Origin of the sequence: Ensifer sp. B1-9 (genome assembly GCF_050474445.1) — a bacterium.
Classification (GTDB): Bacteria; Pseudomonadota; Alphaproteobacteria; order Rhizobiales; family Rhizobiaceae; genus Ensifer.
In genome coordinates this window covers 1-56569 of record NZ_JBCHVG010000030.1, presented here as the reverse complement: position 1 = coordinate 56569, position 56569 = coordinate 1, and the positions used below count along the sequence as shown (strand labels likewise).

Sequence of the window (56569 nt, the reverse complement as noted above, 5' to 3'; positions counted from 1 at the left end):
CGGATTGATAATCGACACGCCCACCCCGGCTGAAACCATCGAGCATACGCTGCCAGCCGTCGTCGTTTCGACTGCATAGCTGCGCGAGACGCCTGCCGCAAAGAAGATATCGTCCAGCTTTCGTCGGTACGGATCGTCTTGAGAGAAGTAAACAAACGGCACATCATTGAAATCTTCCGGCGCGAGCAGCCTCTTTGCCGAGAGGCGATGCCCGAATGGCAGAACACAAACGAGTTCACCCACGTCAATCCGCTGTGAGATCACCCCCTGATACTCGAACCGCCCCTCGGTGACTCCGAGGTCAAACACGGTCGTCGCCATTTCGTGCTGCAGCGACAATTCCTCCAGGGAATGCAGTGAAAGATGAACGGCTGGACGTTGTTTCAACAACCTTTGTGCCACTCGGGGGATAATGGCTTCGGCATAGGCGGGGATGGTCGCGACCCGACAGTTTGCCGCGTTGTGGGTCCGTATCGCCGAAGCAGCGCGACTGATTTCCTCCATACCCACAAAGGCACGGCGCACGACCTCGTGCAGCAGAAGCGCTTGGTTGGTCGGCGTGAGTCGTTTGCCAAAGCGAAGGAAGAGCTCGAAGCCGATCCGCTGCTCCATATCACGCAACTCGCGGCTGATCGTGGGCTGCGATGTCCCCAGTGACGCCGCCGCCGCGATCATTGTCTTGTTGATCATGATCGCGTTGAAAATCTCCAATTGCCTTTGATTGAGCCGCACGGTTCAGCCTCACGGGTATTTATAGTTGAATAGGTTAGCCGTGAACACGGCTGTAAATGGCGCCGGAGCGTTATATCAGAACCGAATAAGAAAGCCGTATCAATTATTTCCCTCCCGCATCATGCTCTGAAATCATGGTGTGACGCGGGACCTATAATTGTGATGGATAGATGATTAATCGTAGGGAAACGATGAGAAATGAACGCGATAATGACCGAAAGTGGCTCTCCTACCGCAGCCGCAACCTATATATCGAGGATGTCTGTCTGAGCGCGGTCGCACATGCGGTGTCGACGCCCTTTTATTGCTATTCCGCGGATGCCATCCGCTCCACCTACACGCACCTTGCAACCGCCGTCCACCCCATCGGGGCTTCCATTTGCTTTGCGGTCAAGGCGAACAGCAACATCTCGGTGCTACGTCTGCTGTCCGACCTCGGTTGCGGCATGGACATTGTCTCCGGCGGCGAGCTGGAGCGCGCGCTGGCCGCAGGGGTGCCGGCATCGAAGATCATCTTTTCCGGTGTCGGCAAGACCCGTGCAGAAATCGCCCGTGCGATCGAGGTGGGTATCCATCAGATTAACGTGGAGTCGTCTGCCGAAATCACGACCGTCGCCGAGGTGGCACGTTCCCTCGGCAAGCGCGCACCCGTCGCGATCCGCGTCAATCCCGATATCGATGCCAAGACTCACGCAAAGATCACGACAGCCACGAAAGAGAGCAAGTTCGGCATCGCGATCGGTGATGTGGCGAACATCTACGCCGAAGCTGCTGCACGGCCCGAGCTGGAACTGGTTGGCGTCGCGGTTCACATCGGATCACAGATCCAGGATATGACACCGTTTCGCAAAGCCTTTGCGGCGATGGCTGACCTTGTAACGTCGATGCGCGACCAAGGCCTGGCTGTCCCGCGCCTCGATCTCGGCGGCGGCATCGGCATCGCTGACGATGGAAAAGTTGGTCCGGACATCGCCGAGTATGCCGCGATCATCCATGAGACCGTCGGCAATCTCGGCTGCAAGGTGACTGTCGAGCCGGGCCGCTGGCTGGTGGGACGGGCGGGTTTGCTCGTCACTGAGCTGCTTTATCTGAAAAACATGGCGAACGGCCCCATGGGGATTCTGGATGCCGGGATGAACGATCTGATGCGCCCGGCACTTTACGACGCACACCACCCCATCCTCCCGCTTCGCGCGCCGCAAGCAGGTGAACAAGCCCCCGCCTACAGCCTCGTCGGCCCGATCTGCGAAAGCACCGACAAGTTCGGATCCTATGAAGGGCTCGGCACACTCAACGCGGGCGATCTGCTCGCCTTTGACTGTGCCGGAGCCTATGGCGCTTCGATGGCATCGACGTACAACTCCCGCGATCTCGTTGCGGAGGTCCTTGTCGAAGGAAATCGCTTCAGAACGGTCCGCCATAGGCAGGATATCGGCGAGATGCTGAAGCTTGAGCAAGCGGGGGCATGGCAGGTTGCTAGCCCATCGGAGGGCGCGCACGAGCCGATGATGGCCCGCGGTACAGGCTGAACCGGACACTGGTCCGACAATGAGACCGCCGGGAAAGGACGCCGCGATTGTCGTGGCCGCCGACCCGGATGGGGAACTAAAAAGAAGGGAACGAAAATGCTCAATAGGGTCAAATTTCTGATGGCAACGGGGCTTGTGACGCTTGCCCTGACCACCAGCGGCCTTGCGGCCGACCACGTACTTCGGATCGCCTACCAGGAGGATCCGAAGACTGTCGACGTTCAGATGACGCAGGATTTCTATACGCTGCCTCTCAACGTCTACGATCGCCTCGTGGAAGCAGAGACAAGCGGCCCCGGTCAGACACAGCTGGTGCCCGGCCTCGCCGAGCGTTGGGAAGTCTCCGAAGACGGCAAGACGTACACATTCCATCTTCGCCAGGGCGTGCTCTTCCACAATGGTGAGGAACTGACGGCAGACGACGTGGTCTACACCTTCGGGCGCATGCTTGATCCCAAGACCAAGGCCCTCAGCACCGACATCCTCAACTTCGTGGATGGCGCCGCGGAGCGCTTGGAAGGGACCGCTACTTCGGTTCCCGGATTGCAGGCGGTGGATAAGTACACTGTCAAGATCGTCCTGAAGGAACCCTATGCAGCCTTTATCGCGCTGCTCGCCAGCCCGGGCGCCTCGATCTACAACCGGAAATTCACAGAGCCGCTCGGCGATCAATATGGACTGACGCCTGAGACGACCAACGGCACCGGCCCCTTCATCCTGAAGGAATACAACCTCAACGACAACCAGATCCTCGAAGCCAACGAAAAGTATTTCAAGGGCCGTCCGAAGCTCGACGAGATCATCATCCGCGTCGTTGCGGATCCAGAAACGCTGCGCCTCCTGTTTGAATCGGGCGAGCTGGATGTTTTCGACATCGATTATGCGCCAACGCAGCTCCCCTACTTTATCGGGAGCGATCAGTGGAAAGACCAGGTTCGGTCGGGCCCTCGCGTCGGCATGTACTACTACCATATCAACCAGGCACTGAAGCCCTTCGACGACGTTCGCGTCCGCAAGGCGTTCCAGATGGCGATCAATCGCGATGAAATTCTCCAGAAGAATTTCTACGGCAAGGGTGCGATCGAGAACGGCGTCATCCCGCGCGGCATCAGCTGCTACACCGCTGCCACACCGATCGAATACAACCCGGCAAAAGCCAAGCAGCTTCTGGCAGAGGCGGGCTATCCCAATGGTGTGGACATCAACCTCACGCAGGTCAGCAGCTGGTCCTCGAAGTGGTCCGACATGAACCAGATCATTCAGGCCCAGATCAAGGAGGCCGGGTTCAACGCGCAGATCAAGACGATGGACGAGTCGGCCTACTTCGCCAGCCGCAAGGCTGGCACGGTCGACAACTACACGCAGAACTGGTCCGCTGACTTCAACGATCCGGACAACTTCTTCTACACGTTCTTCAGCAAGAGCGGCACGGCAGTTCGCGGTTACAACAACAACGACGAGGAGGTCTTCGTAGCACTCGACAAGGCCCGCTCGATGACCAATGCCGAGGAGCGCTGCGCGCTCTATCAGAAGATGACCGACAAGATCGTGCAGGAAGATGCCGCCTGGGTGCCGATGTTCAGCCTCGACCACGCCTATGTGGTTCAGCCGCGGGTGAAGAACTTCGTGGTGCCGTGGAACGGTTGGAGCGATATGAGCTACTACAAGATGGAAGTCGAATAAGACGTTTCTGCTGGCGGGGGCGTTGGTAACCCAACGCCCGCACACTCGTTTCCCCTTCTTGTAGGACCAACCTCCCTGCGCCTGCGGTGCCGCGAGGCTGAGTGAAAGATTTCTTTCGATGCTGACCTTCGTGATAAAGCGTATCGCGATCTCGATCCCTGTTCTGATCGGCATCACGGCGCTGCTTTTCATCATGCTCAACGTGATTCCCGGCGACCCCATCGCGCTCTTGATGAAGGAGCATGCGAGCGCAGACGTTATCGCGCGCGTTCGGGCCCAGATGCACCTCGATGATCCGCTCCTCACGCGGTACTTCCGGTTCCTCTTTGCTGCCCTCCAGGGCGATCTCGGTGTTTCGATCAAGCTCAATCGAGACGTGACGACGCTGATCCTGAACGCCTTCCCCAACACCCTTATCCTCACCATCTGCGCGGCGCTCGTTTCGTGGGTGATCGGTATCCCCGTGGGTGTATTGTCGGCGGTGCGGCGCGACTCCCTGGTCGACCATCTCTTCATGGGCTTTTCGCTGGTTGGCGTGTCGATGCCGATCTTCTGGTCGGCTCTGCTGATGCAGTACGTCTTCGCCCTGAAGCTGAAGTGGCTGCCTGTATCAGGGTTCTACGGCTACCAGTACGTGATCATGCCGGCCATCGTTCTTGGTTGGAGCTCCGCCGGTGTGATCGCCCGTCTCACCCGCTCCAGCCTTCTTGAAGTGATGCGCCATGACTACATTCGCACAGCGCGTGCCAAAGGCCTGCGTGAACTGCTTGTCATCCGCCGGCATGCGCTCAAGAACGCTCTCATCCCGGTTGTCACCATCATGGCGATCCAAGTCGCAGGGCTTCTTTCCGGCGCCGTTATTACAGAGGCGATCTTCGGCATTCCAGGAGTGGGCCGCATCTCCGTCAGTGCCATTCAGGCGCGCGACATGCCTCTTTTGCAGGGCTCCGTGCTTTTCGCCACCGCGCTCGTCATCCTGGGCAATCTCGTCGCAGATATTCTCTATTCCTTCCTCGACCCCCGCATTCGCAATGAAATGAAGGGAGGCTCGAAATGACAGAGATCACAGAGGGCAACGTGGACGTCATCGACGATGCCGGCAACGACAGCTTCCTGCGCGACGGCATCAGGGTTTTTGCGAAGAACCGCATGGCGATGGTCGGACTGACCCTGGTCGGCCTTCTGGTCTTCGTGGCGCTTTTTATTCCGTTCATAAGCCCCCACGATCCCTATCGCGTGGCCATGGACGAACAATTCTTGCCGCCCTCCGCCACGTTTTGGCTGGGAACAGACAACTTTGGCCGGGATCTGTTGACCCGTATTCTCTACGGGGCACGGATTTCGCTGATCGTTGGCATCGTTCCGAGCTTCATCTCTTTGATGATCGGAGCTGTTTTGGGCATCATCAGCGGCTACTTCGGCGGTCGGATCGACTTCATCATCATGAGGCTCGCCGATATGATGATTGCTTTCCCCTCGCTGTTGCTCGCGATGGTGGTGATGTACACGCTCGGGGCGAACCTCTTCAACATTTTCATCGCCTTGAGCCTCGTCGGTTGGGCCGGTGTCGCCCGCGTCGTGCGTGCCCAGACACTTGCCGTCAAGGAGAAGGAGTTCATCGAGGCAGCACGCGCCAATGGCACGAGGAAGGGGAAGATCATGAGGGGTCACATCTTCCCCAATGTCGTCCCGACCCTGATCGTGCTGTTTTCGCTCAGCATCCCCGAGGCGATCATGTGGGAATCGAGCCTCAGTTTTCTCGGGGTGGGCGTCCAGCCGCCGGAGGCGAGTTGGGGACTTCTGGTGGCCAAGGGTAAGGAGTACATCTTCTCGGCTCCGCTTGTTGCCATCATGCCGGGGGTGGCGATCCTGATAACGGTGCTGGCATTCAATTTTGTTGGCGACGGTCTGCGGGACGCGCTCGATCCCTACATGAAAGATTGATGAGCGCGATGATGACAGATCAGGCTAACTTGCTGAGCGTGCGTAACCTTCGCACGGAATTCAAAACACAGAACGGACCTGTCCGGGTCGTCGACGGCGTTTCGTTCGACGTCGGGCGTGGCAAAATCGTCGGCCTCGTCGGCGAGTCCGGTTCCGGAAAAAGCATGACGGCGCTGTCGCTGATGGGGCTCGTGCCCACTCCGCCGGGAACGGTGAACGCCGACAGCATCATGCTCAACGGAACCGACTTGGCGCGACTGAACAGGGACGAGTTACGCCGCTGGCGCGGCCGGGAAATCGCGATGGTGTTTCAGGAGCCCATGACATCGCTGAACCCGGTCAAGACCATGGTCCAGCAGGTTGGCGAGCCGCTCGCCATCCACACCAATCTTGGCAAGCGCGCCATCCGCGAGAAGGTTCTGCGCATGTTCGAGACTGTCGGCATTCCGGAGCCTGCTGCACGGCTGGACGTCTATCCGCATCAGCTGTCGGGTGGTCTCAGGCAGCGGGCGATGATCGCCATGGGTCTTATCTGCGAACCGCAGCTCTTGATTGCTGACGAACCGACGACGGCGCTCGACGTGACGACCCAGGCACAGATCCTGCGGCTGATGATGGCGCTTCGCGACAGGGTCGGTACAGCGATCGTCATGATCACGCATGACCTCGGGATCATTGCCGAGATGTGCGACGAGGTGAACGTGATGTATGCCGGTCAGATTGTCGAGCGCGCCAACGTTTTCGACCTCTTCGATCGGCCTTCACATCCCTATACCAGAGGTCTGCTTGCCTCGATCCCGATGGCAACGGAAAAGCGCACGGCCACGCGCATGAACAGCATTCCGGGTGTGGTGCCCAATCTCGCGAAGCTTCCCACGGGCTGTCGATTCCATCCGCGCTGCGCTGACGCGATGCCGATCTGCAAGCTGAAGTCGCCTGAACTGACCGATCTGGGCAACGGGCATCAGGCCCGCTGCTGGCTGCACGACAAACAAGGAGGAAAAGCGTGAGCGAAGTCCTCATTTCAGCCGAGGGGTTGAGCAAGCACTACCACATCGGCTCTGGTTTCTTCCGCCCGGAGCGGGTGGTCCGTGCGGTGGACGGCGTCGATCTCGAAATTCGCGAGAGGGAGACCTTCGCACTGGTGGGCGAGTCGGGCTGTGGCAAGACAACGCTCGGCCGCGTGATGCTGCGTCTGATCGAGCGGAGCGCCGGCACTGTGCGGTATCGCGGCCAGGACCTGCACACGCTGGACGAAGCTGCGATGCGGGCGATGCGCAAGAAGCTGCAGATCGTCTTTCAGGATCCCTACGCTTCGCTTAACCCCCGCATGCGGATCAAGGACATACTGGCGGAACCACTGCGCGCGCACGGTTTCGGGACCGAGACCGAGATCGAGAAACGCTGCGGCGAACTGCTCGACATGGTCGGACTGCGCCGGCAGCTCCTGCGCCGCTACCCCCACCAGTTCAGCGGCGGGCAACGACAGCGCATCGGCATTGCACGCGCACTTGCCAACAGCCCGGAGTTCGTTGTCTGCGACGAGGCCGTCTCCGCACTCGACGTCTCGATCCAAGCGCAGGTGCTCAACCTCTTGCGTGACCTGCAGGAACAGCTGAAACTCACCTATCTGTTTATCACGCACGACCTCAGCGTCGTGCGCCAGTTTGCCGATCGCGTGGGAGTGATGTTCCTTGGGCGGATGGTGGAGGTCGGAACGACGGAAGAGATTTTCTCCAATCCTCGCCATCCATACACGATGTTTCTGATCTCGGCGGTCCCACGCCCTGATCCGCATCAGAGAAGCCGCGAAAGGCCGATGCTGGTCGGCGACATTCCAAGTCCGATGAACCTGCCGTCAGGATGTCGTTTTCATACGCGCTGCCCCTATGCCCAGGCGATCTGCAGAAGCGAGGAGCCGGCGTTGTCACACCGTGGTGGCCGGGTCGTCGCATGTCATTTTCCCTTGGATCGGTGATCGGGGTGTTTCACGTCAAGGAAGGAGTTCAGGCTTGGATTTGATCGTATCTCGAAACGGGGATGGCTGGCAGGCCGCCTATGGAGACAAGCACTGGCGCTGCGCTATTGGCCGCGGCGGTCTGCGCGCTGCAAGCGAAAAGGTCGAGGGAGACGGTGCGAGCCCGATCGGGCGTTGGCCAATCCGCCAAGTCTTGTACCGTGCTGACCGGATCGCCAAACCGGAATCGCCGTTTCGCACAGGTGCCATTGATCGCTTGGACGGCTGGTGTGACGCCCCCTCGCATCCGGACTACAATCGCCAGGTAAAGCTGCCCTTTGCCGCAAGTCACGAAGAGCTCTGGATGGATGACGATCTCTACGACATCGTCGTCGTTCTGGGCCACAACGATGACCCACCGGTCGCAGGCGCGGGTAGTGCCGTCTTTCTGCACATAGCCCGTCCGGATTACACGCCTACGGCGGGATGCGCGGCGCTTTCGCGGGATAATCTGCTGACGTTCCTGACGCTGGCTGGGCCTTCAACCCACCTCGTATTCTCTGACGCGGCCTGATGACAGGCGCCGTCGCCGTCGAGCCGTGGCTCCAAGCGGCGGCCCGGCGGTCTTTCTCTCGTTCCTGACCATGCGCTCGGCATGGTGTTCCCAACACAGATCTCTTCATCATGACAGCCATTGATGCCGCCGCGCTCGATCGAATGCTCAATCTCCTGCCGCGCCGATACAAAGGGCCGGGCGGTGTCGCCGGGGTGGTCAAGGATGGGCAGGTGATAGCCCGCCATGCCTGGGGATTTGCCGACATGTACCGGCGGCTGCCGATGACGGCGGCTACGCGCTTGCCGATCTGCTCGCTCTCCAAGCAATTCACCTGTGCGCTGCTGTTGGACCAGTTCGAGGATCCGGCCGCCCTCGACCTCCATGTGAGGGACTTTATTCCCGACTACCGCGATACGCTGCCAACAGTGGAGCAGCTCTGCCATAACCAGTCAGGCTTGCGCGACTATTGGGCGTTGACGGTCCTTCAAGGCGCCGAGCCGGAGGCGGAGTTTACCCGCGAAATGGCGCTTCCGCTCATTGCCCGATCGAAAACCGGCCACTTCCCGGCGGGTAAACTTTACTCCTACAACAATGCCAACTTTCGAATAATTGGCGAACTCATCGAGCGGGGAACGGGCCGTGCGTTCGGTGAGCTTCTGGCCGAGCGCATTTTCGCGCCAGCTGGTATGAAAACCGCGGAACTCGCCGCAGACACCCGTTTTCCGCTCGACGGCGTGGTCGGTTATGAGGGTAACGACGACGTCGGCTTTCTGCCGGCGCAGAACGGTGTCTTTTGGTTCGGCGACTCGGGTATTGCCGCATCGCTCGACGATCTGCTGGCCTGGGAACTGCATATTGACGCGACCCGCAATGACCCCCGCAGTCTCTACAATCGTCTGTCGGTACCGGTCACCTACGCAGACGGATCGCCAGCAAGCTATGGTTACGGGCTGCGCCGTGACACGGTCGGAGGCATCAAGATCACCGGGCATGGCGGGGGCCTGCGGGGTTTCAGCTCCTTCCGGCTCCATGCGGCGGAGGAACGACTTTCCGTAGTGGTCATGTTCAACCATGACACCAGCACTTTCACAGCTGCCACCGCTCTTCTAAACGCCGCTCTCGGTCGCGAAGCTGCCAGCGACGCCGTGCGTCCCGAAAATTGGGATGGCCTTTGGCTCGATGAGGAACAGGGCCTCGTTGTGCGGACCGTCCAGGAAACGACTGGCGTCAAACTGTATTACGCACCGTCGGCGGCGCGGCTCACGGTTTCGGCCGACGGCGTCGCCCGCGGCCACGCGGTCAGCTTGAAAAAGGACGGTGAGCTGCTCGTTATGCAGCGGGAAAGCGAAAACCTCAAGGTTATCGCACGTCCCCTCTCCCCGATCGAATGGGCCGACAGCGCCGATATTGCCGGTCGGTATTGGTCTGAGGAGCTCGATGCGTATGTTGAGATCGAGTCCCGCGCCGGCGCCGTGCACGCCATGTTTCAGGGGATGCTCGGCACGGGTCCGGTGGAACGCATGTACGCGCTGGCCGAGGACATCTGGATCATCACCACAAGACGTGCGATGGATGCCGCCCCTCCTGGCGATTGGACCGTCCAAGTGGAGCGCAACGCCGCCGGAGACGTCGCAGGCCTGACGATTGGCTGCTGGCTCGCTCGCAAAATTAGCTATCGGCGCCAAGCCAGAGACCGACAGGCTTCTGCGGGCCCGTCGCAAGTTTCGGACACCAACGAACCGTTGGCCCCTAGCTAAAATCTTCGGCTCGCGTCTATGGTTCGAACCGGCGGTGGTTCTGCAGGCTATGGTCCAGGAGCGCCAACCTACGCTGTCCGGCCGCGCAAGCTTGCAACGCCGCTCTTTGGCGTCGAAACCTCGTCGGGCGTAGAACGTCAGTTCTAATATGGCGACGTTATCGTCTTCTATAACCTGCCCCGAACCGGTTGGCGAGGCGCAATCTTTCTGCCCGCGCCTACGTTTGGCTCAAAAGTCGATCACGGCCGGCGCCACTAAGGCCGCGATGAGAGCCACGTGCATCGGACGTCACGTTCGTTCTAACCCCGCTCTTAGCTAGACCTGTCGAAAAGGGGACAGTCTGCACTGACCCCAGAGCCGACTTTCAATCCCTCGCCTTGAATGGATGTGAACCGACGACATGTCATTGCGTTGCGCGAACACCAGAGGCCGCTATGAGCCTGCGTCAGCCGTTTTGAGCGGCCGTTTCCAGCGGACGGAATGTGCTTCCCAGCGCTGGATGACAAAGTGCTCGACGACTAACATGACCGCGACGAAAGCAAGGGAGTAAACGAGAACATGGGTGGTTTCGAATTGCTGGAAATAGAGGTGGACGCGAAAACCTATGCCATTCGAGCGACCGAGGAATTCGACGACGAGGACGATCTTCCAGATCACTGCAATACCGTTGCGCGCCGCGACCGCAAGCCAAGGGGAGAGTTGCGGCAAAACGAGATGGCGCAACCGGTCGCGGCGGGACAGGCGGGAAACGATTGCGAGATCCTCCAGCGCCGGAACGAAATTTCGGACGCCCTGACGGATGGTGATCATCACCATCGCCGTCTTATTCAGTGTCACGGCCACGATGGCGGCGAGTTCGTTGAGGCCGATCCAGAGATAACAGAGCACTATCAGCACTAACGCCGGCAGGTTCATGAAAATCGTCACCCAAGGATCCGCCCAGCGGTCAAACATCCTGTAACGGCCGAGCAGATAACCGAGCAGGCTGCCCGCCGTCATCGCGAGCACGAAGGCAGTGGTGACGCGCAGCAGTGTCGCCAGCAGTTCTCGCGGTAGGCGTCCGGATGCGATTTCCGCGAAGAACACGCGTGCGACATCGACCGGCCCGGGCAGGACGGAAGGATCGGCCTTCAGACCTGCAAGCGCAGCCCAGAAAAGGGCGAAGAGCCCTAGCGATAAGATAAAGACCGTGCCCGACGGGTGGTCTTCGGCGCGCATATCAGCCATCGAAATCTCCCGATCTCACTATAACCGGCAGCGCCTTCAGCCGATCCGCGACCTTGGTCGTATGGCAGTGTTTTAGCAGGCGCCTAGGAATCGGAGCGGGAGGGCTCCGATCATGAAGAAAGCTCTGGTGCGACGTGGTGCGCTGCTTGGCATTGTCAGCCTCATTTTGTTCGGCCGCAGCTCTTTTGCGGCCCCGCTTGATCGTGAAGCGCTGGCTGGCATGATCTTGCCGCCCTATGCTCTTGGCGAGCCTGTAAACGACAAAGGCGTCTGGACGTTGCTTAATTCAGGCGGAACGGATGCAGGCTATGTCTTCGAAACCGGACCAATCGCGCCGATGCCCGGATTTTCCGGCGCGCCGATCGACATGCTCGTGACGATCGATCGCGACGCCCGCTTTCTTGATGTCCGGTTAATTTCGCACAACGAGCCGATCTTCGTTTCCGGCCTTGGAGAAGCGCCGCTGCGTGCTTTCCTTGAACAATATCGCGGTCATTCGATCCGCGAGTCGCTGGTCGTCGGCACACCCTATGGCGACACCGGCAACGGCTCGGACCTCGTCTATCTCGACGGCGTGACGAAAGCGACGGCCTCCGTGCGGATTGCCCACGAGTCGATCCTCGCCGCGACGCTCGCCGTGGCGCGGGAAAAGATGCAGGGCGTCACGGGCGGCCCGCCGGTCCGCCCCGATGCAGCCATCGACGAGAAGCTCGACTGGGCGGCGCTCATCGCGCGCGGCTATGCCCGGAACCTCAAGATCACAAACGCGAAACTCGACGCAGCTTTCAGCGCGACGACCTGGGCGCATGACGATCCCGAAGCCGCCGGCAATCCCGAAGGCCTTTATCTCGATCTCTGGGCCGTCGATATCGGTCCACCGGCCATTGCGCGGGGCGTGTTGAGCGAAGAGAGTTTCGCAGATCTTCAGCGCCAGCTGCGCCAGTCGCCGGATGACGAGCCGATCCTCGTCATCGATGCGGGCCGTCACGGCTTGGTCTCGACGGATTTCGTGCGCAATACAGCGCCGGACCGGCTTTCGGCGGAGCAAGACGGCCTGCCCGTGGCGCTGCGCGATGCCGACATGCTGGTGGAAACACGGGACGGCGTGCCGCAGGGGACGACCATGCTGCTGCGCGTCGACCGCCGCCTCGGCTTCGATCCGACGCGGGAGTGGACGCTGTCTGCCCAGGCCGTGCGGGCGCATGGCATGCTGAAGCCTGAATTGGGATCCGTGCATTTTCCGCTGGTGCTAAAGGCTGACGAGAGGTTCTTCATTCGTCCCGAGATAACTGCCGCGCTGCCGCCGTGGCGGGAGGCTATGGTCGCCCGCAAATGGGACTTGGCGGTACTCGGGTTGTTATTGGCCGGGCTGCTCGCCGCCGTTGGACCCGGTATGCGCAGGCTGTCAACGCCGACGGTTCTGCGCCCCGCGCGCCTTGGCTTTCTTGCCGGTGTCATCGGTTTCGTTGGCTGGTGGGGCCAGGGTCAGTTGTCGATCGTCACACCGCTGGCCGTGCTCCGCGCGATCAGCGGCGGCGGCAATCTTGCCGTCCTCCTCTACGATCCCTTCTCTCTCATGATCTGGGGGGCAGCCATCGCCGGCTTCGTGCTCTTCGGGCGCGGGTTATTCTGCGGCTGGCTCTGCCCCTTCGGCGCCATGCAGGAATTCGCGCACCACGCTGGCCGCCTTCTGCGGCTGCCGGAATGGAAACCGTCGCCGATCTGGGACGAGCGACTGAAAGCCGGCACCTGGGTCTCGCTCGCTGGCCTGATCGCCGTCGCGGTTCTCGCGCCGGAAAAGGCCGAAACGGCAGCCGAGATCGAGCCCTTCAAGACGGCCGTCACTACGTTCTTTAAGCGTGAATGGTACTATGTCGCCTATGCCGCCTTCTGGCTGCTGGTTGCCATGATCACCTTCAAGGGCTTCTGCCGCTATGTTTGTCCGCTGGGTGCATTGATGGCACTGGGCGGCCTAGTGCGCGTGCGCAAATGGATACCGCGGCGCATGGAGTGCGGTTCGCCTTGCCAGCTCTGTCGCGTGCGCTGCCGCTATGGTGCCATCAAGACAACCGGAGAAATCGCCTATTCCCAATGCTTCCAGTGCCTTGACTGCGTGTCGATCCATGATGATGAGGCACAATGCGTGCCGCTGGTGCTCGCGGCACGGAAGCGAGCACCAGCGTCATTGGGGGCGCGGGCATGAAGCGGCGGCGTTTTCTTTTCATCGCAGCGGCCGTGGCCTTTGCCGGTTCCGCCCGATGCGAGGTGACGTCCTGGCAGGCGGAGATGTTCGGCGGCACGGTTCGCGTCGACCTACGTGGCCCGCATGGCCTTTCAGAAAAGGTGATGCGCAGGATCGTAGAAACGATCGCCGAGGTCGAAGCCTCGGCGAGTCTCTTCAAACCCGGCTCCGCCCTTAGCCGACTGAATGCCATCGGCCATCTCGACGATCCGCCCTCTGCCTTCATCGATCTTCTTGGCCTTGCCGATCGCCTATTCAAGGTGACCGGCGGACGTTTCGACCCGACGGTACAGCCACTCTGGCGGGCGCTTGCCGAAGGGCGCGACAGCACGGAGGCAAGGGAGGCAATTGGCTGGGATAAGGTGCAGATCGAGCCGCCTATCCGGCTCGGCAGGGGTCAGGCCTTGACCTTCAACGGTATCGCGCAGGGATATGCGGCGGATCGCGTGCGCGAGTTGTTGCGAGAGGCGGGCTACGGCCAGGCCCTTGTCGAGATGGGGGAGTTTGCCGCGATCGGCGGACCGTTCAGCGTGGCGGTGGAAGACCCTGATCTTGGTGAGATCGCCGTCCGCCGCCTTGCCGGCAACGCCATCGCCACCTCCAGCCCTTCCGCCATGCGGGTCGGCAACGGTTTCCATATTATCGGCCCGAAGGGCGAACGCCCCTGCTGGTCGACTATCTCAGTGGAGGCCAACAGTGCTGCCTTGGCAGATGGCTTTTCGACCGCCTTCTGCCTGATGTCGCCTGACGACATCCGCGCCGCAATACACCAGACCCCTTCCATCACTCGCGTGACAGCGGTCGATCTTACCGGAGATATCTCGACCTTTTAGCGCTGCGGGGGTGTGAAGGTAAGATCATGCCCTTCGAAGATGCGGGCAATCTCACCATCGGTGATCGCCTTTTCGATCGCCTCGTCGATGGCGTAACCCAAATCCTTGTGTTGGGAATTGACGCCAACACCGAGCGTCCATTTTCCTCGGCCCAAGCCAACGAGCGTCGGGGAATGAACCTTCAACCCGTCGTCCGGATGACGCGATGCTCCCGCCTCCAGTTCGGCACGCGGCCCCATCGCCGCCTTGGTCTCATGCTTCGCCAAGCCATCCATGGCAGCGGCGGTAGACCTGTAACGATGGATCTTGTCGACCGGGCCGATCAGCGACGTCAGGTAGAAATCGGCAATCGAGTCATTCTCGACGGCTACGGGATCAAAGCGGAAGAAGGGGGGCGTCGGCGCCTGGTCTTCGTAATCGGCCACGCGGTAGGCAATTGCAACTTTTTCGGTGGCGTATTGGCCGGTGAAAGTGACCTGCTCGATGCGGCAGACGAGCGCGCTGTCATAAGGCACGTGCAGCATGACATCGCTGACCCGCCCGCCGACGGCTGCACCCTTCCAGACATAATTGAGCAGGTCTGCCTCCAGATTTTCACCGGATGCGACCAGCCGGAATTTCGGCTCGACGCCGAGCGCCTTGGCGATCAGGCGGCCGATCTCGATATCCACGCCGGCCGGTTTGCCCTTTTCCTCATAAGACCACGGTGCATAGTCCTCATAGACGGCGAACTCGATCCAGCCCTCCTCGATGATCCGGTCGAAGTCCCGGCCGACATCCTGCCCGAAGGTGTTCTGCGGCTTAGGCTGGGGCTCGTAGCCTTCGCAACGCGCAAAGGCGCCGCCCGGAAGGGCAACGCTGACGAGAAAGGCCAGAAGGGCGCGGCACATCATGGCGGCTTTTACTGCGTGGCGGAAAGGCCGACCGTCAGAACTTCTGCCGCCTTTTTCCAGCTTTCCGGCTTGTCCGAGAGGATGCGCGCCGCCTCATAGGTGACGCTGTCGGCGACCGGCGCGCCGGAGGCTGTCTTCACGGCGGTAGCAATCGTCTCGAGTTCCTGCTTCAAAGCGGCGGTGTCAGCGACCTTACCGGAGCCGAGTTCGTCGCGGATTTCGTGCAGGCGCTTGGCATGGTCATCGAGTGCACCATCCTCCGGACGTGTTTCCACGTAGGTGCGGATCGCCCAAGCGGCCTTCTGACCGAGAATGTCTCCGAAGGCCGGCATCTTGGTCGTGCCGTCCTGAGTGTAGCCATGGCGGAACCGCTCGATGAACCACTCGTCACCCACCTCTTCCGCCTCGAGGAAGCGCAGGTCGGGTGCAAGACCGCCGGAGACGGCACCCAGGCCATGACATCGGGCGCAATTCTGGTTGAAGCCCGAGGCACCGATTTCGACCGCTTTTAGCCAGACCTCGTGGCCAGCCTTTGCCTCGCGATAAGGATTTTCGGTCTGCCACTCCTCGCCCACGTCCGGCAGTGCGTCGGTATTGACCGGTTGCGGCGCCACGTCGCCGTGGGCGATCACGAGACCCGTGGTTGCCAGAAGGATGACTGCGGCAATCCCGCCGCGAATGATGTTGGCCGACATGCGGTCCTCCCTTGCATTTCACACCAACGATTTTTTAAGGCACACCCCTCTCCCGGCGATATGCGACCTAGGTCGCCCCATCCGCCGCAGTCTCATGCCACCAAGGTCGTATTTCGGCGTCAGCGCCAAGCCGGCATGCTCATTACCGGGAGGACCTGACATGCCGGCAAGTCTTGCAGCGTGCCGTAGGAGGCTTTGCCTGGCGGTCGCGATCGTCTGCTTTGCATCGTCGGCTGCAGCCGAGATTACGATACCGATGACCTACCTTCGACAGGTGGTGAAGACACCGCCGGTGCTCTCCAACCTCGATCCGATCCCGCAGGATCGTGGCATCGCCGGCGCGCAAGTGGCGTTAACGGATACAAAGACGACCGGCAGCTTTCTGGGTCAGAACTACAGCCTTGCCGTCGTTTCCGTCGAAGCGGAAGGTGACTTCCCCAGTGCGGCACGTCAGGCACTTGCCACCTCGAAAATCCTGTTTCTCGAAGCCACGCCCGAGAACATGCTCGCCGTCGCGGATCTGCCGGAAGCGAAAAACGCGCTGCTCTTCGACATCGCGTCGGGTGCGCGGCGACTGCGCGATACCGATTGCCGCAGGAACCTGTTGCACACGATTGCAGAAGATGCCATGCGCGCCGACGCCTTGATGCAGGTGCTGAAAGCTCGTCGCTGGACGCGCACAGTCCTGATCGTCGGGCCGAAGCCGGAAGACAAGGCCTACGCCGAGACACTGCGCGCCTCGGCACAAAAGTTTGGCGTGGAGATCCTCGCGTCCAAGAACTGGACCTTTGATACGGATCTGCGCCGTGCCGCGGGCCAGGAAGTCCCGCTCTTCACGCAGGACTTTCCAGACTACGATGTGCTGCTGATCGCCGATGAAGCCGACGATTTCGCCCGCTATGTGCAGGACAATACCTGGCTGCCGCGGCCGGTTGCCGGTTCCGATGGGCTGCGGGGCGAAGGTTGGGCTTCAGTCTTGGAGCAATGGGCTGCCGTGCAGTTGCAGAACCGCTTCGAAGAGGCCACCGGTCGCGAAATGAGCTCACGCGACTATGCCGCCTGGACTGCAGTGAGGACCATCGGCGAGGCGGTGACGCGCACCAACTCCGCCGATCCGGCCGTGCTGCGCGCCTTCATCCTCTCGGATAAGTTCGCCCTCGACGGCTTCAAGGGCCGCAGCCTCAGCTACCGCAGTTGGAACGGCCAGTTGCGACAGCCGATGCCGGTCGTCAATTCTCGCGCGCTTGTCGAGCTGACACCACTCGACGGCTATCTGCATCGGACCAATGACATGGACACGCTGGGCCTCGACAAGCCCGAAAGCGCCTGCACCGCCTTTGGAGAATGAGATGAGACGTCCTCTCCTGTTGCTTATCCCCCTTCTTGCCGCGACTGGAGCGCAAGCGTTTGCCGGGGAAATCTGGGTGACGAACGAGAAGGACGACACGATCTCTGTCATCGACACGGACAAACTTGAGGTCGTGCGCACGATCAAGACCGGCGAGCGGCCGCGCGGCATTATCTTCAATTCCGACCACACTCGCGTCTATATCTGCGCTTCCGACAGCGACGCCGTGCAGGTGCTGGATCCGGCCTCCGGCGAAATCCTGCACGACCTGCCCTCCGGGGAGGACCCGGAGCAGTTCATACTCGCGCCTGACGACACGCACCTGTGGATCGCCAACGAGGAAGATGCGGTGACGACCGTAGTCGATGTTGGCACGCGGCAGGTGGTCGGCCAAATCGATGTGGGCATCGAGCCCGAGGGCATGGCAGTCTCGCCGGACGGCAAGATCGTCATCACCACGTCGGAAACCACGAACATGGCGCACTGGATCGACCCGGAGAAGAAGACGATCTTCGCTAACACGTTAGTCGATTCCCGCCCGCGCCATGCCGAATTTGCGAAGGGTGGGACGGAGCTCTGGGTCTCTTCGGAAATCGGCGGCACGATCACCGTCTTCGATGTCGCGACGCAAGCCGAAAAGGCAAAGATCCGCTTCGAGATCACGGGTGTGAGCGCGGATCTTATCCAGCCCGTCGGTTTCGAGTTCACCCCCGACGGCAAGACGGCCTTCGTCGCACTCGGCCCAGCCAACCACGTGGCCGTCATCAACGCAGAAACATTTGCGGTCGAGAAATATGTGCTCGTCGGTCGCCGCGTTTGGCACCTGGCCTTCTCGCCGGATCACACGCAGCTCTTCACCACCAACGGCGTCTCCGGCGACGTGACCGTTATTGATGTCGCGACGCTGGAGCCTTTGAAATCCATCAAGGTCGGCCGCTTCCCCTGGGGCGCGGCTACCCGGCCATGACTTGTGCGGCGGACCAAATGAAGAAGTCTATTTTCACCACCATGATGCTTGCTGCGGTCCCGTTCGCCGCGACCGCCACCGATGACGACGCCAAGCAGGAGACGGCAGTCGGTGTTGCCGGCCTTCTGTCAAAATCAAACCGTGAGACGTTGCCCGGCCTCACGCTCTCGGCTGGCCATCCGATCGCTGAAGCGCCGCTGATCCTGAAATCCGGCCGATATTACACGCTGAAGATCGAGGCTGACGGCAGCCAGGAGCTGGCGCTGGAGGGCGCCGGCTTCTTCCGAGCCGTCTGGGTCAACGAGATCGTCATCGAGGGTATCGAGATCCGCCCGCTCGGCGTGGATTCCGTTGAGTTCGATGAGGCTGGCAAAGCGGAAATCAGTTTTGTTGCGATCAAACCGGGCAGCTACCAGCTAAAAATTCCAGGTAGCACAGGCGGAACACAGCAGGTCGCCATAACCATTGAGTAACGCACCATGGGTGGTTTGAGAGTCGAAGGTATCAGCCATGATTGGGGAGCGTGCCGCGCGCTCGACAATGTTTCCTTTGCCGTTGAGCCCGGCCGTTTCTGCGCCCTGCTTGGCCCGAATGGTGCGGGAAAATCGACGCTGTTCGGTATGTTGACACGGCTCTTTACACCGCGAAGCGGCCGTATTGCTGTCGCGGGGCATGACTTGGCGCGTGAACCGCGTGCCGCGCTCGCCCAGATGGGTGTCGTCTTTCAGGCCTCGACGCTCGATCCCGACCTCACCGTCAAGCGCAACCTCCTGTATTTCGCCGCCCTGCACGGTCTTTCGGGGCGCGAAGCGGAGACACGCGCCATGGCCGCTCTCGACCGGCTTGGCATGGTAGAACGGGCCGGGGAAAAAACCGCGAAACTCAACGGCGGCCACCGCCGGCGCATGGAAATCGCCCGCGCTCTCCTTCACGGGCCGAAGGTTCTCCTGCTCGACGAGGCGACGGTTGGATTGGATGCTGCGTCGCGCGCGGCGATCACCGCGCATGTGCATGATCTCGCCTCTCAGGGAATGACCGTGCTTTGGGCGACCCATCTGGTGGACGAGGTTCGGGCAAAGGATCGCCTTGTCATTCTCCACCGCGGCCAGGTACTCGCCGACGGCGAGGCCGGCGATATCGGCGGTGACGATCTCACCAGCCGCTTCCTTTCATTGACAGGAGAACGGGCATGACGGTCGAGGCTTTCCCTGCCATCGAAGAAGAAGCGGCTGGCTCCTTTCGCTCGCGTCCTTGGATTGCGCTGCGAGCGATCCTTCAGCGTGAAGCGCTGCGCTTCATCGGCCAGCGCGGACGGCTCGTCGCGGCGCTGGTGCGGCCGTTGGTCTGGCTCTTCGTCTTCGCCGCAGGCTTTCGCGCAACCCTTGGTCTTGCAATCACACCGCCCTATCAGACCTATATTACCTATGAGATCTATATCGTGCCGGGGTTGACCGGCATGATCCTGCTGTTCAGCGGCATGCAATCCTCGCTTAGTCTCGTCTACGACCGGGAAATGGGCTCGGTGCGCTTGCTGCTGACTGCACCGCTGCCGCGCTGGTGGTTGCTGTTTAGCCGACTGCTGGCGGGCAGCCTTATTGCTGTTGTTCAGGCCTATGCGTTCCTTGCCATCGCAGCACTCTATGGCATTCGCTTCCCCTGGTTCGGCTATCTCGCGGCTGCCCCGGCGATCCTGACGGCCGCATTGATGCTCGGCGCGCTCGGCCTGTTGCTCTCCTCCTTCATCCGTCAGCTTGAAAACTTCGCCGGCGTCATGAACTTTGTCATCTTTCCGATGTTCTTTCTGTCCTCCGCTCTCTACCCGCTGTGGAAGATGGCCGAAGCCTCACCCCGTCTTCGGGACCTCTGCGCGCTCAACCCCTTTACCCATGCCGTCGAGCTGATCCGCTTTGCCCTTTACGCCAAGGGCAACCTTCCAGCGCTCGCCGTCACGCTCACAGCCTTCATCGTGTTCGGCCTCGTTGCCATCTGGGGTTACGATCCCGCCCGTGGCCTGGCGGCGCGAAAGGCCTGAAGTGGAAAAGGCCATGCGCCTCGCCATCCTCGGCGCCAGCCTGGTGCTTCGCGGACATGCGGCGCTCGGCTCGCCCTGATGCGGGGGCGTGGTGTTGTCGAAAACCAGGCGCACGGAAGCCTGTTCGTCGATGAGGCAGCGCAGAGCGGCCTTCCGACCGCACCGGCGTCTCAGCTGGGGCGGGTTACAATCTCGACCTCGTGACACCCGACGCTGACAACTGGAAACACGCGCCGGCCTTCTGACCGTCCTCGATGAGCCGCGCAGGCCGCCCCTCAAGCCGTAGGACGCGGCCGGCCAGTCGCTCGGCCTCGGCCTGCACATGCGTCACGAGCAAGGTTGCACAGGGGCGCGCCCCGATCAGGCGTTCGAACAGAGCCATCATTTCCGATGCCAAATCCGGATCGAGGCTGACGAAAGGTTCATCCATGAGAAGCAGGTCAGGCGCGCACGCGAAGGCACGGGCAAGCGATAGCCGCCGTTGCTGGCCGAGGGAGAGCATACCGGGAAAGCGATCGCCAAGCCCCGCCAGCCCCACATCCTCCAACCAGCGCAGTGCCTGGTCTTCGCCAATGCGCCCGATGATGGTGATATTCTGGATCGCCGTGCGCCAAGGTAACAGGACAGGTTCCTGGAAGACCATGGCGATCCGTTCGCTCGTTTCACGCCGCCCGACAAAGGCACGGTCGAGACCAGCGACGATCCGCAGCAATGAGGTCTTGCCAACGCCGGACGGGCCGCTCAACGCCACCGTTTCACCCGGCAGTAACGATAGCACCATCGGGCCGAGCACATGGCCCGGCCCGCCGCGATCGAGTTCGAGCCGAAGAACCGGCTCAACTGCCGGGATTAAGGAAAACGCCATCGGGAAGTTCCTTCAGGTCCCCGACAATATCGGCGCCGCCAAGCTCCGTCATGAGAGTGAGCATCCGGGCGGCCGCCTGTTCATCGACCGTGCCTGTTTTCGGTGTTCCAGCCAGGAAGCCAGCCTTCAACGCCTCAAATTCCAAATCGTTCGCGGGCTTCATCATCGAACGAAGGCGTTCAAACGCGGCCGGATCAGAGGCGAGCTTATCCTTGGCGGCACGGGACGCCGCCGAAATCGCTTCGCCGAGGCCGGGATGCGTCTTCAGCAGGTCCCCGCGCACGACATAGCCGACGAGCGGCGTCTGCGGATCAAGCCCCAGGGCTTTTGTCGCTTGGTCGATGGTCACGAGCGGACGCATGCCCGCCGCCTGCATTCGCGCGCCAAAGTTCCAGAAGTTCAGCGCGCCCTGCACCTCGCCATCAAGCGCCGCTTTGTAGACCAGCGGCGGTGCGGCAAAAACCTGTTGCGTTGAGCCGGCCAAATCAAATCCCTCCACCGTTTGCGCATAGGCGCGCAGGATCAGCCAGCTCTTGTCGATGGGGCTGCCGGCCACGGCAATCTTCTGCCCCTTGAGGTCTGCCAACGCTTTGGCCGTAGCGTCAGCCGGCACCATCAGGCCACCAACGGCGCGGGAATAGGGGATGAAAACGAGATCATGGCCGGCAGCGCGCTCGCGCGCCACCCAGAGCCAGTCGGAGACGATCATGTCGACTTCACCGGCAACAAGCGCGATCTGGGCTGCGGGCGCACCGGCAACGTCGCTCACCTCGAGGGAAAAGCCGTTCGCCTTGTCGAAACTATAGTGGCGGATCGTGTCGGCTTCCCAGTTGACCGTGCCGGAAAGCTGCAGCGCGGTGCGCACCACCGGCGTTTCCGCGAGCGCCGGCGCAAGGGATAGAAGCGCTGCGGCTGCAGCGCCGGCGAGCGATTTCAGGATTCTCATGGGTTCCTCCTCCCTGATCGGATGAGGCTAACCGTTCCCCGTTGGCCTCGATATACGACCTATTGACAGGGGGCGAACGCGCCCGAAATCCGGCCAAACGGGCGTTTTACGACCAAGGTACAATTCAGTCGTTTCACAACTGCGCCGATGATCCCAATCGTGGAGCCCGCGTGCTTCTGCGGGCGTGCAGTGGGAGGATGACATGAGGAAATTCGTTATGGCTGCAATCGCGGCCCTCGCCTGTTCAACCGCCGCTTATGCCGGCGTGACCGAACAGGATCTCGCCAAGGACGCTGAAACAGTCGGCGACGTGCTGACCAACGGCATGGGCCGCCATCTTCAGCGCTTTTCGCCGATGGAGACGCTGAACACCAAAAACGTCAAGAACCTGATACCCGCCTGGGCGTTTTCGCTCGGTGGCGAAAAGCAGCGCGGTCAGGAAAGCCAGCCGATCATCTATGACGGTATCATGTACATTACCGGCTCCTACAGCCGTCTCTACGCCATCGACGTCAAGACTGGCAAGGAAGTCTGGCAATACGACGCCCGCCTGCCGGAAGGAATCCTGCCTTGCTGCGATGTAGTCAACCGCGGCGCTGCCATTTACGGCGACAACATCTATTTCGGGACCCTCGATGCGCGCCTTGTCGCGCTGAACCGCAAGACCGGCGACGTCGTCTGGAACAAGAAGCTCGCCAATTACAAGGAGGGCTATAGCTACACCGCAGCGCCGCTGATCGTGAACGGGCTCGTCGTGACCGGCAACTCCGGCGGCGAGTTCGGCATCGTCGGCGAGGTACAGGCACGCAATGCCGAGACCGGTGAGCTCGTCTGGACCCGCCCCGTGATTGAAGGTCATATGGGCACCTTCAAGGGCAAGGAAAGCACGATGACCGGGACGCTGAACGCGACCTGGCCAGGCGACATGTGGAAAACTGGTGGCGGAGCAACCTGGCTCGGCGGTTCTTATGACGAGGACACAAAGACACTGGTCTTCGGCGCTGGTAATCCCTCGCCCTGGAACAGTCACCTACGCAATGCCGGCAAGCCTGTGGAAGGCAACAAAGGGGACAATCTTTATGCCGCTTCGCGCCTCGGCATCGATCCGGAAAACGGAGAAATTAAATGGCATTTCCAGACGACACCCCGTGAAGGCTGGGACTTCGACGGTGTGAACGAGGTAGTCCCCTTCGTCGACAAGGACGGCAACAAGCGCTTCGCCACCGCCGACCGCAACGGGTTCTTCTACGTGCTGAACCGCGAGGACGGCAAATTCGTCTCAGCCCATCCCTTCGTGAAGGATATCTCCTGGGCGAAGGGTATCGATGAGACCGGGAGGCCGATCTACAACGAGGACAACCGGCCCGGCGATGCTGCTGCCGCGGCGGACGGCGCCAAGGGCCAGCAGGTTTTTGCCGTGCCGTCGTTCCTCGGTGGAAAGAACTGGATGCCGATGGCATATAGCCCGAAAACGGGCCTGTTCTACGTCCCCTCCAACGAATGGGGCATGGACATCTGGAACGAACCCATCAGCTACAAAAAGGGTGCTGCCTATCTCGGCGCCGGCTTCACCATCAAGCCCCTTTTCGAAGACCATATCGGCAGCCTGAAGGCGATTGACCCGAACACTGGCGAGATCAAGTGGGAATACAAGAACGGCGCTCCGCTCTGGGGCGGCGCTATGACCACGGCTGGCGGCCTCGTCTTCTTCGGCACGCCGGAGGGTGATTTCATCGCACTAAACAACGAGACGGGCGAGGAACTGTGGAAATTCCAGACGGGCTCGGGCATCGTCGGCCAGCCGGTGACCTGGGAACAGGACGGCGAGCAATATGTCTCGATCATCTCGGGCTGGGGCGGCGCGGTTCCGCTGTGGGGCGGAGAAGTCGCGAAGAAAGTCAATTATCTCAATCAGGGCGGGATGGTCTGGACCTTCCGCCTGCCAAAAGAACTGGCTTCGCTGGACTGAAATTTGGAGCCGGGCGCAAAGCCCGGCTTTGCTGCTTTTTACTCTGGCCAAGAGGCCGATGAAGACGGACGAATTCAATGCTAAGCTATCGCCAGCCCTACCGGGAATTTTGCATGTTGCCAGTTCTTATGCCGCAAAAGCCTGTGCGTACGCTGACATCGGCCCTGATCGTTGACGATCACCCGCTGTTCTGCGACGCGCTGGCGATGACGCTGACAGGGCCAGTCGGTATTGCCGACGTTCAGGCCGTAGGCACAATGGAAGCCGCGCTCACGCGACTTGTCACCCATCCGCTGCCCGATGTCGTGGTGCTCGATCTTAACCTTCCCGACGTCAACGGGCTCGACGGCGTGGTGCGCCTGCGCCAGGCTGCCCCGGAAACGCCGATCGTTGTCGTTTCGTCCTTGGACGAGGTGCGCATCGTGCGCGCCGCGTTGAAAGCCGGCGTCAATGCTTTCGTGCCTAAGCACGCATCGCGCGAAGAGTTCCGCGAGGCGTTCCTGGTCATTGCGCGGGGCGAAATCCACGCCAGCCATCTCGCGCTTGAAGGAACCTTCCCACCGAGCCTGTCAGAGGAAGCGGTCAAGCGGCTGGCGCTCTTGACGCGGCAACAGGCGCGCATTCTGCAACTCATCTGCGCCGGGCGCATGAACAAGCAGATCGCCTACGAGCTTTCCATCGCCGAGACGACGGTTAAGGCGCATGTTACCGCGATCATGCGCAAGCTCGGCGTCCAGACGCGCATGCAGGCCGTGCTCTTCGCGCAAGAGGCAAGCTTTAACACGATGATCGCGGACGGTTGAGGCTCTAAGACCATCGGCTAAGAACCGCATTCAACGCTGGCGCTAGCGCGCGCAGGGTGGTTTACAATGGAGGACGGGGAACGGCGGAGGAGGCCATCACCCGTGGATGAACATTATGTATCGCATGCGCTCGTTTCCGCGCATGAGACCTGTCCTGTTGACGGACTGGCGAAAAGCCTTGGCCCTGGCCCTTTTTCGCTCGTGCTGCTCTTCGTGTCGCCCGAGGCGGATCTATCTTCCCTCGTTGTCGAGGCCGGAAAGGTCTGGAAGGGCGCGAAAATTGCAGGTTGCACCACGGCCGGCGAGATTTCCGGCGAAGGTTATGACGAAGAAAGCATTGTCGCCGTCGGCTTCCATGCCCGCCACTTTGCCGCCGAGACCTTGCTGGTCCCCGATCTCTCGAAACTCGTGGCAAGCGACCTTTCCGACACGCTGCTGCACATCCGTCATGCTCTGGCCCGCGACCATGGTCACCTGCCGGAAGAGTTCGCCCTGCTGTTTGTCGATGGGCTTTCGGCGCGGGAGGATGAGCTTGCCTCCGCGCTGGCGGCGGCGACCGGCGCGATGCCGCTGATTGGCGGCTCGGCGGGCGACGGCACGCATTTCCGCGAAACGCTGGTCTTTGATGGCAAGCAACTGCTTGCCAATGCCGCCATCATCTCAGTTATGCGAGGCGCCTGTCCGCTGCGCCCGTTCAAGATGGACCACATCAAGCCGACCGAACGGCGCATGGTCGTGACGGATGCGGATCCGCAGGCCCGGATCGTGCGGCGCATCAATGCCGAACCGGCAGTAAAGGAATATGCCCGCCTCATCGGCATGCAGCCGGAAAGCGTCAACACACTGACCTTCGCCATTCATCCGCTTACCGTGCGCATGGGCGAACGCCACCACGTTCGCGCCATCCAGCGCGTCCTGCCATCGGGCGAACTTCTGTTCTTCTCTGCGATCGACGAAGGCATGGTGCTGACCATCGCCGAGCCGCACGACCTCGTCGGGCACCTTTCGGCGGAACTGAAGGCGCTGAAGCAACCGGCCAATCCCGTTGCCGTGTTGGCCTTCGACTGCATCCTGCGCCGCATAGAAGCGCAAGAACGGCAGATGATCGGCCCCGTCTCGGAGCTCTTACGCCAGCATGGCGTAATCGGCTTTTCCACCTATGGCGAGCAGATCGGTCCCATGCATATCAATCATACGATGACAGGCTTTGCCTTCTACCCGCCCGGCACCGTCGTTTCGGAAACCACCCCATGAACGATCGCCTTTCCGACGGCCTGGTCGATCCTGCCGATGGCGAGGCTCGCAATCTCGAAAAGATGCTCGTCATCGCCGACGCTCTGATGCGCCATGTCGAGCAGAACACCGGCGACCGGAGCGCCGCCTTCGAACAGTTCCGCCGCGCGGCCATGCTGGAGGAGCGGGTGCGCCAGCGCACCCGCGACCTCGAAGCGACGCTCAAGCTGCTCAATGAGGCTAACAGCGCGGCCGAGCGTGCACGCCGCGATCTGTCGCAGGCCATCGAGGCGATCGAGGAAGGCTTCGCACTCTTCGATCCGGCAGAAGTGCTCGTGCTGTGCAATTCGCGTTTCTGCCGCGATCTTGCGGATGTGCGCCCGAAACTGTCGCCGGGCATCACGTTTGCAGATTATGTTGAGACGGTCAGCCGCTCTGTGAAACTCGCGCTGCCGCGCGGCGTGACGCCGAAAAGCTGGGCGGCCGAGCGCATGCGGCTGCACCGGGCACGGCAGGTCTTCAATGTCGGACTTTCCGGCGACCGCTGGCTCCAGGTCAGCGAGCAGCGCACCGCTGATGGCGGCACCGTCATCCTCCAGACAGATATTACCGACCTCATCCGCATGGAGCGTTCGGAACGCGGCAAGCTGCTCGACAACCAGGCCCGCATGATCCGCGCCACCCTTGAGCATATCAATCAGGGCGTCGGCATCTTCGACGCCAACCGCCGCCTCATCGGCTGGAACAGCCGGATCGCGCAATTGCTGGATATTCCACCGCGCCTCCTGAGGCTGGGCGTCCCGTTCGAGCTGCTGGCAAACCATATCAACCGGGCCATCACCCTCGGCGACGGCTTTTCCGGTGACGCGCTGCGCCAGTGGATTGACGGGGATTTGCAGCGCGGACCACTCTCCTTCGAGATCACGCACGCGTCTGGCATCATCCTCGACGTCTTCGCCCAGGAAATGCCGGGCCGTGGCTTCGTCATGTCCTTTGCCGACGTAACGCGCGAGCGGCACGCGATCCACGCAATGATCCGCGCCAACACCTCGTTGGAGGCACGGGTCGCCGCTCGAACCGGTGATCTTGCTGCCGCCCTTGCCGAAGCCGAACGCGCCAATTCCGCTCGCGTCCGCTTCGTTGCGGCCGCGAGTCACGATCTGCTGCAACCACTTTCCGCCGCCAAGCTCTTCGTCGCTGCTGCAAGGGATGATGCGGACGCGACACCGATGCGGGGAACGCTGGAAAAGGCGCACAATGCGCTTGTGAGCGTCGAGGGTATCCTCGGGGCCCTGCTCGACATTTCGAGATTGGAAGCAGGTGGTGCTGCGATGGATGTTGGTCCAGTGCCGCTCTCCCTGCTCCTGAAACAACTCACCGACGAATTCGCCCCCGTGGCCGCCCGCAAGGGCCTCAGACTTGATATCCTTCCCTGCGAACTTACCGTTTCGAGCGACTCGACCTATCTGCGCCGCATCCTGCAGAACCTCATCAGCAACGCCATTCGCTACACCGCGAGCGGCCGTGTCCTGGTCGGGGCACGCCGGTCGAACGGGCATGTGCGCATTGAGGTCCATGACACAGGACCCGGTATCGCGACGGATCAGCAACAGTCGATCTTTCGCGAGTTCCACCGCGTCCAGGGTTCCGCCTCTGCCTCCGAGGGGATGGGGCTCGGCCTTGCCATCGTCGAAAGAGCCTGCGCCCTGCTCGGTCATAGGCTTGTGCTGCGCTCGGACCTCGGGCGCGGCACGTGTTTTTCCGTCGAACTGAAGCCGGTGGCGCAGCATGCCTGTCCGACCTACGGCGAATTAGCGCCAGTCATACTGGAGGAACCGGGCGACAACAGCGACCGGATCGCCCTTCTCGTCGAAAACGACGTGGACCTGCGCCGGGCGATCGCACTGTTGCTGGAACGACGCGGCGTCAGTGTCTTGGAAGCGGGCAGCGGCGAGGAAGCGCTCTCGCTCCTGGAGGAGATCGGCATCGTGCCCGACCTCTATCTCGTCGACCAGCAGCTCGACGGCGCGCTTACCGGCATCGAAACGGTGGAAGCGCTGTATGCCGAATATGGTGAGCGCCCGACCCGCATCCTGACCGCCGACCGTAAACCGCAGACGCGCATGGCCGCCGAAGCCGCTGGAATCGAGATCATGTACAAGCCGATCGCCGCTGATGCGCTGGAAGCCTTCGTGCTCCACGCCAGCTGACGCTCTCGTCCGCCACCAAGGTCGCATTGCGACTCCAGCCGCCCCATGGGACATCCCTTCCACCTGAACTGGAGGAGATGGACATGAAGAAAATTCTGGCTTTAGCGGCCCTGATGGTCCTTGCAAGCGGCACCGTTGATGCCGCCGAGCACGTAATCAAGATGAAGAACAAGGGCGAGAGCGGCAACATGGTCTTCGAACCCGCCGCTGTCGCCGCGCAGCCCGGCGACACCGTTCGCTTCATACCAACCGACAAGAGCCACAATGTCGAGGCCATCAAGGGCATGCTTCCCACCGGCGTAACACCCTTCAAGAGCAAGGTGAACGAGGAGTACGTTCTGAGCGTCACAGAGCCGGGCTATTACGGCGTTAAATGCTCACCGCATTTCAGCATGGGCATGGTGGCCCTTATCCGCGTCGGCGATGGGTCGCCAAATGCTGATGCTGTCAAGGCGGTCAAGCTTCCTGCCAAGGCGGGTGAGCGCATCAAAGCCGCTTTTGAGACCCTGGCCAGCGCGCAATAAGCGCAGAACGTCGATTGTGGGGCAGTTCAAGCCGGATGCACCCGGCGAAAAACGAGACCTTGGTCGCATTGTCGAGACGCCTGCAAGAAGCGCAACCTGACACGGTGGCCGTTCACACTTGGAGGAGAAAGCTATGGCTTGGAAGAAACCCGTTATCAAGAACATCGCCTGCGGCATGGAAATCAACATGTATGGCCCATCCGAAGATGAACCCCGTCCGGACCATCCGTTCTGAACCGAAAGCGGTGCGTATCGTCGTACTCGGGGCAGGCGCCGGTGGCGGCCTGCCCCAATGGAACTGTGGCTGCGCCCAATGCTGCGCGGCGCGGCAGGGACTGATCCCTCCGATGACGCAGAGCACGCTGGCCGTCAGTGTCGATGGCTCGACCTGGGTCTTGCTCAATGCATCGCCGGATCTGCGCCAGCAGCTCGCCACCTGCCCGGCGCTACACCCGACAGACCTTCGCGGCAGTCCGGTGAAAGCCGTGGTCTTAACCAACGGCGACGTCGATCACGTCGCGGGTTTGCTGACGTTGAGGGAAAAGACCGGCTTCACCCTCTACGCCACCCATGCCACGCATCAGGTTTTGTCCGAAAACACAGTATTCGGCGTACTCGATCCAGCCCTGGTGCGGCGCGAGACTGTATCGCTGGACCAGCCCTTCAGCCCGCTTCCAGGCCTGACGGTGACCGCCTACGCCGTTCCGGGAAAGATCCCCCTCTACCTGGAAAACGAAACGTCGGAGTTAGGGGCGCTCGGCGAACAGACGGTTGGGCTGCGTCTGCAAGCAGGGGCGCGCGAAGCCCACTACGTTCCAGGCTGCGCGGCGCTCCCCGACTGGCTCGTCGACCACCTCTCCCAGGCGGCCGCGGTGCTGTTCGACGGCACGGTCTGGAGCGACGATGACATGCCACGCTCAGGCACGGGCGCCAAGACTGGCCTGCGCATGGGGCATGTGGCGATGCGCGGACCTGCCGGCTCGCTCGCGCGCCTGGGCCCGCTGCAAGGGCGGCGCATCTATACGCATGTGAACAATACAAACCCCGCATTGATGCCCGACAGCGAGGCCCGCGCAATGATCACGGCCGCCGGATGGGAAATCGCCAATGATGGTATGGAGATCGTCCTTTGAACCTGAGCCCGGAACAGGAAGACGGTCTCCTGAGCCGCAAGGAATTCGAGGCGCGCCTGCGCCGCGTCGGTGAGGAGCGCTATCACGACAAGCACCGCTTCCATGACAGGCTGCACGGTGGAGCCTGCACGATGGACGAGGTCCAGGCCTGGGTGATCAATCGCTGGCAGTATCAGTGCTCCATTCCCATGAAGGATGCCGCGTTCCTGTCGCGCTGTCCTGATCCTGATCTGCGGCGCATCTGGCGCTCCCGCATCGAGGATCATGACGGCGGCACCGAAGACGGCGGCGGTATCCGACGCTGGCTCAGACTGGCCGAGGGCGTCGGGCTTGATCCCGCCTATGTTGCCTCCGGCCGCGGCGTGATGCCGGCCACGCGTTTCATCGTCGACGCCTATATTCGCTTCGTACGAGACGAGCCGCTCATCGCCGCGATGGCAAGTTCGCTCACCGAGATGTTTGCGCCGGCGATCCACACGCAGCGTATTTCCGGCCTGCTGGAACACTATGATTTCGCTGATCGCGACACGATTGCCTATTTCCGCCATCGCCTGAACGAGGCGCCGAGGGACGTACTATTCACGCTCGACTGGGTCTTGACCCACGCCGTGACCCGCGCCGAACAGGAGGCGGCTATTGCGGCGCTGACATTCAAGACGGATGTCCTTTGGGCGCAGCTCGACGCGCTGTGGAGCGGCTATGTCGATGGTCACATCCCGCCCGGCGCTTGGCGGCCCGGCGAGGCGCAACGGATGTTCCGCACATGACGACTGATCCCGTTCCCCTTCTCCCGCGCGGAACGCGCCTGCATCATGACCGCATCCGCGACACAATGGTGCTGCTCGTCCCGGAGCGAGCGTTGCTGCTCGACGATATCAGTGCCGCAATCCTTCAGGAGGTCGATGGCTTCTCCACACTCAGCGCGATCTCCAGCCGTCTCGCAGGGCGCTACGGCGCACCGGAGGCGGAGGTGGTATCCGACGTTCGCGATTTCCTCGACGGCCTCGCCCAACAGCGATTGGTGGATTACCAATGACGGATCGCCCTGCGCCACCGATCGCCATGCTTGCAGAGCTGACGCATCGCTGCCCTCTGTCCTGTTCCTATTGCTCCAACCCGCTGGAGCTGACGGAACGGTCGCGGGAACTGACGAGCGAAAGCTGGATCGATGTGTTTCGCGAAGCCGCTGAGCTCGGCGTGCTGCAATTGCACCTGTCCGGCGGTGAGCCGGCATCGCGGCGTGATCTGGAAATTTTGGTAAAGGCGGCGCGGGACACCGGCCTCTATGTCAACCTCATCACATCGGGCATCGGGCTGACGCCGACGCGTCTCGATGCCCTGGAAGTCGCCGGGCTCGACCATCTGCAGCTGTCGCTGCAGGCGACGACCGCCGACAAGGCCGACTGGATCGGCGGTTACAGGGGAGGCTTCGCGCGCAAACTTGCTTTGGCGGAAGAGGTCCGCCGGCGTGGCATCCCGCTGACAGTCAATGCCGTCATGCACCGGCACACGATCGACGATGTCAGGACAGCGATTGATTTCGCGGCCAATCTCGGAGCGCGGCGTATCGAAGTTGCCTGCGTGCAGTTCTATGGCTGGGCGCTTATCAACCGCGAAGCGCTTCTGCCGACCCGCGACCAAGTGGTGCAGGCAAAGGATGCGGTGGCCAAAGCCCGACTGGCCTATGCCGGTCGGATGATGATCGACTTCGTCCCACCGGATTATTACGCGGATTATCCCAAGGCCTGCATGGGCGGCTGGGGCTCGACCGGCATCAACATCGCACCCGATGGCACGGTCCTGCCCTGCCATGCCGCCGCGACGATTCCCGGCCTCGTCTTCGACCGGGCCACTGAAAAACCTCTTTCGGCGATCTGGTATGATGGAGCGGCCTTCAACGCGTTTCGCGGCCATGTTTGGATGCAGGAGCCCTGCCGCAGCTGCGTCCGTCGCGATCATGATCACGGGGGCTGCCGATGCCAGGCCATGGCGCTCGCCGCCGACCCCACCGCCACCGACCCGGTCTGCCGCCACGCGCCTGCCCGACCTGCCGTTGATCACATCCTCGCGCAGCAGGCTCGGTTGACGACACCGTTCATCTATCGCGGCAGCAAGCAACAACGGACAAGCGTGGCCAACGCAGATTAATAACCGTGGCCCAATGTCTTATAGTTCCCGACAATACATTATGCGATTATTTTGGCCCATAAAGAAAACAAATGGGAACACCTCTTGCGCTCACCTGGTAAGCGATCGGCACGAGAGCCACATGAGATTAAGACTTCTGGCCATCATGGCGATCGCAGATGATGTCGACCAGGCTCACGCGAAGATCGTTTATGACGGTGGCAAGGCTTGGTGCTCCGATCAAAGGTACGACGCGTACCGCCGACAATTCGATATGGCGCGATCGGAGATCGCGAGATTCGTACGCCCATTCAGGCGGGGTGGATAGATGATCCCGTCCGGCACGGATTGGTGCTCATGGAAAGCAAGTGACCACGTCCGCGCGAGGATTTCGCGACATCCGTCGACACTCCTATCCCCGATTGCGTGGCCCTCGCAGGCGGAGATCCGCAATCGTCTCAATCTCTGCGTAGCGCCGCTTTCTTGCGTTCTCGTCTTCCACGCGAGATGGCCGCTTTGAGCCAACGTCCCAGCGTCGATTATGGTTAATTAAGCGAATTCGTTAATTAACAAAAATGCCGCTTCGTTTATTAATGCGCAGTGCTATTTAACTTCAGAACAACAATCGACTTGGGAAGGCCATGGTCAGCGAAGACCCCAACACCAGCGGACGGCTTGGCCGCTTTGTCGAAACCGCTGTCGGTGGTGAACGCGTCAAGGCCTTTGTGCCGCCTCCCCTTCCCCCGGCCCCGCCAATCGCGATCACCGGCCTGCTCACTCGTCTCAGCGCGGCCGAACGTGCGCTCGGACGGCTCGACGGCGTTTCCGTGTTGCTGCCCAATAGGGAACTGTTCCTCTACATGTACGTGCGCAAAGAGGCGGTCCTTTCATCTCAGATAGAGGGGACGCAATCGACGCTGTCCGACCTGCTACGCTTCGAAGCGGAGGCGATTGGCGGCGAGCCCGTCGACGATATTCGAGAAGTCTCCAATTACGTCGATGCCATGATGTTCGGCCTCGAGCGTCTGGAACAACTACCGTTATCCCTGCGCCTTATTCGGGAGATGCATCAGCGATTGTTGGACAGCGGCCGCGGTGGGACGAAGAGCCCTGGCGAATTCCGCACGTCCCAAAACTGGATCGGAGGAACTCGGCCGGGAAACGCCATGTTCGTGCCGCCTCCTCCCAACGAAGTCATGAATTGTCTCGGGGAATGGGAACGGTTCGTTCATTCGGATACACCCGACATTCCCCCTCTGATCAAGGCGGGGCTCATTCATGTCCAGTTTGAGACCATCCACCCTTTCCTGGACGGCAACGGCCGTCTCGGGCGACTCCTGATCACGCTATTCCTTTGCGCCACGGGCGTACTTCGACAACCGTTGCTTTACCTCAGTCTCTATTTCAAATCCCGCAGGTCCGACTATTACCGCCTGCTGCAGGAAGTCCGCGAATACGGCACCTGGGAAGCTTGGCTCGAGTTCTTTCTCGACGGAATCGCCGAAACAGCGGAACAAGCATTTGAGACCGCCAACCAAATTGCACAACTGTTCGAGGGAGACCGCGAACGCATCATAAGAGAGTCAGAGCGTACGGGATCGGTCCTTCAGGTCCACGAAACCATGCGCACCAGCCCATACTTGACCGCCTCCACAGCAATGAAGCGGAGCGGTCTGACAATGCCCACCGTTAACGCAGCCCTCGAGCAACTCCAGCGGCTGGGGATCGTTGAAGAAGCGACGGGCCGGCGCCGTGGCCGAGTGTTCGTCTACCGCGCCTACATGGACATACTCAGCGATGCAGCGAGCGGCTGAGGAGTTCAATTCCAGTCGATACATTATGCGATCCCAGACGCACAAACCGGAAACAAATCCGGCACAGCCCTGAATATCTGCCGGGCCCACCACTCCAGCATTGGAAGGCAACCACTCCAGGGCCCAAGCTTGGACGCTTCGAGTCCATCCGCCCCGGACAGCGTTGGAAGCGACTTCGCCCGAACGTCTTCATCTATCCAGCAAGCTCAAGCAGGGCCGGATATCGAAGGCTTCCTCGAATGGAGTCGAGATCGGAGTCGTTTTTGAACCATCGTTTCAGGTCCGGCCCAACCTCGCTCAGATAGATCTCCAGAAGGTCTATCGCCCGATCGATCTCGCCAAGTAACGAATAGACGCAAGCGGCGTTGTAGCGAGCGCTGTTGTCATTGGGATCAATCGACAGGGCCCTGCCCAACAATTCCAATGCGCGCTCCCGCTCACCGAGTGTTGCCAACGCTGCCGCTCCCAGTTGAGCTGGCTTCGAGTTCTCTGGATTCAACTTCAGCGCCTCTTCCGCCCGCCTTACGCCGAGGCGGGCATAATCCTCCGCCTCGCGCTCTCGCCCGAGCGAGCGCAACACATTCAACAGCAGGACTGGTGAAATGTAGTCGTCTGGCTTCAACTCCAGCGCCCGCACGTAATGTCGCGCTGCTCCATTAAAATCCCCGTCCGTAACGCAGTAGTCGGCGAAATGATAGTGCGCCTCGTGGCAGGTATCATCGAGCGACAAAGCGATCTCGAAACTCGCGAGCGCATCGGCGCGCCGATCGACAACCATCAACGCGAAGCCGCGCGCGGCGTGGGCCTCCGCCAGGTTCGGGTTGATCGACAATGCTCTGTCCAGGGTAGCGAGTATCTGCTCTAGCGAGACCGTGCCACCGTGCTTTGACTTGAGCCGACTGTCGCAATCCGCCAGGCCGGCATACGCTTGGGCGTAGAGAGGATCCAGTTCAATGGCCTTGGTGAACATTGCTCGCGCTGAAATAAGCGACGTTTTCGTTCCGAGATGGAAATGTTGACGGCCGCGGAGGTAGTGGGTGTAGGCCTCGACGTTGCGGGTGGGTGCAGTGTCGATTGCCTCCATCTCGAAGGGTAGAAGTTTCACCTTGAGCTGGTCTACGATCGTATGGGTGATTTCATCCTGCACGTCAAAAATGTCAGTCAACTCGCGATCGTATCGGTCGGCCCACAGGTGGCCACCGTCGCGGCCATCGATGAGTTGCGCCGTCACCCTTACCCTTTGTCCCGCCTTACGCACGCTGCCTTCAAGGAGGAACCTTACTCCCAGCTCTCGTGCAGCGTCCTGCAACTTCACCGGTTTTCCCTTGTAGGTGAAGACTGAGTTCCTGCCCACGACGAACAACGCGGAGATCTTCGATAGATCGGTAATGATGTCTTCGGTGATCCCGTCGGCAAAAAACTCCTGTTCCGGATCGTTGCTCATGTTCAGGAAAGGCAGAACCGCGATCGATGGCTTCCCAGAGGTTGGAGCTTCCGCATAGACCTGTGCCTGTTCTCCCGCCTGGATAACGTCGCTCTGCAGGGAGCCAACACCGAGATAGACGTTAAATACGCGGACCGGGCGGTCAATATTCTTCAGCGTTTGCTCGCCGATATCCTCGAACTGCAAATCGGGCTGCCCTTGCACGCTGTCACGCACGACGGCGGACACCGACACGCCCCCAGGCCGGGCAATGCTTTCGATGCGCGCAGCTACATTGACGCCGTCACCGTAAATGTCACCCTGATCAAGGATCACATCGCCGAGGTTGATGCCGATGCGAAACTCGATGCGTCGATCCTCCGGCACCTGCGCATTGCGCGCGAGCATATCGCGTTGGATATTGGTCGCGCATTCAACCGCCTTCACTGCACTGGGGAACTCAACGAGTACACCGTCACCAAGCAACTTGACAATGCGGCCGCCATGGGCTGCCACTTGGACGTCTATCGTTTCCCTCCGATGGGTCTTCAACGCCAGAAGTGTTCCGACCTCATTTGTGCTCATCAGGCGGCTGTAGCCAACGACGTCGGCCGCCAATATGGCTGCCAATCGACGCTCAACACGTTCATTTTCCATACTCATGTCCGTGCTCGTTGCCTCAGCTTCCGAAGATTATCAAGCCAGAGACAGCCTCTGATGTCTTTGCGTTTAGATGCCATCCGAACTTATCCGCTCGGCTGAGGAAGGCAATTGCCGTTTACCTCGATTGTTTGCGTCAGCGCTTCTAGAAGCCAGCGAGCCAGCATCGGGGTGGCCTGCCGATCACATCCGCCCTCTTCTGAAACCGGACGTATGTCGTCGACGCTGGCAGAATGGTGGCGACCTGTTTTCGCTTGCGGAGCTATCTTACGGCGGCGCGATCCGGGTCCCTCTATTGCATGAATGTTGGGTCGGTCATCTTGTCTGGTGCCGACAAGATTGACGCACACAAGAAGCACGGTCTTGGCGCGCATTGAATTCGGCCCTTTAGCAGAGCGAAATTCTTTCGGCGCTGATTTGCTTGGCGATCGGCCATCGTTGAGCAGGCCAGACCGGAGGGACGCCGAATGTTACATGCTCAGCTATCATGGCGCTCCATCAAATGCGCGCGCGGAAGTGCCGCGCTGGCATTTGCCGAAATGAAGGCGCTACCGTCCGGTAATCCCAGGAAACGCGATCAGCATGGCGACAGCAAGGATCTGTAACATGATGAACGGTACGAGAGCCCGAAAGATGATGCCCAGGGTAATGCCCGGAGGAGCGACCGACTTCAGGTAAAAGGCCGCCGGGCCAAAGGGGGGCGATAGGAACGACACCTGCATGTTCATACAGAAGAGAACGCCGAACCAAACTGGATCCATGCCAAGGGATTTGATGATGGGCACAAAGATTGGCATCGTCAAAAGTGCGATCCCGACCCAATCGAGAAAGGCGCCGAGCACGAACAGGATCAACATCATCACGAGCACGATCACCGTCGGATTGTCGGAAATGCCGGTGATCATCCCAGACACAAAATTCACGCCGCCCATCAGGTTATAGACGCCAACGATAGCGGTCGCACCGATACCGATCCAGACGATCATGCCAACGGTTGAAAGCGTCTGCATCGCCGCATCGCGCAGCAATTTGTATGAGAACTCTCCACGCAGAATGGTCGAAAGGATGACGCCGCCGACACCAATGGCGGAGGCTTCCGTGACGGACGCGACGCCCCCGTAGATCGAACCGAGAACGACGAACACGACGAGCACGGGAAGCGCAAGGCCTTTGAGAAGACGAAGCTTCTCTTCGTTCGGGATCGGCGTCGTATCGACCGGCGGCACCACGCCGGGCGTGAAGTAGGCGCGCACGAGGATATAAGCGACATAGAACATCGCCAGCATGAAGCCGGGCAAGAAGGCTGCGGTGAACAGCTCGCCGATGGACACGTTCGCGGTCAGTCCATAGATGATCAGGACGATGGAGGGCGGGATCATCGTTCCGAGCGACCCGCCCGCGCATACGACGCCGATCGCCAAGTTGCGGTCGTACCCGAGACGCAGCATTTGCGGTAGCGCGATAAGGCCGAGCAGCACGATCTCGCCGCCGATGATGCCGCTCATGGCGGCGAGGATTACCGAAACGAAGACGGTTTGCACAGCAACGCCGCCGCGAATGCGGCCGGCAAAGAGCTTCATGGCGTCGAAGAGATCGCGTGCGATGCCGGAGCGGTCGAGGATCGCAGCCATCAGCACGAACATCGGTACCGAAACGAACACGAAGTTCATCACGAAGGAATAAACCCGACTTGTGATGAGCGGGATCGACATAGGGCCGAACCAACCGAGCGCGAAGATGAGTGCAACGAGCAGCGTGACGAAGGCAAGCGGCATGCCCGAGAGCAGCAGCGCAACCATCATCACGAACATGAGCAGAGTGCCCCAGCCTATGCCGAGCGCCTGCAGATTGATGCTGAAATCAAGGAAATCGGCCATCGATCAGTCCTTTGAGGCTCGCTTGGCATAGTTGAAGGCAAGAATCAGGAATTGGACGACGAGCAGGATCATTACCACCAGGATGAAGATCTTGATCAGGGCCGGCGTCGGCGGGCTCCAGGCACTGCCGGTGGTCTCCAAGCGAACCTCGCCGGAAGGGGTGACCACGGCCCGTTCGACCATGTGGTAGGCGGCAAAGGCGAAGAAGCCGCTAGCGAGCGCGCTGACGAGGGAAATAACGACATCGGCGATCCGGCGCGTGCGTGGGGAGAAATGATCATAGAGCAAGACGACGCGAATATGGGTGTTGCGGGCGGTGCAATAGAGGCCGCCGAAGACGAAAGCCACACCGCAAAGGAAGACCGTCGTCTCGTGCGCCCAAATCGTCGGACGGTTCAACACGTAGCGCAAGAACACTTCCAAAAGTAGTATGAGTGCGGCAAGCACGATCCCGATGGCGAAAACATAGCCGACCTTGTCGATGAGGCGGCCGAGTACGCCCGCTTCAGGAACAGCCCCGACGACCTCACCGCCCGTAGCGGCGTCGGCCTCATCTGAAAACGTGTCTCTTGTCATGCCCCTCTCCCTCGGCACGAGAAAACGACGGCCCGGGCGGGCCGTCGCATGGTAGCGCTCAGAGCAGGCCCTTTTCCTTGAGATAGGAAGTCAGGGTGTCGAACACCTTCTGCGCCATCGGCGAGCGTTTCGCGATGTTCTCCCATTCGGCGACCCCAAGCTTGCGAAACTTGGCACGCTCCTCGGCAGACCAGTCATGGATCGTAATCGAGCCTTCGGCCTTGGCGGCTTCCACGGCCTTCTGGTCGGCGGCCTTCAGGCCGTTGATCTGGGTCTGCTGGAATTCCTTGACGGTTTCCTCAAGCATCTTCTTCAGGTCATCCGGCAGGGCGTCCCACTTCGCCTTGTTCATCGAGACCTCGACGAGCGGCAGCGAGTGGAAGCCCGGATACACCGGATGTTTCGCAACGCCATTGAGGCCCTGCGCCTGATTGACGGAAAACACGGAGTAATCGGCCGCATCTACAACGCCTTTATCGATCGAGGTGTAAACCTCGGAGGACGGCAGGTTGACCGGGGCAGCACCAGCAGCTGCAAAGACGTTGGCTATCGGACCTTCCGGGGCGCGCATCTTGAGCCCCTTCAAATCATCGACACCATCGAGAGGCACACGCGAAACGAAGGCTTCCAGGCCCGGCGTCGAAACGCCGATGAAATGCAGGCCGTAGGAGCCAAGCAATTCCTGCATGATCTCCTTGCCGCCCCCGTTCTCGACAAAGTCGATCATTTGCGCCGGATCGGACCAGGCTCCGACCGGATTGGAGATCAGGCCGAAGGCCGGATCCTTGCCAGCCCAGTAGGACGAATCGCAAATCTGTCCATCGAGAATGCCGCCGGCAACAGCATCAAGCGTTTCGTTATACTCCACGACCGAACCGACCGGCAAAAGTTCGATCTTCACCTTTCCGCCGGAGCGCTCGGCGACGAGGTCGGTCCAGCCCTTCTGATACTCGAAATTCGGATTGCCCGCTGGGTCCGAAGACTGAAAGCGGAACGAGAACTCCTGCGCAAACGCAGTGCCCGTAAGGCCGATCGTCGCGATGACGGCCAATGTGGTGCCAATAAGAAAACGCTTCATACTAAACTCCTCCCATGAGTCTTAACGTTGCTTTCAGATGACTAGCCCGTCGACGGCTCGGGCTTCTGGGGCTTCTGCACGCCCCAGGCAGCCTTGCCGGCGCGAACGGAAAACCGCACGTCGAGCAGCGCCGGATCGATCTCTTTCTCAAGCTGCTCCAGCATCTCGATCCCGTATGCCACCAACTCGTCCGAGGCAGCACACGCCTTCTCCTCCGAACCGGCAAGCATGAAATCCATGATAGCAAGATGCCGTTCGGCACTGCCGAGGATGCCCTCGCGGCCACTGATCTGATTGATATGCAGGAAGCCGATGCGACGTGCGATGGCGTGCAACGGACTGAGCACGCGGTCAAGGAACCGTTCTCCGGAAGCACGGATCACCAATCGATCGAAGGATTTGTCGATGGCGTTGAAGGCGTCCAGCGACAGGTCTGCAAGCTCTGCGGCGAGCTTTCGACGGAGGTAGTGTAAGGCTGCACGATCATTGGCCGTGATGTTCCGGATCGCTGTCGATGTCACGAAGCGATTGAGGTCGCGACGCAGTTCGGCGAGACGCTTTTCGCGCGACAGATCGATCGGTGCGACACGAAGGCCATTGCGCGGACGGACTTCCAGAAGCGTTTCCGCCGCGAGACGACGCACGGCCTGATGTACCGGCGTACGGCCAAGATCGACCATGACTTGAAGATCCTGCGTGCGGATTTCTTCGCCCGGGGCGATGCGCATAGCAACAAAAAGTTCTTCGATCCGTTCGTAAGCGATCGTCGTCAGGTCGCGGTTCTGCTCGAGTGCCCAGACCCCCTCCCCGCCGGCGGCGGGCGGCGCGTTTCGCGCTTTATCTTCTTTTTCCACCGACGCCGTCTCTTGCAAAAAATACACCCAGGGTCTATTGCAATCACCATGTGATATTTCACAGAATATCATTGCATGTCAATTGCAGCTCGCAGAAATCCGACAACAATTCGCCGCTCCATGCGTCGGGCGGCAGGAGGGGACACAGGTGAAGATCACGGCACTGGAAACGTTGCGGACGGAGGAATTCGCAAACGTCCTTTGGGTTCGCGTTCACACGGACGCCGGCATCATCGGCCTTGGTGAAACCTTTTACGGCGCTGGCGCGGTGGAAGCGCATATCCACGATACGCTTGCCGCTCGCCTTCTGGGGCAGGACCCGCTGCGCATCGAGGCACTGAACCGGGTCATGACCGACCTGCCGATGGCCCAGTCCTCGACGGGCGCCGAGTACCGCGCCGCATCGGCCATCGACATCGCGCTCTGGGACCTGTTCGGCAAGGTTTGCGACCAACCGGTGCACCAGATGCTCGGCGGCCTATGCACGGACAGGCTGCGCGTCTACAACACCTGCGCCGGATACGGCTATGTCCGCAGCAACAACATCCGCCCGGTCGACACCTGGAACCTCGGCGCTGCCGAAGGGCCTTACGAGGATCTGGCGGGTTTCATGGCAGATGCTGGGGCACTTGCCGAGAACCTGCTCGAAAGCGGCATTTCCGCCATGAAAATCTGGCCCTTCGACCCAGCGGCCCAGGAAAACCGCGGCCTCTTTATCTCCGCGGAGCAGATGAAAAAGGCAATCGAGCCCTTCGAAAAGATCCGCAAACGCGTCGGCGACCGCATGGAGATCATGGTCGAGTTCCATTCGCTATGGAACCTGCCGACCGCCAAGAAGATCGCCCGCGCGCTCGAACCCTACGCGCCGACCTGGTACGAAGACCCGATCCGGATGAACTCGCCGCAGGCGCTTGCCGAATACGCCGCGTCCACGGACGTTTGGGTCTGCGCCAGCGAAACGCTCGGCTCGCGCTTCCCCTACAAGGACATGCTGGAGCGTGACGCAACGCACGTAGCCATGGTGGACCTCTGCTGGACCGGGGGCCTCACGGAGGGCCGCAAGATCGCGGCGCTGGCCGACACCTATCATCGCCCCTTCGCCCCACATGACTGCACCGGTCCGGTCGGGTTCGCCGCCGCGATCCACGCCTCCTTCAGCCAGCCGAACACACTGATCCAGGAGTCTGTCCGCGCCTTCTATACCGGCTGGTACAAGGAACTGGTGACGGCCGTGCCCACCATCAAGGACGGCTACGTCCTGCCGATGGAGGGACCCGGCCTCGGCGTCGACCTTCTGCCAGCCGTTTTCGAGCGCTCCGACCTCACCTGCCGCAAGTCCGAACTGTAGGGAACCCGCCATGACGAACAGACTTTTCGATCTTTCCGGTCGCACCGCACTTGTAACGGGCTCGACACGCGGCCTCGGCAATGCCATCGCCCGGGGACTGGGCGACGCCGGCGCGCATATCGTGCTGAACGGCCGTTCTGCGGACGCAGTCGCAGAGGCGGCGAACAGTTTGCGCGGGGATGGCTATACCGTCTACGAGGCTGCGTTCGACGTGGTCAGCGAGGCCGATGTCGTCAAGACATTCGAGCGCTTCGATGCGGAAGGGCTGGCGATCGACATCCTCGTCAATAACGCCGGTATCCAGCATCGCCAACCAATGGTCGAACTTGCGCTTGCCGACTGGCAGCGTGTCATCGACACCAATCTCACCAGCGCCTTTCTCATCGGCCGCGAGGCCGCGCGACGCATGATCGGCCGGGGCCGCGGCAAGATCATCAATATCGGCTCTCTGACCAGTGAACTCGCCCGCGCCACCGTCATCCCCTATACGGTCGCCAAGGGTGGCGTGAAGATGCTGACGAAGGGCATGGCCGCAGAATGGGCAAAGGACGGCATCCAGGCCAACGCCATCGGCCCCGGCTACATGCTGACCGAAATGAACGAGGCCCTGATCAACAATCAGCAATTCGACGCCTGGGTAAAGGGCCGCACACCCGCCGCGCGCTGGGGCAAGCCTGAGGAACTGGTCGGCGCCGCCGTCTTCCTCGCTTCTCCCGCCTCCGATTACGTCAACGGCCAGATGATTTTCGTCGACGGCGGCATGCTGTCGGTACTTTAAGGAGGGATACATGCGCGCTGTTGTCGCACATGCAGCACACGATCTTCGCTTTGAGGATCGACCTGAGGAGACGGAACCCGGCGAAAGTGAAGTTCTCGTCCACGTCGCCGCCGGCGGTATCTGCGGCTCCGACCTCCACTATTATCATAATGGGGGCTTCGGCACGGTTCGTCTGCGCGAGCCAATGATCCTGGGACATGAGGCTTCCGGCAACGTCGCCGCACTTGGTATCGGCGTGACCGGCCTTGCGGTTGGCGACCTCGTCGCGATCAACCCGTCGCTGCCCTGCGGCGACTGCGAGGAATGCCAGCGCGGCTTGCGCAACCATTGCATCGACATGCTGTTCCGCGGCAGCGCTATGCGCTTTCCCCATGCGCAAGGGCTCTTTCGAGGGGCGCTGATCGTTCCGGCACACCTCCTCTATCCGGTTAGCCCCGGTGTTGGTGCCGGCCTTGCCGCATTGGCCGAACCCTTCGCGGTGTGCCTGCATGCCGTCAAGCAGGCAGGCTCGCTGCTTGGCAAGACGGTCCTCGTTTCGGGCTGCGGCCCGATCGGCTGCCTTACCATTGCAGCCGCCCGTCTCGCCGGGGCGCAGCGCATCATCGCCTGTGATGTCGTCACCGAACCACTGAGTGTCGCCGAACGCCTCGGCGCCGACGAGATCGTCATCAACGGCCCGGAGGCGACGGGCCTCGACCGCTACAAAGCCGGCAAGGGCCGGATAGACGTCGCGTTCGACTGCTCGGGTCATCCGGCGGCGGTCGCCACCGCCATCGAGTGCCTTCGCCCGCGCGGCACCCTCGTTGCTGTCGGCCTCGGCGGCGCGATGCCGTTTCCGCTTCCTTCCGTCGTCACCAAGGAACTCGTCGTTGCCGGTAGTTTCCGCTTCGACGCCGAATTCGGCGAGGCCGTGGGCCTGATCTCGAGCCGGCGTGTCGACCTTTCAGTGCTCATCAGCCACACCTATGCAGCGGAACGTGCCATCGAGGCGTTCGACCTGGCTGGCGACCGCAGCCAGGCCATGAAGGTTCAGTTGGCCTTTAATTGAGTCAGAATGGTCTTAAGGCTTGGGATGGCCCATATCCTTCCGCCGGTCCATTGACAAGGGATACACGGGATCCTGGAACGGCCGTGGCTGCACGGTTTCCAACATCGGATGGTGACGTGGTCGGATGGATGCGGCCGACCGTCACCACCCGAAAGTCGGCGCACGCCGGTTACATCAATTTATTCGCTCTTGCGGGTAGACCCCCCAGAGATCGGACTTTTCAACGTAGCCGTCGACACTGTCTCCCTTCGTAGCAACGTGGCACCACTCGTGCAAACACGACAACACGCGGACGCGGACCCTTGGCTCCAATTTCGCCTTCGCCGATCCGGTCTCGCTCGGTCGGGCTCTCAAGGAGGCCATACTTTTAAGCCATGGCGCCACAACCGCTGTGCGCGTGCTTGAGAGTAACGACTTGTGCATCCAACCGGTTATACCGTCGCAATCTCGAACTTGGCGCCAATATCCATACTCCTCGATGATTTCCAGCGGCAAACCTGGTGCTTGATAGAGCCATTCAATCGCATACTCAAAGGCCGGACCGATGCGCATGCGCGCGTTGTCCGCTTTGAGCGAAACGAATCTTGGGATCGGAAGACCGGTCTCGCGTCCTTTCCTCGCCCAGTCTGAAGACGTCGCTTCGGATGGTCTCGCGCTGGGAGCACTGGATGTAGTCCCAGCGATGAGCAAGTGCATCAAGCTTACAACCAGCAGCTTTCGAACCAACATTTCGTATATTCTCAAAGCACCACCTTCAATATATCACGGAATGATATTTAATCATGATTCAAGTCTCTGTCTAACTGCAGGCAGCAATTGATTGACGAGGGCCGGTGGCTTCAAAACGATTGGTCGGGCGGCCGTTGTTCAATTGACAGTTCGGCATGAGCTAAAGGGGATAGGATGATGCCGCGTGTTTTGATTGTGGAAGATGATCCAATAGTCGCCATTGAACTCGAACTCCTGGCAAACCAGCTTGGCTATTTCGTCGTGGGAATCGCGCGCAGCTTCGATAGTGCACGGATTTTCGCTTCTCGAGCCGACATTGCATTGGTCGACATGGACCTTGCGGATGGAGCGACCGGCCCACGTGTGGCGCAATATCTAAGCGATGAGTTCGGCGTTTCCGTCGTCATGGTTACGGGAGATGCAGAAGCACTTCAGGACGGCGTTTTAGGCGCGATCGGAGTGGTTTCAAAACCGGCGACTTCCAAGACGATAGAAAACCTGCTCCATTTTCTGAAAGCGCTTAGGAACGAGACGCCAGTAGCTCCCCCATTTGAGTTGAAGCTGTTTTCACGGAGTTGAGAAGCACGACTGATAAGGCCCGTTTGAACGGCCGTTGTTGACGTTCATGTGGTCCACGTATGAGAGCCGAACCATCAGCATCCTGATTATCTGCGCGAGTGCTGTCGCACCACTCAATCCGCGGTACTGACCAGCGCGCGCCCATATTCGCCGTCCATGCGTGCGCAAGCTAGCAGATGGCGTAATAGAGGCCCAGCGCCGTGAAATTGGCGACATGAAATCTCTGATCGCAGACCTCAAAAATCATCCGGCCGCCGCCAGCAACGCGCCGGATCTGCCTTCGTCAGCAGCCGGGAGCCCACAATAGACAGGGTACACCAGATGAAACCGTAGCGGTCAAGCAGAACTCGATCTGCAAGCATTTCAGGCGGCTGCAGAGCGAACATCGCTTCGGCGTCCAAGATCGACACCGGACCGCGGCCAGAAAAAAGACCCGCCGCAGAACACGGCGGGCCGAAGATCCGGAAATCTCTAAATTTTCATCTCTAGAATACGCCCTATGCAGTATATTATTCCGTGCACGGCGTATATTAGCCACAAAAAAACCACGAATCACACCCTGAATCGCCACAATCTCACGGGATTGTGAACGTCGGAACTCGGTTAACTCAACGTAAAGGGCAGTGACAGCAACGCCGCCAGGCCGCATGACGCCCCCTAAATTGCTTTCTCACCAACAACCTCTCGGTTGAGACTTGGCAACCTTTCCGGACTGGGGAACATCTGCAAGACCATCATGGCCTCGGTTCTCGACTGCGCGCCTCTCAAGCCGTCCAGAACGCGCGAGGACCTGAACGGTCGGCAGAGTTTGGCGAGCGCGGGCAGGAACCTCTGGTGCTCGTTCTTCGGCCAAAGCACCGCCAGGAATATGTCGACCGGCCTATCGTCGGGAGATAAGAAGTCGATGCCGCTGCGCAGCGTCATCAGCACTTTGGCAGGGGAACGCAAAGCCGGCACCAGCGCATGCGGTAGCGCGAATCCTCCTCCAAAGCCCGTCGAGCCGAGGGTTTCCCGAGCCTGAAGGGCCTCAATCAAATTCCGCACCTCGATGCCAGTCCGCTCAGACAGATCTTCAGTGATCGTGTGCAGCACCGATCGTCTATCAAAACACGGGGCTTTGATGATCAACTCTTGCTGCCAGTGGAAATCATCGATCTGCATTGCCCCTCCTTACCGGCTTATATGGGTCAGTTCCTCACAATGTGAGTTACGCGCTTACGATGAAACGATCGATCTCGAACGATAACAATCTCAGGCTCTTGGGGGTTCAATCAACTTCGTTCACGATCGGTCTACAAGCGCCCCTTTCCTTCCAACCATCACATGAGACCCGCGGAAATCGAGCGAATCGTCGCCTCGACCTTTATATCATATCGTGATATATGGTTAGTATACTCCGGAGGGAGGAGGTTCGCGGGCGAGATGGCCAGCATATGCCACCAGGTCATCACGCTCGCGACGCCGGAGGCCAAAACTCGAGGCGTGGGGCGAAGGATTGCCGATCTTCAGTCATAACAACTTCAGTATTCGGCCAGGCTATTTCTACCCTTCAGTGAATGCAGCGCCGACTGCGAACGGCGCGCTGAGCGGTTATCCACTTTCAAAGGTCAGTTCATGACAAGCAGGAGGCGTCGCAGGCTCTGCGCTCCGTTGCCCGACGACATCAATGTGAAGAGTGAATATATTGCCGATCAGCTCGGACTATCGTTGGGCGACTTCGAGCGCTATCACCACCTCGGTTTGATCTCCGTGAGTTTGGAAAAGGACCGGCACATGTGTTGCGGCCTGCGACATCTGAGAGTTTTCCTGGGAAGTCGGCTCTTTGAAGCCGTGATGGACGATGAAGGAACGGTCCTTTACGAAGCCTTGAGGAACCTTGGCGGAACGGGACGATCCAGCAGTTGAACGGACTGCATCCGGCCCTATCGAAGTCGGTTCGGCGTGCGAGTTGCGCCTGCCAACCAGCCAATTTCCATTGCGAACAACAGCTCCTGATGGCAAGTTTCAGCATCTTGCCGCGCAAACAAAGCCGGAACACTCATGCCCGATCCCAAGCGTAAACTCAAAATCCTGCGCCGCTCCAAGGTCGTGCTGGGTTCTCGCGGCCAGTGGCGCACAAGGCTTGTTTTTTGGTCAGGGGCTCTGGCAATTGGGATTGTCAGTGTCGGCTTCGCCGAACTTGCAGATCTTGCACAGAAGACGTTTGCCAGGTTCACTTCAGCGAGCAAATGGAGTTTTTGGGCACCGCTCGCGCTGACGCCCCTCGGCTTCATCCTGTCTGCGTATCTCGCGATGAGGTTCTTCCCCAACTCCCAGGGAAGTGGAATTCCTCAGGCGATCGCGGCACGCCATTTAGACGAGACCGAGCGGCCTTTCCTCCTGTCGCTGCGGATCGCTTTCGGAAAGATCGTTCTGACCATCCTTGGGCTCTCTTGCGGTGCCTCGATAGGGCGAGAAGGGCCAACGGTACAAGTCGGCGCGTCGATCATGCTTGCTGCCGCTCGCTTCGGCGAGCTCCCGCACGCGCGCGGGCTTATCCTGGCAGGTTCGGCAGCTGGAATTGCGGCGGCGTTCAACACGCCCTTGGCGGGAATCGTGTTTGCGATTGAGGAGATGAGTCGCGCTTACGAGTCCCGTTCGAATGGGGTTGTACTTAGTGCAGTGATCCTGTCGGGACTGGCCGCGCTCGGTCTTTCGGGCAGCTACACTTATTTTGGCGTTTCAAGCGTTGCTCCAGCGCATTTGCGCGACTGGGTTTTGATCATCGTGTGCGGAATTGGCGGAGGAGCGCTCGGGGCCGGGTTCAGTGGCCTTGCTCTTCACCTGGGCCAACGCATTCGGCGCTGGACCCAGCCGGCCCAGTTGAAGCGCACGATGGTTCTGGCAGGCCTTTGCGGACTGGGTGTTGCGGTGATCGGCATCACCTCGGGCGGCGCGACATACGGGACCGGGTACGAGCAGGCGCGGCATGCAATCGAAGGCAATCAGGCGCCACCTCTCTTTTTTATTCAGAAGCTTGTCGCGAGCTTCCTCTCGATGATTTCCACGATACCCGGCGGCATCTTCGCGCCGTCACTCTCGGTCGGGGCGGGTTTCGGAAGCACGGTCGGCCTCGTCCTGGGCACCAGCATCGGTCTTGGAGCGATTCTGGGCATGGCAGGCTACTTTGCAGGCGTCGTACAGGCGCCGATGACGGCCTTCGTCATCATCCTCGAGATGACCGGCGCCCACCAGGCGGTGATGCCCATCATGGCCGTTTCGATGATCGGTTATATCACATCACGAACTCTGTCGCGCGATCCGCTCTACCATGGCCTGTCGCGCGTCTTTGTGGCAGCGGCCATCCGGGCGCGGCGTGCCTCGCAGAAGGCAGATCAGACGCCGGAAGGGAAATGACGGTCGCGTCGGGCGCCACGGTCGCTACCCACCCGGGTCATTTTGCGATCAGTTGGCGCTCAACTAATTTAGCGCGTTTGCGCAAGCTCTCGAAGCCGGGTGAGCGATTCGGCCAGCAGTGGTTCGTTGGCGAGCATGGCGACCAGATGCCTTCTTGCCAGCGAGTCAACAGACGCCTCGCCCTTCGCGGTCAGGCCGACAAGGACACTTCGCTTGTCAACCGGCGACGGCGCTCGGTGCACGAGGCCGGCGGCCTCGAGCCGGTCGACGAGTTGAACTGCGCCGTTATGCTGGATCAGCATCTCTTCGGCGAGCCCTCTCATTCTGATACGGTTCTGGGGGGCGGTCTTGATGACCAACAGCGCCTGATACTGCTGCGACGTGATGCCCGCCCGCGACAGCTCGATCTCGCTACTGGCCAGAAAACGCCGCATGGCTAGTCTCACCCCAGCAAGGCCACTGAAGACTCCAGGGTCGAGCGGCTCCCCTGAACTGGCCCCAGAACCTGAAACCGCTGGTTTTACACGAACGCTGGAAGGCATCGAACGCATCCTTTATTTATATCATGACATGATATACAGTCACCGCAACTCCGTGGGGGAGCTTCGCGAGCGCGGCAAACATAGCTACTTCGGTGAACGCCATACATGCCGCGCTCGCGATTGTTAATTTTCAATCGTGTCATCGCGAGGGCGCAATTGAACGAGCTTATCGTAGTTGACGTTGGGGGTATGGATTTGCGAAGGGCGGCCGCGTCCCCATACGTGAAGGCGGCCATTTCCCTCGGCGCCAAATTGCGTGCGGGAGAGATAGTCCTATGACGCGCAAGAGATGGCAAGACGTGACGCAGCCTCCCTCGAAGGATCTTTTCATCGAGCCATCCTATATTGCCGACCAGCTTGGCGTTTCAGCCCGAGATTTCGAGCGGTACCGCAACCTCGGCCTGATCAACGTCACCGTCGAGTGCGGTTGTGGAGAACACCAGGACCTTAACCGCGTGAAGTGCTGCCTCGGCAATCGGGTCTGGGAAGCCATGGTCGACAGCGAAGGGGCCGTCGCCTTCGAAGCAACAACTTATCTTCGCGGGAAACTCGCGAAGTTGAGCCGAGGCCGATAGGCGAGCGCCTACCCGTCAACGAATTCGTTCCATTCCCGAGCGCTACGGATGATGGCCGTCATTCGGCGGGGGATTTTTCCAGATACGTCTGCCGGCGCCCCAAGACCCGTGGCCGAGATGTCAGATCGGTGACCGGGCCCTTTGTAACCGTTCGTTGCGCGATCGAAAGCACGCTGTCGAACAATTCGTCGCCTTCTGAAGATTTCGGCGCCGAGGAGGTGTGCATGACACTAATCACCGACGTACCAGGGCACCTGGTTCGAATGGTGGCGTGAAACGAGTTCTTAGCCTGCAGATCCAAAGCGCTGGTCGGCTCGTCAAGCAGCAGAAGACCGGGCTTAAGCAACAGAATGCGCGCGAGAATGAGCTTTTGCTTTTGTCCTCCGGATAAGAGCTGGTCCCAGGTCTGATTGGCTCGACCCTCATTGGCAAGGTCATCTATAAAATCGGCAAGCCCGACTTCCTCCAATATCGTTGCAACGTCCGCATCATTGTACGACTGCGTGGGATCGGGCAGGCAAACCAACTCCTTTAGCGACGTAGACGGCAGATAGACATCTTGCGCCGCATAGAGCGTGCGTACGTTTCTTGGCAGAATGATCGTGCCCCGTCCGTGCGGCCACAGGCGACTTATTGCTTTGAGCAAGGACGACTTGCCGCTGCCGGACTCTCCCAAAAGCAGCGCCCATTCGCCCCGCTCTACCCGCAGCCGATCCGTCGAAACAAAAGGCTCGGCCGCGCCCGGATGCATAAGTTCGACGTCCTGAATGGCAAGGCCAAGACGAGCCTCCTGGTTCTGGTAACGCAACTGCGAGCACCCGGTTCGCGCGTAGAATTCCTTTGGATGTTGGGTTTCTTCGATCGCCTCGGCAAGTTCTGTCACGCGTTTTGCGTTCGCCCGCAATCTCGCGATGTCGGGCATGACGTGAATGAACCAAGAGCAGTCGTTGATAACCGCATTCGCAAGCTCAGCTCCCGTAACGTAGCCTTGGAGACTGATCCTGCTTTCAGCATAAGGAAGAAGTCCGGGCGCATAAGCGATGATGCGCGAGGAGAAGAAATTGTAGACGAGCTCAAATCCCATATAGCCTGCGGTGAGGAAATTCAGGCCCGCCCACGTATGGTCGATGTCAGCATATCGTTGCCGGTTGATGCGGTTTTGCACGCCTTCGGCCTGAGTTGCAGCGACGTGGAAGCTCCGGTTCAAGAGCGTCGCGAGCTCTCGCCGATAACTTCCTTCTGCCCACTGCATCCTGACATCCAGCCGCTGTAGAATCGCGCCGAGCTTGACTGCAAGAAAGGTGTTGAGCGGCACGTAGGCCAGTACCGCTGCAAACGTAAGGCAAGCGCTGGCATAGCTCCCGAGGAACTCGAGCCCCGTGATTTCGGTGGAGTTCGCAATGATTTTCCCGCCGACAAAATAAAGCGAGAGCGTAACGCCCGCGATCCCCATCGCAAGGCCGATGGCGCCCCCGGTCAAACCCTTGATCGACTCCTGAATACGCTGATCAAGATTGTCGGGCACCGCCGCCGTGGAAGGGGTTGCTTCCGCGGCGCCGTTCTGGAGGTGGAAATGCGTATGGTTGCAGTCGAGGATCGCGCGGTTGAAGCGCTCGTCGAGCCACGCCCGCCATTTCCGATGAAGTGTTGTGGAGAAGTAGTGGCGGACCGCGATGAACCCGATCTCCTTGAGAACGACAATCGCGACCAGGGTAGCGGCACTGTTGAGGAGCGCGCGAAGGGTGGAGGGGTTTTGCGGGTGATGGAGAAAGGCGATTGCACTGATGAGATCCCCGGACGCTTCGGCGAACCAAACGCTTGCCATGGCCGATAACGCGGTCAGTACCACGATTATGGCTGCCAGCCCCCAGGCCTCCTTCCACCTCTCGGAGAACCAGTACGCACCCATGAGCCCCCAAAAACCGCGCATTGACGACACTGGGGTCAATTGTGACCGAATTTCACTGGACCGCTTATGCCAGTTCAATAAATCCTCCTGGTAAGTATGCTTAGACGCCTCTCAATCTGCTGAAGACCCAGTTGACCGAAAGCGTAACAGCCGTACGCAGTTGCGCCTAAATTAGCATCATAGTGAAGCATGTTGTGGCCCCTGCCTAGCCGTTCCGCAGAATTGATTTGTCGCAGCGTCCTTTTTGCGACATCAATCCACCGACAATCGCCGCCGCGCCAAACGCGGCGACACCTTGTTGTCATCAAAGGCGATCGCAAAGGTCGTTCAGCACGAAAAAATACCAGAGTTTGACGGTCACGATTTCCAGGAACATGCCCTCCTTGCCCTTGCTAGCGACAATGGCACCAGCAAGGCGCATGTGCACACCAACAAGGATGAATTATCCAAAACGCGCAGATCCATATGGCAGGCTGAAGAAATAGCCGCGGCAACCGGGCAGCCTGTCGGGTGCGCGCTCGCGATGGCCAATCACTCCGCAGAGCGCGCTTTTGGCAGGTCTCAGATCGACATCCAGCAACAGTTCGAGCAGGATCAATCAAAGTGAACTGCTCGTCGGCACTTCGGCGGCAAGAGGTAGTTCCTTGAGGTCGATCAGTGCCTTCGCGCAGACATTGGCGGCGTTGGGAACCGGCGAGAGCAGGCCGTCAACTGAAGCCCATCCGCCATTGGTGATGAAGTCGTCCCGCTCCCAGCTGGATTTGGACTTGAGCTCCTTCAGATTCTCAGCTGCGTTGGCCGCTGAGACGAAGTTGTGAACGCATATGTTCGAGATCAACTCCGCACGAGCCGTCCGGACCGCTTGATCTGCCATCACGGACGCTCCGCCAGCGGTCATCCAGCCGCCAAAAGTGAAACCGACAATCATGGTGAGCAAAGATGCCCCAACGGTCGACCAGAACCAGACCTTCTTGGTGGGTTGATACTCGGACCACGTTCCATTGTTACCCTGGGTCATAGCATCCTCCTTTGAATTATATATCATAGCATGATATAAACCGGATCGCAGCACGCTTCCAACGCCCGTAGCGTCATAAAGTCCGGCTATCCGGGGCGGAAACGACATGCCAACGCTGAGCCGTTGTTGCCATCAGAACCCGAAGACCGAGAGGGTCCTCGCCGCGATCAACTTCTCCAGAAAAAAGGTGAGACCAAAACCAGGACAGTCATCACCTCCAGGCGCCCCATGATCATCAGCACGGATAAGATAGCCAGAGCGGGATCGGACATCGTGGAGAAGTTCCCCGCTGGTCCGACGACAGGCCCCAAGCCAGGCCCCACGTTGGACAATGCCGTGATGACCGAAGAGGCCGCGGTCATGAAATCATAGCCAAGGGCTCCAAGCGCCAATGTTCCGAAGGCCCAAAGCACGATGAAGACGGCAAAGAAAAGAAACACCGCTCGTTGCAACTCTGGATCCACAGTCGCGCCCCCGTACCGCACAGGTGTGACAGTGTTCGGGTAAAGAATTTGCGTGATCAAGGGCCTGACTGCGCCGAATAGAATGACGAACCTGTAAGCTTTGATCCCGCCTGCGGTCGAGCCGGAACACCCGCCGGCAAATGTCGCAAAAAATGCCAGAGCGACGGCGAAGGGACCCCACAACGTATAATCTTCGCTTGCATATCCCGAGGTCGACAGAATCGATGCCAGATTGAAGAAGGAATGGGATAAGGCCATTTCAAACGGCACGCCGTTGTAAACCCGATGATAAGCCGCCAGCGCCATGGCCATGACCGCGAGGTAGCCAAGAAACACCAGGATTTGCGGATCCCTCAACGCCGTTGTACTGCGTTTGACCATAAAGAGGATCAGCACGGAAAATGGCAGGCTGCACAGGGTCATGAAGAAGGTTGATGCCCACAGGAGTGGAACGCTGTCATAATGCCCAAACGAGGCATCATGCGTCGAAAACCCACCGGTCGCGACTGTCGTCATTGCGTGGTTCAGCGCATCAAACTGCGTCATCCCGAATTGGTGGTAGGCAACAGAGCACGCCAAAGTGATCACTACATAGATCACCACGAACGCCCGCATGAACGTTGCAATCCTTGCAAAGACCTTCTCGTTCGTATCGGACGATTCCATCCGCAGAAATGATATTCCACCCACGCGCAAGAAGGGCATTACGAATAGGCCAAGGGCGACAATGCCAATGCCGCCGAACCATTGCAGCATCGACCGCCAGAGGAGCACCCCAGGCGCGCTGTGGTCCAGCCCGACCATGACCGTCGAACCGGTTGTCGTGACTGCGGACACGGATTCAAATACCGCCTGCATCAGGTTCAGATCCTTTGATGACAGCCAAAGAGGAACTGCGCCGACGAGAGAGAAGAGCAACCAAAGCAGGTTCACCAGCAGGAAACCCATTTTTCGGTTAAGCTGCGGCGGCACATCCCGGGTCGCCAAGGCAGCGGCAGCGAAGAAGGCGCCGCAAAAAACGCCCGCACGCGCAAAAACGATCCAATCCCGGTGATCGCTGTAAAAGTCTGCAAACGCCGGAACCAGCATTGCGCAGGACAAATAAAACCCGAATATCGCAGATATATGAACTGCTGACCTATAGGCTTGCGGTGACATGGCTACGCTTCGATCAGAAATGATGAATGCGGCGTGTTTGAACCAGCCGATCGCTGGCAAGGCATCGTTTGCACCACAGTCATGAGTACGCATTTCGGGCCGATCATCAATTTTCCTTCGCCTTGGTTACCGCCATTATTCGGTCAGCCTCTCACCCGTTCCAGTTGCTCAATGACACGGACGGCGTCATCAATCCCGCCTTCGTCGCGCATTTGAGAGCTCAGCTGCCGGACCTTCTCCCGCACACACGGGATATCCATTGAGTGCATTGAAGCCGCGAGCTCCTCAACCGACAGGCGCTTCACCTTAACGGGAGGGGGCCCGGCGCCCAGATCGTGAACGCGCCTTGCCCAAAAATGCCCCTCGCTAAAGACTGGATAGATCGCGCTCGGCTTGCCGGCGCGCAGCGCCGCGGCTGTTGTTGCGGCTCTCCCATGATGAAAGATCATATCGGCCCTTGTGAAAACCTGCTCCAGCGGCACGTCAGAAACGGCCAGCACTTCGGATGATCGCAAGATGCCAACTGGTCTGCCTGCCGTTGCAAGGAGCACCCGCTTGCCAACCATCCTCGCCGCCGTCACCGCCGTGGAAGCAAAGTCGTGAACGAGCTCCTCGGGCATGTCGGCGAGCGCCACACAGACCGGCGGCGGGCCGTCCGTCAGGAATGTTTCCAGTTCAGCAGAGAGCCTGCGTTCGGGCTCCTCGGGCCACCACGCGCCGGTGACATGGATGTGCGGCCCCCAATCCCTGGGAACAGGCACCAGATGCCGGCTATAGGCGTACAGCTTGCGATCGGGAGCGTGATGCGAGTTTGGACGCTCGGGCAATCCGAGCGTTTTTCGTCTCCATTTCAGGATCGGTTTGCGAAACAGACGCGTGAAGTGCTGCTCGGCTACCGTGTGGCTCAACCTGTTGAGAGGACCAAGCGTTCGCCAAGGCACGGTCGGTGTCGGAAATGCCGATGTTGGGGTAAGGACAGGAAGAGGCGATGCCATGATCGTACGACAGCCGACACGCTCCGCCATATGAGGCGATGCTATCGAATTCGGGTGGTAAACTATCAGATCAGGCCAGAAGGTATGGGCCGCACGCCACTCACTCTGAATCAGATCGTCGGTGAGCGCATGAATTCGATGCGCAACACGGTCATTTGCCAGGCCCCCGGCCGCCAAAACGCGCCGGCCTTCTTGCGTCTCTGAAAGTGCCAGCAGATCGTCTGGCAACGACTCATAGAGCACCCCATGTCGCAATGCCACCTGGCTAAAGCGCCGCGGTCCCGCCAGCTGGACTGAACAACCCTTGAGCTGCAACCTCCTGGCCAGTGCGATATAGGGTTCGACGTCGTCGAGTGCGCCAAAAACGTGAATACCTATGCGCAAGTTTGTCCCTTCAAAGTTTCGGTGACGGGCATTTCACCTTCAGCCCGCCAACCCGCACCGGGTCACGACCGACGGAAGATGAAAAAGGCGTTCAAGAACATCGACCAAGGGCTTGGGGCAGGTTCAGCCACGGCGCGCACACATTCCGCGACGGTCCCCGACCGAACGGTTTCACCGGTGTGACAGCTGCACACCAGCTGATGCATTTCAAGGTCGCTCAATTCGAAGAAACGCTTTGCTTCACCGTAGCTGTCATCTTTCAGACCTTGCTTTCGAAGCAGAACATCTTCGAAAGCTACCTCAAGCGGTGAGCCTTCGCGCCGCATCGAATCGCGTGTCGAAATCGGCTGAAATTCCGTCTCGAAAAGAGTATTGAGCCGCTGGTCAGGCGTCTGGTCTAGAAGTTCTGCCCACCGCTGAAGCCGCTCCTCGCGTGTCAAAGCATGCTCCTGCATGTCTTCGCGCACGTCGGCAATCCCCATAAGTCGTTCACGAGATTGGTGTTTCATGGCCGCCTCCTTGAGATACCTTGTCATTCGCCAGCGCTCTTTCTCCACTCAACGTGAAAGCCGCTCGCGTGTTCAAAAGTATATCATAAGATGATCTTTGTTTCGATACGAAGAGAACATGCGCGAGTTCCGCCAGCGCCAGTAGGCACCCAGGAAGGAAATTGAGCCAATTCTCAAAATTTTATCACCGAAGTCGGCTGATCCGCAGGACAAGATGGTCCGCATCGACCACACTTTCCGCGATCCGGCGAACTCGCTCAACGTGCTCGCGCGACTCGACCGTTCCTTCGATAACGACGAGATCGCCAACCGCCCGCAAAGACAAGCTCTGTAATTCGCTTGACGCATCATCGGCGAGGGCAATTTTGATGGATGAGATAAGGTGCGTGGCGTCCACACCGTGAGCCCCACGACATCGTGATGAAGGTGGGATCAGAATCATCGACCGCTCCTTTATTGTTCAACTCCTCTGTAGTGGGTCTTGTTCCCTCTCAAGCTTACGTAATCGTATGGCAACTTGCTTGTATCCATCCGAGCAGGGCCGCAGGATTTTGAGCGCCGCGCGTGGTAACGTCGGTTCATGGAGATCGATGAGGACAAGATCGACGATGCCGTTTTGGCGCTGTTATGGCTGACGGTGCATAACGAGC

At 60.1% G+C, this 56569-nt stretch carries 53 protein-coding genes and 1 pseudogene (1 of these 54 cut by a window edge); 34 read left to right on the top strand and 20 right to left on the bottom strand.

Translation table 11 applies throughout. The features are described from left to right. Window positions 1–732, bottom strand: the 5' portion of a protein-coding gene (locus ACQ5BM_RS33755; RefSeq protein WP_429820547.1) for a LysR family transcriptional regulator. The gene continues 195 nt to the left of window position 1, outside the view; only the first 732 of its 927 coding nucleotides appear in the window; it begins with the start codon at window positions 730–732; the stop codon falls past the left edge of the window. 191 nt (window positions 733–923) lie between these two features. On the opposite strand from ACQ5BM_RS33755, the gene lysA reads away from it, so the two are divergent. From lysA to ACQ5BM_RS33715, 8 genes are all read left to right on the top strand, one after another. Further along, the gene (lysA, locus tag ACQ5BM_RS33750; protein WP_429820545.1) at window positions 924–2261 is read left to right on the top strand and encodes a diaminopimelate decarboxylase; all 1338 of its coding nucleotides are present in this window, start codon (window positions 924–926) and stop codon (window positions 2259–2261) included. Window positions 2262–2357: 96 nt separating this feature from the next. Beyond that, on the top strand, window positions 2358–3944 hold the full coding sequence (locus tag ACQ5BM_RS33745; RefSeq protein ID WP_429820543.1) for an ABC transporter substrate-binding protein: 1587 nt from the start codon (window positions 2358–2360) through the stop codon (window positions 3942–3944). A gap of 118 nt (window positions 3945–4062) precedes the next feature. Continuing rightward, window positions 4063–5001 (top strand): ABC transporter permease, encoded by a 939-nt coding sequence (locus ACQ5BM_RS33740; RefSeq protein ID WP_429820541.1) that lies wholly within the window; start codon window positions 4063–4065, stop codon window positions 4999–5001. Beyond that, window positions 4998–5888: an ABC transporter permease gene (locus ACQ5BM_RS33735; RefSeq protein ID WP_429820539.1), complete on the top strand. Its 891-nt coding sequence runs from the start codon at window positions 4998–5000 to the stop codon at window positions 5886–5888. Before ACQ5BM_RS33740 ends, ACQ5BM_RS33735 begins: the two co-directional genes overlap by 4 nt. Before the next feature lie 11 nt (window positions 5889–5899). Then, window positions 5900–6898, top strand: a complete 999-nt coding sequence (locus tag ACQ5BM_RS33730; RefSeq protein ID WP_429820536.1) for an ABC transporter ATP-binding protein — start codon at window positions 5900–5902, stop codon at window positions 6896–6898. Continuing rightward, on the top strand, window positions 6895–7866 hold the full coding sequence (locus tag ACQ5BM_RS33725) for an ABC transporter ATP-binding protein (RefSeq protein ID WP_429820534.1): 972 nt from the start codon (window positions 6895–6897) through the stop codon (window positions 7864–7866). The genes ACQ5BM_RS33730 and ACQ5BM_RS33725 overlap by 4 nt, the downstream gene beginning before the upstream one ends. A 34-nt stretch (window positions 7867–7900) precedes the next feature. After that, window positions 7901–8419: a L,D-transpeptidase family protein gene (locus ACQ5BM_RS33720; protein WP_429820532.1), complete on the top strand. Its 519-nt coding sequence runs from the start codon at window positions 7901–7903 to the stop codon at window positions 8417–8419. A 110-nt stretch (window positions 8420–8529) separates the two neighbouring features. Further along, a complete protein-coding gene (locus ACQ5BM_RS33715; RefSeq protein ID WP_429820530.1) occupies window positions 8530–10158 on the top strand; it encodes a D-aminopeptidase in 1629 nt (542 codons plus the stop codon). Window positions 10159–10590: 432 nt separating this feature from the next. Here the strand turns inward: ACQ5BM_RS33715 and ACQ5BM_RS33710 are convergent, their stop codons facing one another. Next, the gene (locus ACQ5BM_RS33710; protein WP_429820527.1) at window positions 10591–11385 is read right to left on the bottom strand and encodes an ABC transporter permease; all 795 of its coding nucleotides are present in this window, start codon (window positions 11383–11385) and stop codon (window positions 10591–10593) included. A 112-nt stretch (window positions 11386–11497) separates the two neighbouring features. Here ACQ5BM_RS33710 and ACQ5BM_RS33705 point away from each other — a divergent pair, with 112 nt between their 5' ends. Both ACQ5BM_RS33705 and ACQ5BM_RS33700 read left to right on the top strand, forming a co-directional pair. Beyond that, window positions 11498–13588 carry a 4Fe-4S binding protein gene (locus ACQ5BM_RS33705; protein ID WP_429820525.1) on the top strand — a complete coding sequence of 697 codons (2091 nt, stop codon included), beginning with the start codon at window positions 11498–11500 and terminating at the stop codon, window positions 13586–13588. After that, window positions 13585–14460, top strand: a complete 876-nt coding sequence (locus ACQ5BM_RS33700) for an FAD:protein FMN transferase (protein ID WP_429820523.1) — start codon at window positions 13585–13587, stop codon at window positions 14458–14460. Before ACQ5BM_RS33705 ends, ACQ5BM_RS33700 begins: the two co-directional genes overlap by 4 nt. On the opposite strand, the gene ACQ5BM_RS33695 is transcribed toward ACQ5BM_RS33700, so the two are convergent. Continuing rightward, window positions 14457–15353, bottom strand: coding sequence for a substrate-binding periplasmic protein (locus tag ACQ5BM_RS33695; protein ID WP_429820521.1), 897 nt, complete (start codon window positions 15351–15353; stop codon window positions 14457–14459). The genes ACQ5BM_RS33700 and ACQ5BM_RS33695 overlap by 4 nt on opposite strands. An 8-nt stretch (window positions 15354–15361) precedes the next feature. After that, complete coding sequence (gene pedF, locus ACQ5BM_RS33690; protein WP_429820519.1) at window positions 15362–16048, bottom strand: cytochrome c-550 PedF; 687 nt, start codon at window positions 16046–16048, stop codon at window positions 15362–15364. 160 nt (window positions 16049–16208) lie between these two features. Between pedF and ACQ5BM_RS33685 the strand changes: the two genes are divergently transcribed. The 5 genes from ACQ5BM_RS33685 to ACQ5BM_RS33665 are packed head-to-tail and all read left to right on the top strand — an operon-like array spanning window position 16209 to window position 20395. Next, window positions 16209–17396 carry an ABC transporter substrate-binding protein gene (locus tag ACQ5BM_RS33685; protein ID WP_429820517.1) on the top strand — a complete coding sequence of 396 codons (1188 nt, stop codon included), beginning with the start codon at window positions 16209–16211 and terminating at the stop codon, window positions 17394–17396. A 1-nt stretch (window position 17397) separates the two neighbouring features. After that, entirely contained in the window at window positions 17398–18363 is a 966-nt protein-coding gene (locus ACQ5BM_RS33680; RefSeq protein WP_429820515.1) for a YVTN family beta-propeller repeat protein, read from the top strand. A gap of 17 nt (window positions 18364–18380) precedes the next feature. Continuing rightward, window positions 18381–18836 (top strand): hypothetical protein, encoded by a 456-nt coding sequence (locus tag ACQ5BM_RS33675; RefSeq protein WP_429820513.1) that lies wholly within the window; start codon window positions 18381–18383, stop codon window positions 18834–18836. Window positions 18837–18842: 6 nt separating this feature from the next. After that, on the top strand, window positions 18843–19556 hold the full coding sequence (locus ACQ5BM_RS33670; protein WP_429820510.1) for an ABC transporter ATP-binding protein: 714 nt from the start codon (window positions 18843–18845) through the stop codon (window positions 19554–19556). Next, window positions 19553–20395, top strand: coding sequence for an ABC transporter permease (locus ACQ5BM_RS33665; RefSeq protein WP_429820508.1), 843 nt, complete (start codon window positions 19553–19555; stop codon window positions 20393–20395). Before ACQ5BM_RS33670 ends, ACQ5BM_RS33665 begins: the two co-directional genes overlap by 4 nt. A 184-nt stretch (window positions 20396–20579) precedes the next feature. Here ACQ5BM_RS33665 and ACQ5BM_RS33660 read toward each other — a convergent pair whose 3' ends face one another. Together ACQ5BM_RS33660 and ACQ5BM_RS33655 are read right to left on the bottom strand one after the other, a co-directional pair. Next, on the bottom strand, window positions 20580–21260 hold the full coding sequence (locus ACQ5BM_RS33660; RefSeq protein ID WP_429820506.1) for an ABC transporter ATP-binding protein: 681 nt from the start codon (window positions 21258–21260) through the stop codon (window positions 20580–20582). Beyond that, complete coding sequence (locus ACQ5BM_RS33655; RefSeq protein WP_429820503.1) at window positions 21232–22206, bottom strand: ABC transporter substrate-binding protein; 975 nt, start codon at window positions 22204–22206, stop codon at window positions 21232–21234. Before ACQ5BM_RS33655 ends, ACQ5BM_RS33660 begins: the two co-directional genes overlap by 29 nt. A gap of 202 nt (window positions 22207–22408) precedes the next feature. Between ACQ5BM_RS33655 and ACQ5BM_RS33650 the strand changes: the two genes are divergently transcribed. The 11 genes from ACQ5BM_RS33650 (at window position 22409) to ACQ5BM_RS33600 (ending at window position 34019) form a co-directional block, all read left to right on the top strand. Continuing rightward, window positions 22409–24175, top strand: a complete 1767-nt coding sequence (locus tag ACQ5BM_RS33650; RefSeq protein ID WP_429820501.1) for a PQQ-dependent methanol/ethanol family dehydrogenase — start codon at window positions 22409–22411, stop codon at window positions 24173–24175. Window positions 24176–24288: 113 nt separating this feature from the next. Beyond that, complete coding sequence (locus tag ACQ5BM_RS33645; protein ID WP_429820499.1) at window positions 24289–24978, top strand: response regulator; 690 nt, start codon at window positions 24289–24291, stop codon at window positions 24976–24978. 102 nt (window positions 24979–25080) lie between these two features. Beyond that, window positions 25081–26232, top strand: a complete 1152-nt coding sequence (locus tag ACQ5BM_RS33640; protein ID WP_429820497.1) for an FIST N-terminal domain-containing protein — start codon at window positions 25081–25083, stop codon at window positions 26230–26232. Continuing rightward, window positions 26229–28421: a PAS-domain containing protein gene (locus ACQ5BM_RS33635; protein ID WP_429820495.1), complete on the top strand. Its 2193-nt coding sequence runs from the start codon at window positions 26229–26231 to the stop codon at window positions 28419–28421. Before ACQ5BM_RS33640 ends, ACQ5BM_RS33635 begins: the two co-directional genes overlap by 4 nt. Before the next feature lie 83 nt (window positions 28422–28504). Beyond that, a complete protein-coding gene (locus ACQ5BM_RS33630; RefSeq protein ID WP_429820493.1) occupies window positions 28505–28945 on the top strand; it encodes a pseudoazurin in 441 nt (146 codons plus the stop codon). A 133-nt stretch (window positions 28946–29078) separates the two neighbouring features. Beyond that, window positions 29079–29180 (top strand): pyrroloquinoline quinone precursor peptide PqqA, encoded by a 102-nt coding sequence (gene pqqA / locus ACQ5BM_RS33625; protein ID WP_173519312.1) that lies wholly within the window; start codon window positions 29079–29081, stop codon window positions 29178–29180. 10 nt (window positions 29181–29190) lie between these two features. Continuing rightward, entirely contained in the window at window positions 29191–30078 is an 888-nt protein-coding gene (gene pqqB / locus ACQ5BM_RS33620; RefSeq protein WP_429820553.1) for a pyrroloquinoline quinone biosynthesis protein PqqB, read from the top strand. Beyond that, window positions 30075–30845 (top strand): pyrroloquinoline-quinone synthase PqqC, encoded by a 771-nt coding sequence (gene pqqC, locus ACQ5BM_RS33615; RefSeq protein WP_429820491.1) that lies wholly within the window; start codon window positions 30075–30077, stop codon window positions 30843–30845. The genes pqqB and pqqC overlap by 4 nt, the downstream gene beginning before the upstream one ends. Then, window positions 30842–31114 carry a pyrroloquinoline quinone biosynthesis peptide chaperone PqqD gene (gene pqqD / locus ACQ5BM_RS33610; protein ID WP_429820489.1) on the top strand — a complete coding sequence of 91 codons (273 nt, stop codon included), beginning with the start codon at window positions 30842–30844 and terminating at the stop codon, window positions 31112–31114. Before pqqC ends, pqqD begins: the two co-directional genes overlap by 4 nt. Continuing rightward, on the top strand, window positions 31111–32226 hold the full coding sequence (pqqE, locus tag ACQ5BM_RS33605) for a pyrroloquinoline quinone biosynthesis protein PqqE (protein ID WP_429820487.1): 1116 nt from the start codon (window positions 31111–31113) through the stop codon (window positions 32224–32226). The genes pqqD and pqqE overlap by 4 nt, the downstream gene beginning before the upstream one ends. Before the next feature lie 620 nt (window positions 32227–32846). Next, window positions 32847–34019, top strand: coding sequence for a Fic family protein (locus ACQ5BM_RS33600; protein ID WP_429820485.1), 1173 nt, complete (start codon window positions 32847–32849; stop codon window positions 34017–34019). 193 nt (window positions 34020–34212) lie between these two features. On the opposite strand, the gene ACQ5BM_RS33595 is transcribed toward ACQ5BM_RS33600, so the two are convergent. The 5 genes from ACQ5BM_RS33595 to ACQ5BM_RS33575 all read right to left on the bottom strand — a co-directional run bounded on the left by ACQ5BM_RS33595 (window position 34213) and on the right by ACQ5BM_RS33575 (window position 40487). Further along, window positions 34213–36099 carry a TPR end-of-group domain-containing protein gene (locus ACQ5BM_RS33595; RefSeq protein WP_429820483.1) on the bottom strand — a complete coding sequence of 629 codons (1887 nt, stop codon included), beginning with the start codon at window positions 36097–36099 and terminating at the stop codon, window positions 34213–34215. A gap of 551 nt (window positions 36100–36650) precedes the next feature. Next, window positions 36651–37979, bottom strand: coding sequence for a TRAP transporter large permease (locus ACQ5BM_RS33590; protein WP_429820481.1), 1329 nt, complete (start codon window positions 37977–37979; stop codon window positions 36651–36653). Window positions 37980–37982: 3 nt separating this feature from the next. Continuing rightward, the gene (locus ACQ5BM_RS33585) at window positions 37983–38555 is read right to left on the bottom strand and encodes a TRAP transporter small permease subunit (RefSeq protein ID WP_429820479.1); all 573 of its coding nucleotides are present in this window, start codon (window positions 38553–38555) and stop codon (window positions 37983–37985) included. Window positions 38556–38613: 58 nt separating this feature from the next. Beyond that, window positions 38614–39633, bottom strand: coding sequence for a TRAP transporter substrate-binding protein (locus tag ACQ5BM_RS33580; RefSeq protein WP_429820477.1), 1020 nt, complete (start codon window positions 39631–39633; stop codon window positions 38614–38616). Between the two features lie 41 nt (window positions 39634–39674). Continuing rightward, window positions 39675–40487, bottom strand: a complete 813-nt coding sequence (locus tag ACQ5BM_RS33575; protein ID WP_429820476.1) for a GntR family transcriptional regulator — start codon at window positions 40485–40487, stop codon at window positions 39675–39677. A 148-nt stretch (window positions 40488–40635) separates the two neighbouring features. On the opposite strand from ACQ5BM_RS33575, the gene ACQ5BM_RS33570 reads away from it, so the two are divergent. Genes ACQ5BM_RS33570 through ACQ5BM_RS33560 form a run of 3 tightly spaced genes read left to right on the top strand, consistent with a single transcriptional unit; the run spans window position 40636 to window position 43661 of the window. Beyond that, complete coding sequence (locus ACQ5BM_RS33570) at window positions 40636–41835, top strand: mandelate racemase/muconate lactonizing enzyme family protein (RefSeq protein ID WP_429820474.1); 1200 nt, start codon at window positions 40636–40638, stop codon at window positions 41833–41835. Window positions 41836–41845: 10 nt separating this feature from the next. Then, complete coding sequence (locus tag ACQ5BM_RS33565; protein WP_429820472.1) at window positions 41846–42613, top strand: SDR family oxidoreductase; 768 nt, start codon at window positions 41846–41848, stop codon at window positions 42611–42613. Window positions 42614–42623: 10 nt separating this feature from the next. Next, entirely contained in the window at window positions 42624–43661 is a 1038-nt protein-coding gene (locus ACQ5BM_RS33560) for an L-idonate 5-dehydrogenase (RefSeq protein WP_429820470.1), read from the top strand. Between the two features lie 174 nt (window positions 43662–43835). On the opposite strand, the gene ACQ5BM_RS33555 is transcribed toward ACQ5BM_RS33560, so the two are convergent. Continuing rightward, window positions 43836–44357: an SH3 domain-containing protein gene (locus tag ACQ5BM_RS33555; RefSeq protein ID WP_429820551.1), complete on the bottom strand. Its 522-nt coding sequence runs from the start codon at window positions 44355–44357 to the stop codon at window positions 43836–43838. A 210-nt stretch (window positions 44358–44567) separates the two neighbouring features. Here ACQ5BM_RS33555 and ACQ5BM_RS33550 point away from each other — a divergent pair, with 210 nt between their 5' ends. Further along, window positions 44568–44969 carry a response regulator gene (locus tag ACQ5BM_RS33550; RefSeq protein ID WP_429820469.1) on the top strand — a complete coding sequence of 134 codons (402 nt, stop codon included), beginning with the start codon at window positions 44568–44570 and terminating at the stop codon, window positions 44967–44969. A gap of 657 nt (window positions 44970–45626) precedes the next feature. On the opposite strand, the gene ACQ5BM_RS33545 is transcribed toward ACQ5BM_RS33550, so the two are convergent. Then, window positions 45627–46130: a PTS sugar transporter subunit IIA gene (locus tag ACQ5BM_RS33545; protein ID WP_429820467.1), complete on the bottom strand. Its 504-nt coding sequence runs from the start codon at window positions 46128–46130 to the stop codon at window positions 45627–45629. A gap of 879 nt (window positions 46131–47009) precedes the next feature. Here ACQ5BM_RS33545 and ACQ5BM_RS33540 point away from each other — a divergent pair. Continuing rightward, complete coding sequence (locus ACQ5BM_RS33540; RefSeq protein WP_429820465.1) at window positions 47010–48365, top strand: chloride channel protein; 1356 nt, start codon at window positions 47010–47012, stop codon at window positions 48363–48365. A gap of 68 nt (window positions 48366–48433) precedes the next feature. On the opposite strand, the gene ACQ5BM_RS33535 is transcribed toward ACQ5BM_RS33540, so the two are convergent. Next, complete coding sequence (locus ACQ5BM_RS33535) at window positions 48434–48799, bottom strand: MarR family winged helix-turn-helix transcriptional regulator (RefSeq protein ID WP_429820463.1); 366 nt, start codon at window positions 48797–48799, stop codon at window positions 48434–48436. Window positions 48800–49182: 383 nt separating this feature from the next. Here ACQ5BM_RS33535 and ACQ5BM_RS33530 point away from each other — a divergent pair, with 383 nt between their 5' ends. After that, window positions 49183–49482, top strand: coding sequence for a hypothetical protein (locus ACQ5BM_RS33530; protein ID WP_429820461.1), 300 nt, complete (start codon window positions 49183–49185; stop codon window positions 49480–49482). Window positions 49483–49540: 58 nt separating this feature from the next. Here the strand turns inward: ACQ5BM_RS33530 and ACQ5BM_RS33525 are convergent, their stop codons facing one another. Then, window positions 49541–51469 carry an ABC transporter ATP-binding protein/permease gene (locus tag ACQ5BM_RS33525; protein WP_429820459.1) on the bottom strand — a complete coding sequence of 643 codons (1929 nt, stop codon included), beginning with the start codon at window positions 51467–51469 and terminating at the stop codon, window positions 49541–49543. A gap of 166 nt (window positions 51470–51635) precedes the next feature. Here ACQ5BM_RS33525 and ACQ5BM_RS33520 point away from each other — a divergent pair, with 166 nt between their 5' ends. After that, window positions 51636–51998 carry a hypothetical protein gene (locus ACQ5BM_RS33520; protein ID WP_429820458.1) on the top strand — a complete coding sequence of 121 codons (363 nt, stop codon included), beginning with the start codon at window positions 51636–51638 and terminating at the stop codon, window positions 51996–51998. Here the strand turns inward: ACQ5BM_RS33520 and ACQ5BM_RS33515 are convergent. The 5 genes from ACQ5BM_RS33515 to ACQ5BM_RS33495 form a co-directional block, all read right to left on the bottom strand. Further along, the gene (locus ACQ5BM_RS33515; RefSeq protein WP_429820457.1) at window positions 51990–52409 is read right to left on the bottom strand and encodes a hypothetical protein; all 420 of its coding nucleotides are present in this window, start codon (window positions 52407–52409) and stop codon (window positions 51990–51992) included. The two genes, ACQ5BM_RS33520 and ACQ5BM_RS33515, sit on opposite strands and share 9 nt — an antisense overlap. Before the next feature lie 167 nt (window positions 52410–52576). Next, on the bottom strand, window positions 52577–54031 hold the full coding sequence (locus ACQ5BM_RS33510; RefSeq protein WP_429820549.1) for a TrkH family potassium uptake protein: 1455 nt from the start codon (window positions 54029–54031) through the stop codon (window positions 52577–52579). A 143-nt stretch (window positions 54032–54174) separates the two neighbouring features. Continuing rightward, window positions 54175–55410, bottom strand: coding sequence for a glycosyltransferase (locus tag ACQ5BM_RS33505; RefSeq protein ID WP_429820455.1), 1236 nt, complete (start codon window positions 55408–55410; stop codon window positions 54175–54177). Window positions 55411–55472: 62 nt separating this feature from the next. Continuing rightward, the gene (locus ACQ5BM_RS33500) at window positions 55473–55919 is read right to left on the bottom strand and encodes a hypothetical protein (RefSeq protein WP_429820453.1); all 447 of its coding nucleotides are present in this window, start codon (window positions 55917–55919) and stop codon (window positions 55473–55475) included. Window positions 55920–56103: 184 nt separating this feature from the next. Continuing rightward, entirely contained in the window at window positions 56104–56361 is a 258-nt protein-coding gene (locus ACQ5BM_RS33495; RefSeq protein ID WP_429820451.1) for a hypothetical protein, read from the bottom strand. Window positions 56362–56499: 138 nt separating this feature from the next. On the opposite strand from ACQ5BM_RS33495, the pseudogene ACQ5BM_RS33490 reads away from it, so the two are divergent. Then, window positions 56500–56569: pseudogene (locus ACQ5BM_RS33490) on the top strand (DUF6429 family protein); the annotation flags it as partial.

What these genes read in the sequence shown, in the direction of transcription:
- lysA (WP_429820545.1), top strand. Translation starts at nt 924, where the DNA reads ATGAGAAATGAACGCGATAATGACCGAAAGTGGCTCTCCTACCGCAGC.
- ACQ5BM_RS33745 (WP_429820543.1), top strand. Translation starts at nt 2,358, where the DNA reads ATGCTCAATAGGGTCAAATTTCTGATGGCAACGGGGCTTGTGACGCTT.
- ACQ5BM_RS33740 (WP_429820541.1), top strand. Translation starts at nt 4,063, where the DNA reads ATGCTGACCTTCGTGATAAAGCGTATCGCGATCTCGATCCCTGTTCTG.
- ACQ5BM_RS33735 (WP_429820539.1), top strand. Translation starts at nt 4,998, where the DNA reads ATGACAGAGATCACAGAGGGCAACGTGGACGTCATCGACGATGCCGGC.
- ACQ5BM_RS33730 (WP_429820536.1), top strand. Translation starts at nt 5,900, where the DNA reads ATGACAGATCAGGCTAACTTGCTGAGCGTGCGTAACCTTCGCACGGAA.
- ACQ5BM_RS33715 (WP_429820530.1), top strand. Translation starts at nt 8,530, where the DNA reads ATGACAGCCATTGATGCCGCCGCGCTCGATCGAATGCTCAATCTCCTG.
- ACQ5BM_RS33710 (WP_429820527.1), bottom strand. Translation starts at nt 11,385, where the DNA reads ATGGCTGATATGCGCGCCGAAGACCACCCGTCGGGCACGGTCTTTATC.
- ACQ5BM_RS33705 (WP_429820525.1), top strand. Translation starts at nt 11,498, where the DNA reads ATGAAGAAAGCTCTGGTGCGACGTGGTGCGCTGCTTGGCATTGTCAGC.
- ACQ5BM_RS33700 (WP_429820523.1), top strand. Translation starts at nt 13,585, where the DNA reads ATGAAGCGGCGGCGTTTTCTTTTCATCGCAGCGGCCGTGGCCTTTGCC.
- ACQ5BM_RS33695 (WP_429820521.1), bottom strand. Translation starts at nt 15,353, where the DNA reads ATGATGTGCCGCGCCCTTCTGGCCTTTCTCGTCAGCGTTGCCCTTCCG.
- pedF (WP_429820519.1), bottom strand. Translation starts at nt 16,048, where the DNA reads ATGTCGGCCAACATCATTCGCGGCGGGATTGCCGCAGTCATCCTTCTG.
- ACQ5BM_RS33685 (WP_429820517.1), top strand. Translation starts at nt 16,209, where the DNA reads ATGCCGGCAAGTCTTGCAGCGTGCCGTAGGAGGCTTTGCCTGGCGGTC.
- ACQ5BM_RS33680 (WP_429820515.1), top strand. Translation starts at nt 17,398, where the DNA reads ATGAGACGTCCTCTCCTGTTGCTTATCCCCCTTCTTGCCGCGACTGGA.
- ACQ5BM_RS33675 (WP_429820513.1), top strand. Translation starts at nt 18,381, where the DNA reads ATGAAGAAGTCTATTTTCACCACCATGATGCTTGCTGCGGTCCCGTTC.
- ACQ5BM_RS33670 (WP_429820510.1), top strand. Translation starts at nt 18,843, where the DNA reads ATGGGTGGTTTGAGAGTCGAAGGTATCAGCCATGATTGGGGAGCGTGC.
- ACQ5BM_RS33665 (WP_429820508.1), top strand. Translation starts at nt 19,553, where the DNA reads ATGACGGTCGAGGCTTTCCCTGCCATCGAAGAAGAAGCGGCTGGCTCC.
- ACQ5BM_RS33660 (WP_429820506.1), bottom strand. Translation starts at nt 21,260, where the DNA reads ATGGCGTTTTCCTTAATCCCGGCAGTTGAGCCGGTTCTTCGGCTCGAA.
- ACQ5BM_RS33655 (WP_429820503.1), bottom strand. Translation starts at nt 22,206, where the DNA reads ATGAGAATCCTGAAATCGCTCGCCGGCGCTGCAGCCGCAGCGCTTCTA.
- ACQ5BM_RS33650 (WP_429820501.1), top strand. Translation starts at nt 22,409, where the DNA reads ATGAGGAAATTCGTTATGGCTGCAATCGCGGCCCTCGCCTGTTCAACC.
- ACQ5BM_RS33645 (WP_429820499.1), top strand. Translation starts at nt 24,289, where the DNA reads ATGTTGCCAGTTCTTATGCCGCAAAAGCCTGTGCGTACGCTGACATCG.
- ACQ5BM_RS33635 (WP_429820495.1), top strand. Translation starts at nt 26,229, where the DNA reads ATGAACGATCGCCTTTCCGACGGCCTGGTCGATCCTGCCGATGGCGAG.
- ACQ5BM_RS33630 (WP_429820493.1), top strand. Translation starts at nt 28,505, where the DNA reads ATGAAGAAAATTCTGGCTTTAGCGGCCCTGATGGTCCTTGCAAGCGGC.
- pqqA (WP_173519312.1), top strand. Translation starts at nt 29,079, where the DNA reads ATGGCTTGGAAGAAACCCGTTATCAAGAACATCGCCTGCGGCATGGAA.
- pqqD (WP_429820489.1), top strand. Translation starts at nt 30,842, where the DNA reads ATGACGACTGATCCCGTTCCCCTTCTCCCGCGCGGAACGCGCCTGCAT.
- pqqE (WP_429820487.1), top strand. Translation starts at nt 31,111, where the DNA reads ATGACGGATCGCCCTGCGCCACCGATCGCCATGCTTGCAGAGCTGACG.
- ACQ5BM_RS33600 (WP_429820485.1), top strand. Translation starts at nt 32,847, where the DNA reads ATGGTCAGCGAAGACCCCAACACCAGCGGACGGCTTGGCCGCTTTGTC.
- ACQ5BM_RS33595 (WP_429820483.1), bottom strand. Translation starts at nt 36,099, where the DNA reads ATGGAAAATGAACGTGTTGAGCGTCGATTGGCAGCCATATTGGCGGCC.
- ACQ5BM_RS33590 (WP_429820481.1), bottom strand. Translation starts at nt 37,979, where the DNA reads ATGGCCGATTTCCTTGATTTCAGCATCAATCTGCAGGCGCTCGGCATA.
- ACQ5BM_RS33585 (WP_429820479.1), bottom strand. Translation starts at nt 38,555, where the DNA reads ATGACAAGAGACACGTTTTCAGATGAGGCCGACGCCGCTACGGGCGGT.
- ACQ5BM_RS33580 (WP_429820477.1), bottom strand. Translation starts at nt 39,633, where the DNA reads ATGAAGCGTTTTCTTATTGGCACCACATTGGCCGTCATCGCGACGATC.
- ACQ5BM_RS33565 (WP_429820472.1), top strand. Translation starts at nt 41,846, where the DNA reads ATGACGAACAGACTTTTCGATCTTTCCGGTCGCACCGCACTTGTAACG.
- ACQ5BM_RS33560 (WP_429820470.1), top strand. Translation starts at nt 42,624, where the DNA reads ATGCGCGCTGTTGTCGCACATGCAGCACACGATCTTCGCTTTGAGGAT.
- ACQ5BM_RS33555 (WP_429820551.1), bottom strand. Translation starts at nt 44,357, where the DNA reads ATGCACTTGCTCATCGCTGGGACTACATCCAGTGCTCCCAGCGCGAGA.
- ACQ5BM_RS33550 (WP_429820469.1), top strand. Translation starts at nt 44,568, where the DNA reads ATGCCGCGTGTTTTGATTGTGGAAGATGATCCAATAGTCGCCATTGAA.
- ACQ5BM_RS33545 (WP_429820467.1), bottom strand. Translation starts at nt 46,130, where the DNA reads ATGCAGATCGATGATTTCCACTGGCAGCAAGAGTTGATCATCAAAGCC.
- ACQ5BM_RS33540 (WP_429820465.1), top strand. Translation starts at nt 47,010, where the DNA reads ATGCCCGATCCCAAGCGTAAACTCAAAATCCTGCGCCGCTCCAAGGTC.
- ACQ5BM_RS33535 (WP_429820463.1), bottom strand. Translation starts at nt 48,799, where the DNA reads ATGCGGCGTTTTCTGGCCAGTAGCGAGATCGAGCTGTCGCGGGCGGGC.
- ACQ5BM_RS33530 (WP_429820461.1), top strand. Translation starts at nt 49,183, where the DNA reads ATGACGCGCAAGAGATGGCAAGACGTGACGCAGCCTCCCTCGAAGGAT.
- ACQ5BM_RS33515 (WP_429820457.1), bottom strand. Translation starts at nt 52,409, where the DNA reads ATGACCCAGGGTAACAATGGAACGTGGTCCGAGTATCAACCCACCAAG.
- ACQ5BM_RS33510 (WP_429820549.1), bottom strand. Translation starts at nt 54,031, where the DNA reads ATGTCACCGCAAGCCTATAGGTCAGCAGTTCATATATCTGCGATATTC.
- ACQ5BM_RS33500 (WP_429820453.1), bottom strand. Translation starts at nt 55,919, where the DNA reads ATGAAACACCAATCTCGTGAACGACTTATGGGGATTGCCGACGTGCGC.
- ACQ5BM_RS33495 (WP_429820451.1), bottom strand. Translation starts at nt 56,361, where the DNA reads ATGATTCTGATCCCACCTTCATCACGATGTCGTGGGGCTCACGGTGTG.